This is a genomic window from Paenibacillus sp. J22P90 (assembly GCF_059692195.1).
In genome coordinates this window covers 1-57,671 of sequence record NZ_JCAUAY010000006.1, presented here as the reverse complement: position 1 = coordinate 57,671, position 57,671 = coordinate 1, and the positions used below count along the sequence as shown (strand labels likewise).

Annotated in this window: 56 protein-coding genes, 1 rRNA gene, 1 other RNA gene and 2 riboswitches (1 of these 60 running past the window's edge); of the genes, 39 read left to right on the top strand and 19 right to left on the bottom strand. The window is 47.0% G+C overall.

The genetic code is table 11. The features are described from left to right. On the top strand, nt 1-520 hold the 3' portion of the coding sequence (locus AC58UX_RS20465; protein ID WP_497256075.1) for a LysR family transcriptional regulator. Its footprint begins 368 nt before the window's first position; only the last 520 of its 888 coding nucleotides appear in the window; the start codon falls outside the window, past its left edge; the stop codon is at nt 518-520. Between the two features lie 92 nt (nt 521-612). Then, a complete protein-coding gene (locus AC58UX_RS20460) occupies nt 613-1,050 on the top strand; it encodes a rhodanese-like domain-containing protein (protein ID WP_497256073.1) in 438 nt (145 codons plus the stop codon). A 71-nt stretch (nt 1,051-1,121) separates the two neighbouring features. Here the strand turns inward: AC58UX_RS20460 and AC58UX_RS20455 are convergent, their stop codons facing one another. Both AC58UX_RS20455 and AC58UX_RS20450 read right to left on the bottom strand, forming a co-directional pair. After that, nucleotides 1,122-1,664, bottom strand: a complete 543-nt coding sequence (locus AC58UX_RS20455) for a MarR family transcriptional regulator (RefSeq protein ID WP_497256071.1) — start codon at nt 1,662-1,664, stop codon at nt 1,122-1,124. A gap of 36 nt (nt 1,665-1,700) precedes the next feature. Beyond that, entirely contained in the window at nt 1,701-2,423 is a 723-nt protein-coding gene (locus AC58UX_RS20450) for a siderophore-interacting protein (RefSeq protein ID WP_497256069.1), read from the bottom strand. A 167-nt stretch (nt 2,424-2,590) separates the two neighbouring features. Between AC58UX_RS20450 and AC58UX_RS20445 the strand changes: the two genes are divergently transcribed. Both AC58UX_RS20445 and AC58UX_RS20440 read left to right on the top strand, forming a co-directional pair. Next, nucleotides 2,591-3,823, top strand: coding sequence for an MFS transporter (locus AC58UX_RS20445; protein ID WP_497256067.1), 1,233 nt, complete (start codon nt 2,591-2,593; stop codon nt 3,821-3,823). Nucleotides 3,824-3,983: 160 nt separating this feature from the next. Beyond that, a complete protein-coding gene (locus tag AC58UX_RS20440; RefSeq protein ID WP_497256065.1) occupies nt 3,984-4,172 on the top strand; it encodes a helix-turn-helix domain-containing protein in 189 nt (62 codons plus the stop codon). Here AC58UX_RS20440 and AC58UX_RS20435 read toward each other — a convergent pair. The 3 genes from AC58UX_RS20435 to AC58UX_RS20425 form a co-directional block, all read right to left on the bottom strand. Next, complete coding sequence (locus tag AC58UX_RS20435; RefSeq protein ID WP_497256063.1) at nt 4,169-4,900, bottom strand: suppressor of fused domain protein; 732 nt, start codon at nt 4,898-4,900, stop codon at nt 4,169-4,171. The genes AC58UX_RS20440 and AC58UX_RS20435 overlap by 4 nt on opposite strands. A gap of 127 nt (nt 4,901-5,027) precedes the next feature. Beyond that, a complete protein-coding gene (locus tag AC58UX_RS20430) occupies nt 5,028-9,896 on the bottom strand; it encodes a carboxypeptidase regulatory-like domain-containing protein (RefSeq protein ID WP_497256061.1) in 4,869 nt (1,622 codons plus the stop codon). Nucleotides 9,897-10,072: 176 nt separating this feature from the next. Next, nucleotides 10,073-12,271 (bottom strand): YhgE/Pip family protein, encoded by a 2,199-nt coding sequence (locus AC58UX_RS20425; RefSeq protein WP_497256059.1) that lies wholly within the window; start codon nt 12,269-12,271, stop codon nt 10,073-10,075. A 165-nt stretch (nt 12,272-12,436) separates the two neighbouring features. On the opposite strand from AC58UX_RS20425, the gene AC58UX_RS20420 reads away from it, so the two are divergent. Beyond that, nucleotides 12,437-13,327 (top strand): LysR family transcriptional regulator, encoded by an 891-nt coding sequence (locus AC58UX_RS20420; RefSeq protein WP_497256057.1) that lies wholly within the window; start codon nt 12,437-12,439, stop codon nt 13,325-13,327. Nucleotides 13,328-13,335: 8 nt separating this feature from the next. Here the strand turns inward: AC58UX_RS20420 and AC58UX_RS20415 are convergent, their stop codons facing one another. From AC58UX_RS20415 to AC58UX_RS20405, 3 genes are read right to left on the bottom strand one after another with little or no spacing between them, the layout of a single operon-like run. Next, nucleotides 13,336-14,304, bottom strand: a complete 969-nt coding sequence (locus tag AC58UX_RS20415; protein WP_497256055.1) for an NAD(P)-dependent alcohol dehydrogenase — start codon at nt 14,302-14,304, stop codon at nt 13,336-13,338. A gap of 32 nt (nt 14,305-14,336) precedes the next feature. Then, complete coding sequence (locus AC58UX_RS20410) at nt 14,337-14,558, bottom strand: helix-turn-helix transcriptional regulator (protein ID WP_497256053.1); 222 nt, start codon at nt 14,556-14,558, stop codon at nt 14,337-14,339. Between the two features lies 1 nt (nt 14,559). Then, nucleotides 14,560-15,006, bottom strand: coding sequence for a hypothetical protein (locus AC58UX_RS20405; protein ID WP_497256051.1), 447 nt, complete (start codon nt 15,004-15,006; stop codon nt 14,560-14,562). A 170-nt stretch (nt 15,007-15,176) separates the two neighbouring features. Here AC58UX_RS20405 and AC58UX_RS20400 point away from each other — a divergent pair, with 170 nt between their 5' ends. The 4 genes from AC58UX_RS20400 to AC58UX_RS20385 all read left to right on the top strand — a co-directional run bounded on the left by AC58UX_RS20400 (nt 15,177) and on the right by AC58UX_RS20385 (nt 18,639). Next, nucleotides 15,177-16,748: an ABC-F family ATP-binding cassette domain-containing protein gene (locus tag AC58UX_RS20400; RefSeq protein ID WP_497256049.1), complete on the top strand. Its 1,572-nt coding sequence runs from the start codon at nt 15,177-15,179 to the stop codon at nt 16,746-16,748. 16 nt (nt 16,749-16,764) lie between these two features. Next, nucleotides 16,765-17,208, top strand: coding sequence for an SRPBCC domain-containing protein (locus AC58UX_RS20395; protein WP_497256047.1), 444 nt, complete (start codon nt 16,765-16,767; stop codon nt 17,206-17,208). A 219-nt stretch (nt 17,209-17,427) separates the two neighbouring features. After that, nucleotides 17,428-18,147 (top strand): TlpA family protein disulfide reductase, encoded by a 720-nt coding sequence (locus AC58UX_RS20390; RefSeq protein ID WP_497256045.1) that lies wholly within the window; start codon nt 17,428-17,430, stop codon nt 18,145-18,147. Between the two features lie 87 nt (nt 18,148-18,234). Continuing rightward, entirely contained in the window at nt 18,235-18,639 is a 405-nt protein-coding gene (locus AC58UX_RS20385; RefSeq protein ID WP_497256043.1) for a VOC family protein, read from the top strand. Here the strand turns inward: AC58UX_RS20385 and AC58UX_RS20380 are convergent. The 3 genes from AC58UX_RS20380 to AC58UX_RS20370 form a co-directional block, all read right to left on the bottom strand. Continuing rightward, nucleotides 18,631-19,143 carry a hypothetical protein gene (locus AC58UX_RS20380; RefSeq protein WP_497256041.1) on the bottom strand — a complete coding sequence of 171 codons (513 nt, stop codon included), beginning with the start codon at nt 19,141-19,143 and terminating at the stop codon, nt 18,631-18,633. The genes AC58UX_RS20385 and AC58UX_RS20380 overlap by 9 nt on opposite strands. 84 nt (nt 19,144-19,227) lie before the next feature. Continuing rightward, entirely contained in the window at nt 19,228-19,389 is a 162-nt protein-coding gene (locus AC58UX_RS20375; RefSeq protein WP_497256039.1) for a hypothetical protein, read from the bottom strand. A gap of 129 nt (nt 19,390-19,518) precedes the next feature. Continuing rightward, nucleotides 19,519-20,277, bottom strand: a complete 759-nt coding sequence (locus AC58UX_RS20370; protein ID WP_497256037.1) for an exodeoxyribonuclease III — start codon at nt 20,275-20,277, stop codon at nt 19,519-19,521. 225 nt (nt 20,278-20,502) lie between these two features. On the opposite strand from AC58UX_RS20370, the gene cysK reads away from it, so the two are divergent. The 3 genes from cysK to AC58UX_RS20355 all read left to right on the top strand — a co-directional run bounded on the left by cysK (nt 20,503) and on the right by AC58UX_RS20355 (nt 22,237). Further along, nucleotides 20,503-21,441, top strand: a complete 939-nt coding sequence (cysK, locus tag AC58UX_RS20365; protein WP_497256035.1) for a cysteine synthase A — start codon at nt 20,503-20,505, stop codon at nt 21,439-21,441. A 64-nt stretch (nt 21,442-21,505) separates the two neighbouring features. Further along, nucleotides 21,506-21,736, top strand: coding sequence for a hypothetical protein (locus tag AC58UX_RS20360; RefSeq protein ID WP_497256033.1), 231 nt, complete (start codon nt 21,506-21,508; stop codon nt 21,734-21,736). Between the two features lie 27 nt (nt 21,737-21,763). Continuing rightward, complete coding sequence (locus AC58UX_RS20355) at nt 21,764-22,237, top strand: DinB family protein (RefSeq protein ID WP_497256031.1); 474 nt, start codon at nt 21,764-21,766, stop codon at nt 22,235-22,237. A gap of 257 nt (nt 22,238-22,494) precedes the next feature. Here AC58UX_RS20355 and AC58UX_RS20350 read toward each other — a convergent pair whose 3' ends face one another. After that, nucleotides 22,495-23,277: a lipase family protein gene (locus AC58UX_RS20350; RefSeq protein ID WP_497256029.1), complete on the bottom strand. Its 783-nt coding sequence runs from the start codon at nt 23,275-23,277 to the stop codon at nt 22,495-22,497. A 176-nt stretch (nt 23,278-23,453) separates the two neighbouring features. Between AC58UX_RS20350 and AC58UX_RS20345 the strand changes: the two genes are divergently transcribed. The 5 genes from AC58UX_RS20345 (at nt 23,454) to AC58UX_RS20325 (ending at nt 28,856) form a co-directional block, all read left to right on the top strand. After that, nucleotides 23,454-25,169 carry an ABC transporter ATP-binding protein gene (locus AC58UX_RS20345; protein WP_497256027.1) on the top strand — a complete coding sequence of 572 codons (1,716 nt, stop codon included), beginning with the start codon at nt 23,454-23,456 and terminating at the stop codon, nt 25,167-25,169. A gap of 148 nt (nt 25,170-25,317) precedes the next feature. Next, nucleotides 25,318-26,394 carry an ABC transporter permease subunit gene (locus AC58UX_RS20340; RefSeq protein ID WP_497256025.1) on the top strand — a complete coding sequence of 359 codons (1,077 nt, stop codon included), beginning with the start codon at nt 25,318-25,320 and terminating at the stop codon, nt 26,392-26,394. Then, nucleotides 26,391-27,347 carry an ABC transporter permease subunit gene (locus tag AC58UX_RS20335; RefSeq protein WP_497256023.1) on the top strand — a complete coding sequence of 319 codons (957 nt, stop codon included), beginning with the start codon at nt 26,391-26,393 and terminating at the stop codon, nt 27,345-27,347. The genes AC58UX_RS20340 and AC58UX_RS20335 overlap by 4 nt, the downstream gene beginning before the upstream one ends. A 128-nt stretch (nt 27,348-27,475) precedes the next feature. Further along, nucleotides 27,476-28,369: a methyltransferase domain-containing protein gene (locus AC58UX_RS20330; protein ID WP_497256021.1), complete on the top strand. Its 894-nt coding sequence runs from the start codon at nt 27,476-27,478 to the stop codon at nt 28,367-28,369. A 37-nt stretch (nt 28,370-28,406) separates the two neighbouring features. After that, nucleotides 28,407-28,856, top strand: coding sequence for a YdeI/OmpD-associated family protein (locus AC58UX_RS20325; protein WP_497256019.1), 450 nt, complete (start codon nt 28,407-28,409; stop codon nt 28,854-28,856). An 18-nt stretch (nt 28,857-28,874) separates the two neighbouring features. Here the strand turns inward: AC58UX_RS20325 and sugE are convergent, their stop codons facing one another. The 5 genes from sugE to AC58UX_RS20300 form a co-directional block, all read right to left on the bottom strand. Next, nucleotides 28,875-29,195, bottom strand: coding sequence for a quaternary ammonium compound efflux SMR transporter SugE (sugE, locus tag AC58UX_RS20320; protein ID WP_497256017.1), 321 nt, complete (start codon nt 29,193-29,195; stop codon nt 28,875-28,877). An 88-nt stretch (nt 29,196-29,283) separates the two neighbouring features. Beyond that, nucleotides 29,284-29,386, bottom strand: a riboswitch (guanidine-I (ykkC/yxkD leader). 73 nt (nt 29,387-29,459) lie between these two features. After that, a complete protein-coding gene (locus AC58UX_RS20315) occupies nt 29,460-30,080 on the bottom strand; it encodes an MSMEG_1061 family FMN-dependent PPOX-type flavoprotein (protein WP_497256015.1) in 621 nt (206 codons plus the stop codon). A gap of 138 nt (nt 30,081-30,218) precedes the next feature. Then, nucleotides 30,219-30,692, bottom strand: a complete 474-nt coding sequence (locus tag AC58UX_RS20310; protein ID WP_497256013.1) for a C40 family peptidase — start codon at nt 30,690-30,692, stop codon at nt 30,219-30,221. Between the two features lie 3 nt (nt 30,693-30,695). Continuing rightward, nucleotides 30,696-30,834: riboswitch (cyclic di-AMP (ydaO/yuaA leader) on the bottom strand. A 167-nt stretch (nt 30,835-31,001) separates the two neighbouring features. Beyond that, nucleotides 31,002-31,820 carry a hypothetical protein gene (locus tag AC58UX_RS20305; RefSeq protein ID WP_497256011.1) on the bottom strand — a complete coding sequence of 273 codons (819 nt, stop codon included), beginning with the start codon at nt 31,818-31,820 and terminating at the stop codon, nt 31,002-31,004. A gap of 83 nt (nt 31,821-31,903) precedes the next feature. After that, nucleotides 31,904-33,898 carry a M1 family metallopeptidase gene (locus tag AC58UX_RS20300; protein ID WP_497256586.1) on the bottom strand — a complete coding sequence of 665 codons (1,995 nt, stop codon included), beginning with the start codon at nt 33,896-33,898 and terminating at the stop codon, nt 31,904-31,906. A gap of 203 nt (nt 33,899-34,101) precedes the next feature. On the opposite strand from AC58UX_RS20300, the gene AC58UX_RS20295 reads away from it, so the two are divergent. After that, a complete protein-coding gene (locus tag AC58UX_RS20295; protein ID WP_497256009.1) occupies nt 34,102-34,593 on the top strand; it encodes a YwhD family protein in 492 nt (163 codons plus the stop codon). Between the two features lie 162 nt (nt 34,594-34,755). Here AC58UX_RS20295 and AC58UX_RS20290 read toward each other — a convergent pair whose 3' ends face one another. Next, complete coding sequence (locus AC58UX_RS20290) at nt 34,756-36,858, bottom strand: transglycosylase domain-containing protein (protein ID WP_497256007.1); 2,103 nt, start codon at nt 36,856-36,858, stop codon at nt 34,756-34,758. A 286-nt stretch (nt 36,859-37,144) separates the two neighbouring features. Here AC58UX_RS20290 and speE point away from each other — a divergent pair, with 286 nt between their 5' ends. The 4 genes from speE (at nt 37,145) to argS (ending at nt 41,027) form a co-directional block, all read left to right on the top strand. After that, nucleotides 37,145-37,972, top strand: coding sequence for a polyamine aminopropyltransferase (speE, locus tag AC58UX_RS20285; RefSeq protein ID WP_497256005.1), 828 nt, complete (start codon nt 37,145-37,147; stop codon nt 37,970-37,972). A 254-nt stretch (nt 37,973-38,226) separates the two neighbouring features. Next, nucleotides 38,227-38,730: a DinB family protein gene (locus AC58UX_RS20280; RefSeq protein WP_497256003.1), complete on the top strand. Its 504-nt coding sequence runs from the start codon at nt 38,227-38,229 to the stop codon at nt 38,728-38,730. A gap of 206 nt (nt 38,731-38,936) precedes the next feature. Beyond that, complete coding sequence (locus tag AC58UX_RS20275; RefSeq protein WP_497256001.1) at nt 38,937-39,347, top strand: YwiB family protein; 411 nt, start codon at nt 38,937-38,939, stop codon at nt 39,345-39,347. Nucleotides 39,348-39,353: 6 nt separating this feature from the next. Next, nucleotides 39,354-41,027: an arginine--tRNA ligase gene (gene argS, locus AC58UX_RS20270; protein WP_497255999.1), complete on the top strand. Its 1,674-nt coding sequence runs from the start codon at nt 39,354-39,356 to the stop codon at nt 41,025-41,027. Nucleotides 41,028-41,116: 89 nt separating this feature from the next. On the opposite strand, the gene AC58UX_RS20265 is transcribed toward argS, so the two are convergent. Continuing rightward, entirely contained in the window at nt 41,117-42,283 is a 1,167-nt protein-coding gene (locus tag AC58UX_RS20265; protein WP_497255997.1) for a S8 family peptidase, read from the bottom strand. Nucleotides 42,284-42,771: 488 nt separating this feature from the next. On the opposite strand from AC58UX_RS20265, the gene rpoE reads away from it, so the two are divergent. The 17 genes from rpoE to AC58UX_RS20180 all read left to right on the top strand — a co-directional run. After that, nucleotides 42,772-43,353 (top strand): DNA-directed RNA polymerase subunit delta, encoded by a 582-nt coding sequence (gene rpoE / locus AC58UX_RS20260; protein WP_497255995.1) that lies wholly within the window; start codon nt 42,772-42,774, stop codon nt 43,351-43,353. A 384-nt stretch (nt 43,354-43,737) separates the two neighbouring features. Continuing rightward, nucleotides 43,738-45,339, top strand: coding sequence for a CTP synthase (pyrG, locus tag AC58UX_RS20255; protein ID WP_497255993.1), 1,602 nt, complete (start codon nt 43,738-43,740; stop codon nt 45,337-45,339). A 160-nt stretch (nt 45,340-45,499) separates the two neighbouring features. Further along, entirely contained in the window at nt 45,500-45,892 is a 393-nt protein-coding gene (locus AC58UX_RS20250) for a response regulator (protein WP_497246057.1), read from the top strand. Nucleotides 45,893-46,026: 134 nt separating this feature from the next. Beyond that, the gene (fba, locus tag AC58UX_RS20245; protein WP_497255991.1) at nt 46,027-46,881 is read left to right on the top strand and encodes a class II fructose-1,6-bisphosphate aldolase; all 855 of its coding nucleotides are present in this window, start codon (nt 46,027-46,029) and stop codon (nt 46,879-46,881) included. A 234-nt stretch (nt 46,882-47,115) separates the two neighbouring features. Further along, entirely contained in the window at nt 47,116-48,375 is a 1,260-nt protein-coding gene (gene murA, locus AC58UX_RS20240; RefSeq protein ID WP_497256584.1) for a UDP-N-acetylglucosamine 1-carboxyvinyltransferase, read from the top strand. A 62-nt stretch (nt 48,376-48,437) separates the two neighbouring features. Continuing rightward, a complete protein-coding gene (gene rho / locus AC58UX_RS20235; RefSeq protein ID WP_497255989.1) occupies nt 48,438-49,736 on the top strand; it encodes a transcription termination factor Rho in 1,299 nt (432 codons plus the stop codon). A 26-nt stretch (nt 49,737-49,762) separates the two neighbouring features. Next, nucleotides 49,763-51,037, top strand: a complete 1,275-nt coding sequence (locus AC58UX_RS20230; RefSeq protein ID WP_497255987.1) for a radical SAM family protein — start codon at nt 49,763-49,765, stop codon at nt 51,035-51,037. A 129-nt stretch (nt 51,038-51,166) separates the two neighbouring features. Further along, nucleotides 51,167-51,364, top strand: coding sequence for a 50S ribosomal protein L31 (gene rpmE / locus AC58UX_RS20225; RefSeq protein WP_028555047.1), 198 nt, complete (start codon nt 51,167-51,169; stop codon nt 51,362-51,364). A gap of 91 nt (nt 51,365-51,455) precedes the next feature. Beyond that, a complete protein-coding gene (locus tag AC58UX_RS20220; RefSeq protein ID WP_497255985.1) occupies nt 51,456-51,863 on the top strand; it encodes a hypothetical protein in 408 nt (135 codons plus the stop codon). Nucleotides 51,864-51,957: 94 nt separating this feature from the next. Next, nucleotides 51,958-52,221, top strand: an RNA gene (gene ffs / locus AC58UX_RS20215) — signal recognition particle sRNA large type. 173 nt (nt 52,222-52,394) lie between these two features. Continuing rightward, nucleotides 52,395-53,831 (top strand): ATP-binding protein, encoded by a 1,437-nt coding sequence (locus AC58UX_RS20210; protein WP_497255983.1) that lies wholly within the window; start codon nt 52,395-52,397, stop codon nt 53,829-53,831. A gap of 78 nt (nt 53,832-53,909) precedes the next feature. Further along, the gene (gene dnaX, locus AC58UX_RS20205; protein ID WP_497255981.1) at nt 53,910-55,655 is read left to right on the top strand and encodes a DNA polymerase III subunit gamma/tau; all 1,746 of its coding nucleotides are present in this window, start codon (nt 53,910-53,912) and stop codon (nt 55,653-55,655) included. A gap of 20 nt (nt 55,656-55,675) precedes the next feature. After that, entirely contained in the window at nt 55,676-55,987 is a 312-nt protein-coding gene (locus AC58UX_RS20200; RefSeq protein WP_497255979.1) for a YbaB/EbfC family nucleoid-associated protein, read from the top strand. 45 nt (nt 55,988-56,032) lie between these two features. Then, the gene (gene recR, locus AC58UX_RS20195; protein ID WP_497255977.1) at nt 56,033-56,629 is read left to right on the top strand and encodes a recombination mediator RecR; all 597 of its coding nucleotides are present in this window, start codon (nt 56,033-56,035) and stop codon (nt 56,627-56,629) included. Between the two features lie 131 nt (nt 56,630-56,760). Then, nucleotides 56,761-57,045, top strand: a complete 285-nt coding sequence (locus AC58UX_RS20190) for a DUF2508 family protein (RefSeq protein WP_497255975.1) — start codon at nt 56,761-56,763, stop codon at nt 57,043-57,045. 3 nt (nt 57,046-57,048) lie between these two features. Beyond that, entirely contained in the window at nt 57,049-57,318 is a 270-nt protein-coding gene (locus AC58UX_RS20185; RefSeq protein WP_497255973.1) for a pro-sigmaK processing inhibitor BofA family protein, read from the top strand. Nucleotides 57,319-57,609: 291 nt separating this feature from the next. After that, nucleotides 57,610-57,671, top strand: a 16S ribosomal RNA gene (locus tag AC58UX_RS20180); the annotation flags it as partial.

Here is a 57,671-nt window from a genome sequence, read left to right as displayed (position 1 = left end):
AGGTAATGAGCCTTTTATTATCGAATCGGTGAAAGAGGGCGTTCTGGACATTGGGATTATTTTGGACCCACCCTTTACGGATCCAGAGCTGGACTGCACGATTTTAAGAGAAGAACCATTAGTCATTATTGCAAGTTCTGATCATAAATTAGCTGGACAAAACGAAGTCCGTGTGGAAGATCTAGCAAACGAATCCTTGATCTTGACTGAGGACGGCTGTACATACCGAGCGATGCTGCTTAAAGTGTTGAAAGGACATCAAGTGAGCTACAAGTTATCTTACGAATTCGGTAATCTGGAAGCGATCAAACAGTGTGTAACCTACGGACTGGGTATAGCATTGGTGCCCCAAATTGCCGTTGCCGAGGAAATCCGAAAAGGACAGATTGTTGCCATACCTTTTGTTCATCCGGAGTGTAAATTCTATACGCAATTAATTATCGCGAAGAAAAAGTGGAGATCGAAAGCCTATCTTGGTTTCCTAGAGCTAATCGGTGGCACTAACTATCGAAATGATTGAAGTTAAGTATCGATAACTATCGATAACTCCAATGTAGGGTGCTGTGTTACATTTACATCAAGAAATCGACAAACCTACTGGAGGTAACCCAAATGACCATTCAAACGCGTAAATCCCTCGTTCTCGAGACACCTGCCGCATCGCCAGAGCATACGCACCGACACTATATGAACAAGCTTTCTGTTGAAACAGATGTAGCGGATGTCCGATATGACATGCAAAATGGCCTCAACGATTTCCTGCTCATCGATGTTCGCAGTGCGAAGGCCTATGGAGAATGCCACGTTCCAGGTGCTATTAATCTTCCTTCGAACCAAATCAGCGAAGAAACGACAGCTTCATTTTCGAAAGAGCAAACGATCGTCGTTTATTGCTGGGGGCCGGCTTGCAATGGCGGTACCAAAGGGGCAGCTCGACTTTCAGGCCTTGGTTTCAAGGTGAAAGAGATGCTAGGAGGCATTGAGTATTGGCGAAAAGAGGGGAACGAGGTGGAAGGGACGCTCGGCGAAGCGGCGCCTTTGATCGGTTAGGGAATGACACTTAACACATGAAGGGCCTTGATCGTTTTGCCGGGAGGCAGACGAACAAAGCCCTTTTCATTTTACGCGTCGGTATCGGTATCTTCTGAAGGAGGACCCGAAATCACTTGATCCATTTTGCACATAGAATCATCCAGTGCCCTTGATAAGTCGCCCATTAATTTGGAAATGAACGTCAGTTCTGCATTGGAATAAGGTGAAATGAACTGTAGGAATTGTTCTTTCACCATGTCATGATAGTGATTATGTGCGTGATACACTTGCTTGCCTTCCATTGTCAACTGGTAATGCACTTCTTTCATGTTGCCAGGTACCGGTGCTTTCTCAATCCAGCCACGGGCAAGCAGTTTGGCACTGATTTTGGTAATGGCACCCTTGGTCATCGCCATCTTCTCAGCAAGCCGTGTAACATTGATCGAGTCCATATGGCCGATTTGTTCAATAACATGCACTTCTGACAAGGTTAAATCGCGGGTAACGTTGGAGATTCCCCAGTCCTGAGCAAGCTGCAGCATGAGCTTTTTTTCTTTTTCTTCATAGGCCTCGAATTGATGGAACAGCTTTTGAAGGTGGACAAACAAATGATTTTTTTCTTGTGCATTCATGTGCTTTAGCCTCCGACTAGCCAATGCTTAGTTGCTTTATTCAAGTCCCCGCTTACCTGGCATCCAAAAGGGCTTCACTTTAATTTGACGGTTATCCCATTGATGATGTTCTTTCAAATAGTTACGCATCTCGACGCAGACTCGACCATCGCCGCCTACATAAACCATTCCTTTTCCTTGCGCTTGCTTTAAAACTGGTTCTACTTGTGCAATCAACTGCTGTACGGGATTTGCAGGCCATTCATAGAAAGAGAGCGGTGAGGTTCCATCCAGATCGGTGAAAAAATCTTTTTTATGCTCCCCATATATATAGCTAAATACTTGTTTGTGAGGGGGGATATGGCGATTAATTTCATATAAATGGGCTAACGATGAGATGTCCCCGATAAGGATGTAGTAATCAGGAAAATCATCATAGACAAATTTCCCTTTAGGTCCTGTGAAATAAACGGTGTCCCCCTGCTGTAGACGCTTAGCCCAACTAGCGCCAGAACCTGAGGAAAACGTGCAAACGGCCATTTCGATGACCTGTGATGTCGGATCATAACGCCAGACGGAATAGGTTCTGATCATTTCCATGAGTTTGACTTGTTGATCTACGCCTACCAATACACGCAGAAACTCACCAGGCGTATAGGAAATACCTTTCCCACTTTGCAGCTCAAGAGAAACTCTAAACGTATGTTCAGCTATTTGTTGCTTATGGAGGACGATAGCCTTATGTGAAATGGCTTTACCTAAGTTTTCTAACATTCCCATTGTAACAGCTCCTTCAACATTTTGTTTCCTTGGAAACAATGTAACATGACGGAGAGCTAAAAGCAAAGACAAAATAACGATACAACTCATCCTGCATTAGGCGTATAATAAACCTGTTTACATTCATGAGACGGGACAGCCCAACCTCTATTACTCTATGATAAGGCGTGAGCCAATTGCGTTTTTTTACTTCCAAAGATTCTGTCCTGAGTCATCCATCGTTCAACAAATTCTGGATTTCGCGCATGTTCTCCTCGTCTTCGTTCCAGATGCTTTCCGTCGCGATCGGATGGCAAATGTATGACTTAACCCATGATGCCTTCAGTCTCGGTTTCGTGGGACTTGCCCAGTTTGTGCCGATGGTGCTGCTTACCTTCGTTGTTGGGCAGGTCGCAGACCGATTCGACCGTCGAAAGATTGTCTTCATCTGTCAGATCATCGAGGCTCTGATTGCGGCATTGCTGTTGTTCGGCAATCTTCATGGCTGGCTGGGCCGCGAAGAAATTTTGGTGGCGGCTGCCATACTCGGCGCTTGTCGCGCCTTTGAAGGACCTTCCTCCTCTGCGCTGCTACCGCAGTTAGTGCCAAATGCCATACTGCAGCAGGCGATTGCCTGGAGCACCTCCGTCGGACAGACCTCCCAAATCGTCGGTCCATCGTTAGGGGGACTACTATTCTCGATAGGACCTACTTTCGTTTATGGTACGGCAGCTATTGCTTTGCTCGGTGCTGGTATCCTTACGTTTTTCATTCGCATGGAGCCGATCCAACGCAAGTTCGAGCCTGTCACCATGCGTTCTGTTTTTATGGGACTGACGTTTATTTATCGAAAACCGATCATTCTAGGAACGATCTCGCTGGATCTCTTTGCTGTTCTATTAGGCGGAGCGACAGCGCTTTTACCTATCTTTGCACAAGACATTTTGCACACGGGACCTGTGGGACTAGGGCTTATGCGAACTTCACCGGCGATAGGCGCTTTGTTGATGTCGATCGTGTTGGCGTATTTTCCGCTAAAACAATCCGTCGGACTTAAGTTGTTCGGGGCACTCGCGGTCTTTGGACTGGCAACAATGCTATTCGCCATATCGACGAACCTGTTCGTCTCCTTATTCGCGCTATTCCTCGTTGGCGCTTCGGACGTGGTCAGTGTCGTAATTAGGTCCTCCCTCGTACAGCTGCAAACGCCGGATGAGATGCGTGGCCGAGTCAACGCTGTGAACTCGCTTTTCATCGGGACGTCGAATCAGCTTGGCGAGTTCGAATCGGGTATCGTGGCGGGGTTCATCGGAGCGGCTCCCGCTGCATTCGTTGGTGGCATAGGGACGCTTGCTGTGGCGGGCTTATGGATGTATCTGTTTCCATCGCTACGGCGACTGCGGTCGTTATCAGGAAGTTAAGCAAAACCACCTCGAGCTTGTGCACTTTTGTGCAGGCTTGAGGGGTTATTTGTTTCGAATAAAAGCCGTAAACCTTGGTTAGGCTGTGGGTAACATTCTTTTGTACAAAGGGGACATATGTATGAAATTTGAAATTGGACGCTGTCTGTTACAGGAACGCATGACAGAACACGGAACAACGCTGCTCGAATTAGCCCGGGAGTTGCACTACAAGCCGGAGCGATTGGTCGACTATATGGAAAATAAGAGAATCATGCCTTTGAAAGCAGCCATATCGATTGCGGATACCATCGGTTGTCAGGTGAACGACTTGTATGAGTTGATTGGAGTTGGTTCTAACCCTACTTAGAAAAACCCGAACCGTTTTTTGCACGTATTTTTACGTCGAGGATCAAGAATCGGACTAACGCCAGCTTTGTCGAGTTTGTCGAATAGCGCCTCGGCACCCTGATTTAGCTTATAGTCCATTTCTTCGCTATAGAGCGGAGTAAGGCTGAAAAAATGAATTTCTTTTTCCGGCGAGATGGTAAGTGTGAAGAACTCATTAATCTGCTTCACGATGGAGGGAATCGTTAGCATCATGCCCATCAGCTTCGTATTGCTTGCATACGGTTCGGCGGGATTGTTATTGGGAATCGTGTGGGCAGCATATAGCCATGTGTTGTATTCATGTGGAAGGCGTGCAAGAGTTTTTAGACTGCGGATAGGCCAGTAATTTTCTTCCTTCTGAATGCTTTCGTGCGATAGCTGCCAATCCGAGGGGAGACAGATCATGAGTTCGGCATAGCGGAAAGCTTCCGCGCCTGCAGGTACTGTCATTGGCAAATTGCTCATTCCTGAGGTTACCAATGTGATGTAATTGCGCTCCTTGGTTGGAGCTACGTAAAGTACGTCAATATGAACCAAGTCGGAGACGATTTCATGGAATACGGATTCGATGGGTCCGATATACTTCTCCACATGCTGAGAGATGAGTTCGATTGAAGCCTCATCTCCATGAGCGAAAGTAAAAGGTCGATCTGATGCTTGATGGCGATATATGGTGCTGCCGCCTGAGGATTGCTCTTTCGTATTCATAGGGTCCTCCATCTGACATTAGAATTAAGATAACTATATCGGAATTTGTTGGAATTGGGAATATTTAGTTTTTAATTTTTACAATGAAAAACCCACTCTCATGAAAATAGAGTGGGTTTTTCTGATGCTATGAAGAAGAATCCGTAATGATAATTTCAAAATCAGGCACGAGCGAGTTATCGCTAGAGTATCTCAGACTGTCCGTTGCGTTTGTGATGTAAGTAAGCACAACGGGGAATGTTGACGTATGTCCAAATGTGAGGTCAAACCTATTAGTGTTTGGAGAAGTGCTCGTGCCGTGTAAAGCGAGGTAACCGTTTTGGTTACGTGCGGATACAGAATCGAACATGTTCCCTATTACATTTTGATCGAATACAAGGTGGTAAGTGTCGGAGCTTGCTGATTGTGTTGGGTAGTAAGATGTTATAACACGCATACCGTTAATAATTCGACGTATCGTACTTTCTGTTAGCACATTGCCATGAGCTGTGTAGGCGGCCTCCAAATTATTGACTAGATCAGACCAGTTAAGTCCAATAATGCTTGGTAGATTACCGGCTGTGAACAGTAGCGCATTCACAATATTCAAGTTTTGATTGGCAATCGCCTGCTCGATTAATGCAGCTTGTCTGCTTACTGTAATATCCGTTGCAATCGGAATATCCGTGTAGCCAACTCGAACCGTTAATTTCTCGATGTGAAGAGGACTTTCCAGAGCCGATTGCCTTACTTCAAAGCTATATACACCGTTGCCTTTGTTGAGGAAGTTCGAGAAAAGGGCAGAGTCGTCTACTCCTCGGAACGTTTGATTAATCACTGCCTTTATATCCTGTGAAGTGAGGCCCGTATTACCCTCGTTGTATAAATTGGCCACTTTGAACGTTACGACAACGTTGGTTTCCGCACTATTCAAGTGTTGGCTAATTATTTGAGTAATTGGATTATTATTTCGAATGGAGAAGCTCGGCACTCTAGAAACCAGATCATTCAATTGTGTGCGACTGAGCGGTCCTACGGCTCCTAAAAACGTGTCCAAGATAACTTGTTTTACATACTGAACGTTCGTTTCATCCGAGTGATAAACGCCATTTGCAAATAATGTCTCTCTATTAAATGCTTCCCAAGTCGAATGGATGCCTTCGCTATAATCGAATAATGCTTGGTTGAGTATGGCGTTAGAGCTGTATTCGCTAATGATACTTTGCAGCAAATTGTAAGCTTGGGAATTCTGTAACCCTGCGAACTCCTGACGTTTAGCCACTATTGCTCGTTTGTAATTTTCGAATGCACTATCCACGATGTTACCGACACACGTATTCTTCAAATCTTCTAATGTCAGAGATGAAGTTCCTAGACTTGCAGCATAGTCTTGTACAGCACTCAGCGCAAGCTGATCATTCACTGCTTTCAACTCTAGTGTCTTACTTATCCCAGATAACGTGTTCGTTGCTGTAAGTCTAAATTGCCCAATGCCCGTAACATTAAGAATGCCCTCTTGGGTTACGGATGCAATCTCACTAGGCCCAGCACTCCAAACGATGTCTTTAGTCGTCGCATTCGACGGCTCAATAGTAAGTCGAAGCGAATGGGAACTATTGGTTGGAATGCGATCAGAGTTCGTGTAAAGACTTAATCCAATGGATGTGACTGGAATTCCTGCACCTGGCGTCTGGACAGACAATCCTTCCGTTTGCAAGCGTGTACCGTTAAGAGAAAGATCAGAGAGCGAATAAGTGGTCGCGTCCAGACTGCCTTTGAACACGATTTGATAGGCGTTGATCTCATTCTTGTACGAGAACGATGGGAAGGAGTTAAGATCACTAAGTGATTTGTCTATACCGTCGACCTTTACTGTAAAATCGTCAGCCGTATAGCCTTTTAACGAATCACCATTGCTATTTTTGAGCACCAACGTCAGGGTTACTTGCTTTGTTCCCGATGCTTGCTGAACTGGCGTCCCGGCCCAAAGGGAAAGCTGAGGCGACGGTGTAATCGCTTGAAGTGCTGCTTGAATCGCTGATTTGGTCAAAAGCTTATAATTGCCGCGCTTATAGGCAAGCTCCAATAGATGCTCCGCTACAGCGAGCTGTGAAGTTGAGGAGTTGCCTTCTAACTCATATTCATTGAGGAGGCTCTCGGCATTCTGATTGAGCAGGGACCAGTCGTATGTGCCGCTAAAGCCTGACATTAACGCGCGTTGAATGACTGGTGCTGCATTCGCGGTATCTACCCATTCTTGCAACTTCGCAAGAAACACTTGATCATCTGAGAGCGAAAGCAAGTTGTTCGCATCTCTCGTAAAAGCAAATTGGTACAAGTCCAAATTTTGTTCTTTCACATCTTCAAGTCTTGCACCTATGAATTGAGAGTAGGATATTTTCGGTAATTGCGTATTAGTCAAATGAAGACGGATCTCTGACAAATACATCGATACTGATTTGATTACAGTAATGGTGTCAGATGGTGCGGAAACATTGCCAGTAGCATCAACTGCATACAGGACATAGTCTTCTGGAGCGACTGAGGACAGCTGTAATGTGGCTTCTTCGTTCATCAAGGCCGCGGTAATCGTGACGGCGTGTTCTCTGATTACTGCCAGATTAGCTGCAGTCCTTTTTGGCACCAAGTAAAGAGTTGCTGCCTCGTTGACTGTGGCGTTTATAACCTGATGATCAAGCTCAAGGACGCCCGTTGTGACGGAAGACAGCTGTGGAGCAGTCGTATCTATTACCGGCTTATTATAAACGTACCCAGCAGGTAGAGTTTCATTTCGCTCGGAGGAATAGAAAGTGGATACCACATACATCTTCGAAACGTCCTCATTCGCTAGAGCATTTCTCCAACCTTCATCATTGTCTAAAAATGCAGTTCGGTTGCTCGTACCATCGGTGATTAAGTAATTCTTTTGAGGTACGATTTTAATGAATCCGTCATAATTTTGTATGCCGGTTACCTTAATTGCACCAACGAAGCTGTGAAGTGCTGCTTGAAGCTTCGTTATGTCACTGCCAACATCGCAATAGAGATCTAATCCACCCCATCCAATCGGAGCAGAGATTGAAAAGTTAGGAGCAGATAGCTTGGTATTAGCATTGGAAGCATAAACCCCACCGAGCCTGATAGCTCGGTTGAAAACGAACGGTTCTGTGAGATGGATATCATTGAGCAGTAAAATATAAGGAATACTACTATCAGCGTATGCCGCTAACAGCCCGCTCTCAGTTTGGACAGCTACGCCTTGTTCTACATAAAGATTTTTAGTATTTTGCCCCCTATTAACAGTAAACGGCTGCATGGGATACAACATATAGCCTGCTTTTTCAATCGTAAGCGTGTAACTTGCATGTGCAGGGATATTTGTGAAGGTAAAGGTGCCCTCGGCATCCGATGTGACTGTTTGCGTATAACTACTGCCATTTGCTAGCAATGTGACATTTACATTCGCAAATGCAGGGTAGGTGCTTGTTGCATCACTAAGCCTAACAACACCAGTAATGGTTCCAATGGGTTGATATTCTATTGTCCCGATGCTGTTACTATTTGGTGTAACCGTAATTGCAGTTAGCGGCAGTGTAGGCTGATAATTTTCGACAGAGACTTCTTGAATCTTGTAGCCTACAGGCAAACTATAGAATGTGAATTTACCGTTAGCGTCTGTAGCTGTCGTGTAAGAAGTCCCTGGTATTGTAACTAGTGTATAAGGGATGAAATCACCAGTTGTAGACACTGCGTATCCCTCAACATTAGCTGTTTGCTGAACGAGACTGATAGAGAGAGGTTGGGTTCCATTTTGTAGGACAGTTACCGAAATATCTTGCCCCACATAGTTCTCAGCCGAAATCTGGAGCGTATAGCTGCCGACCGGCAAGTCGTTAATTGTAAAGTTTCCAGTTCCATCCGTATATACTGTTGAGTCTGTTCCTTTAATGTGTATAGCGGCTGAAGCTAGAGTACCTCCGTTGCTTGAAGAGATGGTTCCTGAAATACTGCCGGTGACAGGTGACAGTATGATTGTGCCGGTATTATAAACATTCTGTGAAACCGTGAGACTTGGAATATGTATAGAATTGTAATCTTGCTTTATAATGTCGAGTTCGACTACACCGACTGGTATGTTAGTTAGGACAAATGAACCATATGTATCTGTCATTACAGTATAAGTAGTGCCCGTTACAGTAACGAGAGCATTACTTAGCGGTTGATCATTGCTCGACGTAACCAGCCCCTGAATGGTACCTGTCAATTGTGGACTAAAAGCTTTTTCAAGAAGAATGGTTGGTAGCGTTGTTAGGTTGTCCTTCGTTATGTTAAAAGTCTGTGTAATCGTCGTGTAGGTATCCTTCGTTACCGTTAGGCTTTGATTGCCGGTTGGCACAAGACTAAAGTTGAAGTGCCCGTAAGTATCAGTTAATACGCTCATTGAAGGGGTTTGTCCATGAACTGAAACAAGTGCCGACGCTAATGCTTGATGATCAGGGCCATACACATAGCCTGAAACGGAACCGTAAGCTGGGATTTTTCTTAAAATCAAACTGCCCAAGTCGCGAGAGTCCCCACTAAGTATATTGAAAGCCTCTGAAGTAGCCGGCGCGAAGTCAACCTTCTCGACAACAACTTTTGTCTGATAAGTAATAGGGACAGTATGATTGAATTCAAAATAACCAGATTCATCGGTTTGCGTCTCCAAAGTAGTGCCAGTTAGTTTAATCACAGCGCCACTAACCGCTGCGCCCGTCTCATCCAAGACAATCCCTTTAACAGTTCCAAGGGGGGCTTCATGGCTGTAAGGATTAATTTGGCTTAAAAGGCTTTGAATATCACTTTTATTGAAATTGCTAGTCCCCGTAATGGAGTTTGCACCATTTTGAATAGCTTTCACTACATCCTGAATATCAATCCCGTCATTCCCCGGATCCAGCGTATAGCTAGCTAATACCGATGTCGGTAAAGTGCTAGCTAGTAAACAAATACTTATAAAAACCTTTAACTTTCTCATATAAATCTCTCTCCCACATAAGGCTTTTCACATAGTTCTTTAGATATATAAATCGTACCATACGTTGGGAAATATTTGTTGTTTTTTAGCGTTTTTTGTTGAAAATTAATGAGGATTTAATCTTAATTAAAAAGGCTAGGAATCCCCCAAGGGAGTTCCTAGCCTTTCTCATGTATTTATACCGTAACCGGAATTAGCTGTTCATGCTCATCGTCGTTGCTTTCCGTCTTTTTACGAGAAAGAAAGTAAACACTTGTTAGTATCAAGGATGCTACCAGATAGATGCTCAAATAGCCCACTTGATGCCACATTTCAGCATACTGACCGCTGGAAATGACGTAACGGAATCCTTGAATCGCATAGGTCATCGGCAACCAAGGATGTATCGCTTGTGCCCAATCCGGCAGCAGCTCCAGCGGGTAAGTCCCAGCACTTGAAGCCAACTGTAAGATCATTAGCAAAAGAACAACGAATCGCCCTGGTTGATCCAGCCATGTAACCAACATTTGAATGATCAGCATGAAGGTTAGACCGACGACGAAGGTAAAGACGTAAAACAAGGGAATGCTCTGCACTTTCAAGTCCAAAACATAAGCAAGGACGGTTGTTGCAATCAAAGCCTGGAAAGTACTCATTAGACTAAAGGTTAAAAGCTTGCTAACCAACAACTTGAACCCACGCGCGCCTGGCGTGGATGTGCTTCTGGCTGCATAGATCGTCGTAAAAACTAGCGAGCCTGCGAACAGAGCCATCGAAATGAAATAAGGAGCAATACCGTTCGCGTAGATCGCAACCTTGCGGTCGTCATTTGCTGTAATTTTAACGGGCTCTGCCAACATTTTAATCGTGTTGTCATCTGCTTTGACAGCTGCGGTTTTCTCCGCAGCCTCGTTTAATTTGGCAGCAAGCTCGCCGCTGCCATCCACCAATTTCGGTGCGCCTTCATCAAGCGCAGTCGCACCCTCATTCAGCTGCGCGGCGCCGCTTGCTACTTTATGGATGCCCGCGGTCATTTGCGTCATGCCGCTGGCAAGATCTCCTGCGCCGGTGCTGACTTGCGCCGCGCCGGTTTGCAGCTTGGCGCCGCCTTCAGTTAGCTGAGGCAGCTTCGAATTAAAGGTGTGCAGGCCATCCGCCAGCTGCTGACCGCCTGTTTGGAGTTGCGTTGCCCCAGCAACTAATTGTTGTTGTCCGTCACGGAGCTTTTCGGCTCCAGTGACTAGCTTGTCGGTGGCAGATGCCACGGTCTGACTACCTGTGAGAAGCTTCTTTTCGGCGTCATGTAATTTCTTATTTCCTTCAGCAACCTCTTTACTGGCGGCAAGGAGCTTGGTGACTGTAGCATTTGAAGCTAGATCAGGATGCGCCGCGACAAAAGCCTCAAGACCTGAGGCGACCTGTGCGGAGCCGTCTTCCAGTTTGTCACTAGCGCTTAGGGCTGATGTGAGCCCATCGACCAGCTGCGTGCTGCCTTTGGAAGAGGAGGCAAGGCCGGAGGCCAATTGATCCGCTCCTGTTTGGGAGGCCTGCAATCCTGATACTAAAGAGGCTGCGCCTGCTGCTGTTTTCTGAGCACCTTGCTCCAGCTGTGCGCCGGCATCTTGCAGTTGACTCGCTCCGCTCGCTAACGCAGCGGCACCTTTGCTAACTTCCAGCGCGCCAGTGCTGAGTGCAGTTGCCCCTTTTTGTAACAAAACGGCATTGTCATCTAATTGCTTGGTACCGTCCGCAAGGATGACTAAGTTGGATTTTACTTGATGAATCCCATCACTTAAGGATTTTGCGCCAGCGTTGAGATCGGAGGCACCTTTACCAGCTTCGCCGAGCCCGTTCGAAATGGTTTCGAACTCAGAAAGAATACTTGTAGAGTAGGCCTCTGTAAGTGTTTTGGATAGCTTGTTTTTCAATTCCTTCGTTGCACTTTCTCCAATCTGACCGGCAACAAAGTTGTAATAGCTATTAGATTCGAAAATGATTTCAGCCTGCTTCGGATTGCCACTTGTAATCGAAGCTGCATCTGCTGAGAACGAAGCGGGCACCGTAATCGTGGCATAATAATGGTTATTTCTCATCCCCTGTGCCGCATCCTCGGCATTCATAAAGCCCCAGGAAAAGTTTTCGTTTTTGCGTAACTCATCCATAAATTCATTCCCGATATTCCGTGACTCTCCCTCGAAAGTGGCGCCTTGATCCAGATTGACGACAGCGATCGGCAGTTTCTCGAGTTGACCGTAGGGATCCCAAGTTCCTTTAATTAAGAAGCCACTATATAAAATAGGGACTAATGCAACCGCGATGAATGTGATGATCATCATAGGGTTTCTAATAAAGCGGCGAAATTCGCCAGCGAATACTTGAAAAATGTTTTTTTTCAATTGCGATGCTCCTTTACTTGTGACAATCGTCGTTAATGATGTTCCCTTTTTCCAAACAATTATTCGGCAAGGTTATTCGTGTTACTGTATAATACCATCGACACATGATAAAATATATTTAAGTTTAATTTACTTATATAAATAAAAAGTTAAGGATGAGCAGCGTTGAATATTATACAGCTCCAATATTTCGTTGATTCTGCAGAGTCTGGATCGTTTACAGAAACAGCCAAAAAGCACGGAATTACCGTCCCCGCGGTCAGTCAATCCATAAGCCAGCTTGAGAATGAATTAGAAGCTACGCTTTTTACCCGTTCCAAAAAAGGCATTGCTCTTACACAGGATGGGTTTAAGGCGATGAAATATGCGCGTACGATACTAACTAACTTTCGTAATATGAAAAATGAGCTTGTGAAGTCCAATCCCATCAATGCGGGCAATATTATCATCGCTACGATACCTGGTATGGTGTCATTGGTGACGAACTCCACGATTACGTTTATGGGTATCTATCCTCATATTAATGTTCAACTTTTGGAGGGTGATAATACAGCGGTGATGAATCAGGTTATGAAAGGGGAAGCGGATATGGGGTTTGTTTCCTTGTCTCGCGAGAGTCAAGACGAATCGTTCACCTGGGAGCCGGTCATTCGCGGGGAGGCTGTCATTGTTGTCAACAAGCAATCCCCGTTACGATTTCTTCCTGCCATAACCAGTGCGGACTTACATAATGAAGTTTTCGTTATTTATAAAGATGCTTATATTGAAAAGATTGCAGCAGAGCTGATTTCCGGAGATTCCGGCAACCGCATTGCGTTAACGACCAATAACACACAAGCCATCATGCAAATGGTTAGCCGCGGCAATGCCATTACGATCGCAACGGATTACATTGTGATGACGATGCCAGAGAAGTTCAAGAGCGAGGTCGTGACGATCCCGATCGGCAAATATCGCAAATACCCGAATTATTTGTGGAGGATTACGAAGAAGGATGTGGAAGTGTCCGCGATTATTAAGGAGTATACGCAGCATTTGTTTGCGAATTTGGAGTGAGGGGAGGACTAACCCCCAAAAGTAATCACAACATTCCCCTTCTTACGCCCAGTCTCCACATACCAGTGAGCCTCTGCCATTTGTTCCAGAGGGTAGCCTTTATCAATCACCGCTTTTAACTGCCCCGTATCAAAAAGCTCCGCGAGAAGGACGAGATTCTCTTTCTTCTGTTGTAAGCCGGAAGCTTTGAACTTGGCTTTTTTGCTGCCGATCTTGGATGTCCATAGCATCTGAAGCAATATGCCTAGCGATGGAACTGTGGAGAGATAGATCCCGCTGGGGGATAGCGAGTTCTTGCATTGTGAAAATGAACGCTTACCTACCGCGTCGAAAATAACATCATAAGTCCGACCATTCTTGGTGAAATCCTCTTTGGTATAGTCACTGACGAGGTCGGCCCCCAGAGATTGCACTAAGGCTGCGTTTGTGGAACTGCACACCCCTGTTACTTCAGCGCCAAAGTACTTAGCGAGTTGTACCGCATAAGCCCCTACGGAGCCAGAAGCACCGTTGATCAATACCTTTTGTCCGCGCCCAAGAAGTGCCGTATCTCGGAGAAATGTCAATGCCGTTAAGCCTCCGTCACAGAGGCCCACAGCTTCCTCAAAACTCGCATTGGCCGGAAGGATAGCAAGTAGGCCAGTTTCAGGCAGGCAGGTGTACTCCGCATAGGCACCGAATTTTGTCGGACTAATACCGGAAACGCGGTCGCCAACCTTGAAGGAAGTCACGCTTTTGCCCACAGCCTCAACTTCCCCAGCCAACTCCACACCAAGGATCGGATGTTTCGGTCTAGCCAAACCGTACATCAGTCGAATGAAGAAAGGATCAGCCTTACGAAAAGCGCAGTCCGAAGGCGTGACGATAGCGGCATGTAGTTTGATCCGCACTTCATCATCCTTAGGTGTCGGTTTGTCTACCTCTTTGAGCTGAAGAACTTCGGGTGTTCCGTACTTCGTACACACAATCGCTCTCATTGAAATTCCTCCTGGTTGGTAGATGATCTTCCTCACACCTGTTCATTCTCGATAAAGAAAACATCTTCCAACGGTAATTTGAAGACACCAGCAATGCGAAAAGCTAATTCCAAAGAAGGGGAGTATTTGCCCTGTTCGAGGGCGACGATGGTTTGCCTTGTTACCCCCGCTTTATCCGCCAACTGTTGTTGGGTCATTTCATTCTGATTAAAACGTAATTTTCGTATATGATTGCTGATCAGAAGTTTACCCATGCTAGACTCCTTTGCGATAGTGGTAGAGCTGTGTGGTTATTCCTGCCATCTCAGAGAGGATTCCTGAGCATAAGAGGATGATGAACATGGTAGAAGGAGACATCTCGAAGACGAGGGATCCCATAGCTAGAAGGAAGCCGAGTATAAAGACATAGTGGGAGGTTCTGGTGGCTTTCAAATCAATCAATTTGTCGAGTTCGTCTGAGAAAGAGGGTTCCACTTCTTTGGTGGTTATGCGGTAGATGATATTGAAAATGATCGCAATGATAATTTTAGCTACGATGGATACGGGGATTAAGATTAAAATGGTAGCCGCCCAAAAGCGGAAGGTTTCCGTCGTGTCCATTTGCATGTCGTGAAATTTTTGAAAGACATACCAACAATAGCAACCAAAAATAAGCAAAGTACTTAGGAAAGAGACGATATGCTTTCTCTCTTGATAGGACATTCTTCCATGCCTCCTGTACGTTAATGGTAACATTTAGTAAAGTGTTCTATACACAATGTAACTTATACCAGACATTAAGTCAACTATACAATACACCATTTAATTAAAAATGTCTTGACCCTAAACATGATATAATCAGCCTAGAATGATGCAGGTAAAAGGGGATAGCTATGAGTGTAATTCGTTTGGAGAATGTTACGAAGAAATATGAGGACGCGATGATTTTTCGCGATATTTATTTTAAAGTCAGTCAAGGTGAGCGAATCGGTCTGATTGGACGGAATGGTGCCGGGAAATCGACAGTTTTTAAGCTAATTATGGGTAAGGATGAGCCCACCTCAGGCAAGGTAGAGATAGATCCGCAGGTTAAAATAGGGTACTTTTCGCAATTCTCGGAAATGACCGGAAGCTTGTCCGTTCAGCAAGAGTTGGAAATGTGTTTTGAGCAGGTTGCGGGGATCGAACGCGAGTTGCAGGAAGTTGGTGAAAAGCTTGGTACCGTCACCGATGACGGGGAAATGGATAAGCTGCTGACCAGGCAAGCTGAGCTGTTTGAGCAAATGGAGCATTTGGACGGATGGAACGTGTCTGTTGAGATTAACACTGTTCTAACGAAGCTAGGCTTCAATGAACGATCGCGTCATCAGCCTATCGGAGAGTTATCCGGTGGTTGGAGAAACCGTGCCGCGCTTGCCAAAATGCTCATAGAGCAACCAGATGTTGTCCTGCTGGACGAGCCGACGAATTACTTAGATATCGAGGGGATTGCCTGGTTGGAGCAGTGGCTGTATCGGTTCAAAGGCGCGATGATTCTGATATCCCATGACCGGGAATTTATTGATAAGGTAGTCACGCAAGTGATCGAGATCGAAAACTATCGCTTTCAGGAATACGAGGGGAATTACACCGACTATATCCGTAAAAAGAAGATGCGCAAAAAGGAGCTCGACCGCCAATTTGAGTGGGAAGAAGAGCTGCTCCTCATGGAAGCGGAAGCCATCGATAGCCGCGCTAGCAAGAAATCGTCGAAGGACCGTCTCTCACGTCAGTTAGCAGATAATAAGAAACGGATCGAACCGCATCCCGTCAACGTGCTGATCACGGATATTTATGAGCGCCTGCGGTTTCCGGACAAGCTGTGCGAGGTGAAAGGGATCGGGCAGACCTACGAGGACCGGACCATTTTCCAAGACGTCAGCTTCGATATTCAAAAGGAAGACCGCCTTGTCATTGTTGGCCCTAACGGAAGCGGGAAATCCACGCTCATTAAGGTGCTTACAGGACAAGAGAAGCCGGAGTCCGGCGAGGTGATCTGGGAAAAAGGCGTTAGTTACGCGTATTTTAACCGGATGTGGGAAGAGCTTAATCCGAAGGATACCGTTAGCCATGCGGTGAATACGTACGGCCTCGGACTGGATGCGCCACGGAAAAAGGTGAACAAATTCCTGGCTATGCTGCAATTTTCGGAGATGGATCTCAGCAAGTTCATTGGCAACCTCTCTGGCGGTCAAAAAGCGCGGGTCGCGCTAGCTAAATGTCTCCTCTCCGGCGCCGCGGTCATCATCTTAGATGAGCCGACGAATCATCTCGATCTTATGAGTATTCAGGTCATGGAGCAGGCATTAATTCATTTCCCTGGCGCTGTGATTACAGTTAGCCATGATCGTTTCTTTATTGATAAAATCGGAACGAAAATGCTGACGTTTGACCCGGTGACGGGCGTCAGTGAGCAGAATTTATAAGTGAGGAGATGTTCGTGTGGGACAGTTTACTGTGGAACAAAGTATTTGGGTTCAGGCTTCGGTGCAACGAGCATGGGAAGCGGTGACGGAAGGTGAGCAGCTAACGGAGTGGTACTCGCCAGGCTCGCCATGGGACGTCGCCGAGCTTTCGCCGGGAGCTGAGGTTTACTTTCATCATTTACCGAATGAGTACCACGCGGGGACAGAGGTTGTCACTTTGCGGGCGATCATCGAGGGAGTTGAACCTCAGCAACGCTTCGCGTTGCGTTGGGAGTTTAGCGTGCCGGATTATGAGATGATCACGACATTTCTCACTGCGGAGGAAGATGGCGGTACCCGCGTGACCATCACGGAGACAGGCTATGAATCGAAGGAGCAGGCAAAGCCGACGGAAGAGGGCTACGCCATGTCTTTGGAGAACTTGAAGGCCCATTTGGAGGGGCGAGAGTTGCCGTATTAGAAGCCTAACCACCAGCGTCTTGACGTAACTAATTGGAAAATATGCAGTTAATTTCGCTCGAATACTCACTTTGATTTAAATAACTGTAAAAAGCGCAGTTAATTTTAATGGTTTTCGTCGGGAAGGGATAAATGGGATGAATTAACTGTACATTTTCCATGTATTGAGGATAAATATCAGTTTGACGTCAAAATAGATGGAGTTTTTCCAGTTAGTTGGATGGCGGTTCCTTTTGTGCTTTCGGCTTTTTTAATTGAATATTTATCTCGATTGTTGAAAAAGCTTTCCAAATACCTGCCCATTTTTTCTGTCGTCAGCGGAGTCGTTATGATCTTTATGGGTCTTCTTGTATTCACGAATCGAATGGAGATGATTACGCAGTCTTTTTCCTTTTTATCAAGCCCGTACAGCATTAGTGAGAAGGTAGCAGTGGAAAGCTCCGAGTTGCAGCCAGCGGTCCCGAATACGGAGAGCACTGATGAAGGGGCAACAACGCCTGCTACTCTATTACGCAACGCTCAGGAACGGGAGCAAGCGATCGATTTCACAGTAACGGACTTGCATGGCGAGCGGGTAACATTAAGCGACCTCAAAGGCAAAAACGTGTATATCAACTTCTGGGCAACTTGGTGTAAGTGGTGCATTAAAGAAATGCCGGATATGGAGAAGGTCTATCACGATTATAAGGATGACAATATTGTCATGTTGGCTATTGATGTCGGTGAAAGTCAGGATAAGGTAACCGAATATCTGAAAGAACATCCTTATTCCTTCCGCGTGGTGCTCGATCCGGATAAAAAGGTCACGCAAGCCTACAAACTCCGATCAATTCTGGTTTCCATTTTTGTAGATAAACAGGGAAGAGTCGCCTATAACCGTGTAGGCACATTAACAGAAGCTCAGATGAGGAGCGTTATTCAGGGACTGCTGGCGGAATAGTATTTCTAGGTAATGAGAACACTTGATCTCATTCCGTTTTCCGTGTTACAATTTTAGGAAATAGATGATGAATGGCGGGATCGTAAGATGAGAATTCAATTAGAGGGCATTACGTTGTTATCCCATAATGTTGCGCGTTTAGCCGGGTTTTATCGGGATGTTCTTGGATTTCGTATCGTCGTGGAAGAAACGGATTATGTAGAATTTGATAATAGCGGGGTCCGCCTGGCAATTTGTTCGACTCCTCTAATGGCGGATAATACGAATGATCATCCTTCGTTTAAGGAAGAGCGTAAAGGGCAAAGCTTTGAATTCAATTTTCAATGTGACTCGCCGGAAGAAGTAAGAACGCTGTATCGGGAGTACGTCTCCAAAGGAGCTACAGCGATTATGGAGCCAAAGGAGAAGCATTGGGGGCATGTGACGGCATTTTTTGCTGATCCGGATGGGAATGTTCATTCGTTGTTTGCGGTTAATCCTACATCAACTTAATGCTACAAACGCATCTGTATGTATTCGAATGTAGGTTGCTATGTCTTTGTTAGTGATCTCTGCTGCTACTAGTAAGGCCGCGTAGAGCGGTTTGATGTCCGACATCAGGTCGATGTCTTGCTCGAGATCCGTTGTAGAAATATCAAAGTTTGTGATATTTCTAGGGTGATTACGTTGCCGAAGCAGCTCTTCCATACGCTCGACTTGAGGCAGTGTGGTACGGTCTTCGAAAAAGCGCAGCGCGCTTTGTAGACCCGCCCATCTCGCCGGCTGTGCGAGGAAATACGCGCTCCACCAATAGAAATCAACCTGCGATTTAATGGCATGGGTGTGATAGACGCGGAAGGCGAACAAGGCTTGTTGCCCTGTTGTAAGATTTTGAAATAACCCAGAGGTGAAATCTTCTCCTCGTGTTTGAATCTCTTTATAAGCTGCTATGATCGGCTGAAAGCAGGCTGCGACTAGTGCCTCGTCTCCCAATGTGTGGAACGTTTCTTGCCTCATTTTTATTAGTATGCTCGGATCACTCCTTCTCTTTTCGATATTGTACGACTCCCACTGCCAATAATTATCTCCGCGATGAGCAAATTACCACAGATCAGGCATGCTGCCTTTATCGGTGACAAACGCTTGATCCTTTATACCGTCTGGATCTCCATAGAAGAACAAGGCATAAGCCGCGATCCCTACGGCCAGCAAAGCCAAAACGCCAAACACCCAACCCCGTCGTCTTTTTCGGATTCTCTTCACTAAGCATCCCTCACAGCTTATCGAATTGTATTTGATTCGATCTTACCATGTAGGGAATTATTTCCAGAAGCGACCAAGGTCGGAGCGGGCGCTCCTCCTTGAGTCGGGGATTAGGATCAGCCAAGCTCGCTAGGCTAGATCCAACTCCAAAACCACCGGACAATGATCGCTTCCCAAGATATCGCATGAAATTGATGCCTCGGTAATCTTAGGCGCTAGTCGCGTTGACGCAAGGAAATAGTCGATCCGCCAGCCCACATTCCGAGCACGAACGCCTGGCATATTGGACCACCACGAGTACACATCGGTTCTCTCCGGATATAGATGTCGGAACGTATCGATGAAGCCAGCTGCCAGCAAGTCCGTCATTTTGCCACGCTCTTCGAGGGTGAAGCCGGAGTTGTTGTGGTTGCCTTTGGCATTTTTTAAATCAATCTCGTTATGGGCAACATTCAAATCCCCACAAACCAACATAGGTTTAACTGCATCCAACCCGACCAAATAGTCGCGAAACCGATCTTCCCACTCTAACCGATAAGGCAGTCTGGATAGATCCCGCTTAGCGTTCGGTGTGTACACCGTGACGAGGTAGAAATTCTCGAATTCCAAGGTGAGGATACGACCTTCGGGCTCGGAATCTTCTTCAATGCCATAACGGACAGAAAGCGGCTCTACTTTCGAGAAAACGGCCGTACCGGAATACCCTTTTTTCTCCGCGTAGTTCCAATATTGCTTATATCCCACACCAAGATCGAGGTCGATTTGACCTTCCTGGAGCTTCGTTTCCTGCAAGCAAAATAAATCAGCATCCACCTCTTTAAAATAATCAACAAACCCTTTATTCACGCAGGCTCTCAAGCCATTCACATTCCAAGATACCAGTTTCATCTGTGTTTCTCCTTGCTTCTACTGATGATTTTATAATCTAAAAATCAGTGTACCATATGTTCGTCCTATAGGGGTGCCCTAATCAAGCAAACTCCCCAATATAAGAAAATACCACACTCTTTCATCAGGATTATTGATTTAATTTCCCTTGAAGCAGATGCTATACTTTATTTATCCAACTAAACGTATAGGTTTAATTACAGACCCATGAGAGCGAGGTTCCCTATGCCTAAAATATATAATAATTTAACAGAGCTCATCGGTAACACACCGCTGCTGGAGCTCTGGAACTTTAATAAACGGCAAGAGCTTAACGCGCGAATTGTCGCGAAGCTGGAGTATTTTAACCCTGCGGGCAGCGTGAAGGATCGCATTGGCTATGGCATGCTGAAGGAAGCGGAACGCAGAGGGAAAATTAATAAAGACACCGTCATCATCGAACCGACGAGCGGGAATACAGGCATTGGGCTTGCCTTTGCGGCTGCAGCGCTGGGGTATCGGTTAATCATTATTTTGCCGGATTCCTTCAGCGAGGAACGGCGCAAAATCGTTAAAGCCCTAGGCGCAGAGCTGGTGCTCACACCAGCTGCCGAAGGCATGCAAGGGGCGATTCGCAAGGCCAAGGAATTGGCTGCCCAACTGCCTAATTCTTATATCCCGCAGCAGTTTAGCAATCCGGCCAATCCTAACATTCATCGCACAACAACAGCAGAAGAAATATGGCGAGATACGGGCGGGAATGTTGATATTTTCGTAGCAGGCGTAGGCTCTGGTGGTACGATTACTGGCGTCGGAGAGATACTGAAGCAGCGACATTCCGATGTTCAAATTGTAGCCGTAGAACCTGCCAGTTCTCCGGTGCTATCCGGCGGTGCACGTGGCGTGCACCAGATTCAAGGGATCGGCGCTGGATTTGTGCCGGATAATTTTAATCGGGAAATCGTTGACGAGATTCTCACCGTTACCAATGAAGAGGCGATGGAGACGGCTCGCCAATTGGCCAAAAGCGAAGGGCTTCTGGTCGGCATTTCATCGGGAGCGGCCGCTTTTGCCGCAGTTCAATTGGCCAAACGCCCTGAGAACAAAGGGAAGACAATCGTCGTTATCCTGCCGGATACCGGGGAGCGATATTTGTCATCGGCGCTGTATGCAGAGCTCGAATAAGGGGAACGAAGTGACCAAATAGACCGTGAAGGGTAGCGAAATTGCGCCTTTCACGGTTTTTTGCATGCAGAAATTAAGCTGTTTTCGCCACGAAGAGATTTTCGACTTGTTCGGCGAGCGTTTTGGTAAGCAGATGATTAATGTGCTGAAAACGCTAGACTTCTCCTTGTTTGAGCTTTCAACGCTTGAAGGACGCTATGTAGCAGGCTTCGGTCAAGCCTTCGATATCGATTTGGCGGCAACGAAATTCGAGCACGTAGCAAGAGATGGTCACCAACCAGCTAAAACATCCTAAAATTAGAAGATGAAGGAGTGCTTAAGCATGAGTTTTGAAACGGTATTGCCAATTTGGAACGCGATTCAAGGTCGTTTTCATAAAACGGTCCAAAAGCTCCCGGAAGCTAACTTGACCCTCGAATTGGGTTCAGCTTCAATCGGATACATGCTTCGCCATAATGCTGAGGTTGAATATATGTTTGCGAACTGGTTTTTCGGTGTGAAAATTCCGGAAGGGATCAAGCTGTACACCGCAGGCGGACCTAATGGCCCGAAGGTAAAACCAGCATTCACCAACCTACAAGAATTGGTAGATGATCTAATGGCCTCGAACAACCATCTCATTGAAGCGATGCGCGCGCTGCCGGAAGAAGCATGGACGGTGCCTGTTGAATCGCCGATGGGACCATCTACGCCACTGGAAGCCGTGGGAAGATTGATGTATCACACAGGCATTCATTCGGGTCAAATTTCGTTGATTCAAAAGCATTTCGCTGTTCAAGAGAATGCGGCGCACTAGTTTGTAAGGCTCTCCTGGTTAAGGAGGGCCTTTTCTTTTTGTATGGCAAAAATGCAAAAGAGCATCCTTTTAAGGGGAATTCACTTCACAATTTTAAATAAATGCAAAAAGGCATCTTTTGGGGTTGAAAATGCCTAAATAGAGCTGAAAATACAGAAATTGATGCCTTTTTGCATCAATTTCAGCCGAAATCATCTATTTGATATAAAAAGGGTTGCACTATTGCATTTTTCAGCAGATGGAGAGGTAGCTGGTGGTCAATTCGGGCAGAAGCCCGGCGTCTTCGTACAGATCAGCTTCGCATATTTCGGATCGAGCTTAGCCAGCTCGGTGTAATAGCCGCTAACCGCATGGTTGCCAGCAAATGAACCCGTTGGAAAGTCGAGCTCGACGCCCTTTTTCACATGAATATAGTGATAAAGATCGCCTGTGATCGGCGAGGTATAAACGAGCGGGGGAAGTTTAGGGACCATATCATTGCGATTGTAGATGCGGTAGTGGGGGCCCGTTTTGCGATTATATTGATTAGCGAAGGTTGTGCTCCCCACGCGAGGTGAACCGTAGGTATAGACAGATGGATCCTTGAACTTGGTGTTCGTTGCTAGATCGGAGGCGCATAATGTCGCGAGTGCCCCACCCAAACTATGCCCTGTGAGGTAGAGCTGCTTGTGCGCAGATAGCTTGTTCATGGCACCCAGAATTTGCTTACGCGCAGATTGATAAATATCCAGAAAGCCCTGATGCACAAGCCCCCCTTGTTTGGCGTAGGGGAAGTCAGTTTGCCTAGCTATAGCGTCAGAGATCCAATCCGAGGTCGTGGAAGTCCCCCGAAATACAATGACAATTTGATTGTCTGATTCCGTAATAAATCCGAACAATTCGCGCCCGCTTAAAACAGATGTCGCCGTGATAGGTGTCACGATCCGATAGGTAGCAGGTAAAATTATCGCTTCCGTCCCCTGTTCCAATTGTGTATAGCTTTGGCCGCACATCGCCGCGAGGCGAATGGCAGTTCGTGTATCCATAGAGTTGCTGAACATGATTCCACGCCTCCACAGCCAGGATAAGATATACCTATAAATATGAAAATAATGGATACATGTCCTCCGGCAATTGCCCATTTGTGGGGAATTTCAGGTATAATAGGCAAGTGTTGCAACCATTACGAGTATGAAGCCAAGTCGGTTGTCAACGATACGAAAGGTGGAATAGACACATGCTAAAAAGGTTTTTTTCCTACTATCGACCCTATAAGCACTTATTTATTTTAGATTTTACTTGTGCGGTGGTGGCTGGGGTGCTGGAGCTAGGGTTCCCGCTGGCTGTCAATCAGGTTGTCGATAAATTACTTCCTGCGGGCAATTGGGGCTGGATTATATGGGCTTGTATAGGTCTGCTAGCCGTCTATGGCCTTAACACATTGCTCCATTTCGTCGTGACGTATTGGGGGCATAAGCTGGGGATCAACATCGAAACGGATATGCGCAAAAAGATGTTCCACCATCTGCAGAAGCTGAGCTTCCGGTTCTATGACAATAACAAAACAGGGCAAATCATGTCGCGCATGTCCAATGACTTGCTTGAAATTGGCGAGGTGGCTCATCATGGTCCAGAGGATCTTTTTATCGCCGTGATGACACTCATTGGAGCGCTTGTTCTCATGCTGCAAATCAATGTAAAGCTGGCGCTGCTCACGTTCGTCATTGTGCCGTTCCTGCTGTGGATTGCGGTGTTTTTTAATCAGAAAATGACAAAAACGTTCCGTCGCATGATGGGCGATCTGGCGGATATTAATGCGAGAGTCGAAGATAACATTGGTGGTATTCGTGTCGTACAAGCTTTTGCCAATGAAGCGCATGAGAAGAAATTGTTCGAGGTGAACAATGGCCGATTCCGATTGACGAAGCTGGCTTCTTATAAAATTATGGCGTGGAACATTTCCTTAAGCTATATCTTAATGCGTTCCGTGACGGTATTCGTGCTCATCTGTGGCACATGGTTCGTCATTGATAAGCAAATTTCCTATGGCGAATTCATTGCCTTTGTTCTATTAACGAACGTATTCTTAGGTCCGATTCAAAAAATCAATAACGTCATCGAAAGCTATCCGAAGGGCATCGCTGGTTTCAAACGCTATGTCGAGATCATCGACACCGATCCAGAGGTTGAGAATCACCCGAATGCCCGCAAGGTGGATCATCTGGATGGGCAGATCAAGTTTGATCGCGTTTCCTTCGGGTACGGGGAAGAGGATCGTGTGTTGAACAACATCTCCCTGAATATTCGGGCGGGAGAGACTGTCGCATTCGTCGGGCCATCTGGGTCAGGCAAAACGACGATCTGCTCCCTGCTGCCGCGCTTCTACGATGTCAGCGAAGGCAGCATCACGATTGATGGGCTCGATATCCGCCATATCGAGCTGGAATCGCTGCGCCGCCAAATCGGCATCGTGCAGCAGGATGTGTTCCTGTTCTCCGGCACGATGCGGGAGAACATTGCGTACGGCAAGCTGGGCGCGACGGATGAGGAGATCTGGGACGCTGCGCGGCGCGCGCAGCTGCAGGGGTACATCCAGTCCCAGCCGAAGGGACTGGATACGGTCATCGGAGAGCGCGGCGTCAAGCTCTCCGGCGGGCAGAAGCAGCGCCTCGCGATCGCGCGCATGTTCTTGAAAAATCCGCCGATTCTCATCCTAGATGAGGCGACATCGGCGCTGGATACCGAGACCGAAGCGGCGATCCAGCAGTCCTTGGCGGAGCTGTCGAAGGGCCGCACGACACTCGTCATTGCGCATCGACTCGCGACGATCAAGAACGCAGACCGCATCGTCGTTGTAACGGAAGACGGCATCACCGAGCAAGGCGCGCATGAAGAGCTTATCGCCGTAGGCGGTATGTACAGCCGCTTGCATCAGGCGCAGTTCAGTTCTTAAGAAGCGTTCACCTTCCTGTTCATTCGGGAAGGTGGAGGCTTTTTCTTTTTCAACAAATTAAACTAGTCCTGTCCAAAACCTTCATGTTAAACTAAGCCCATATAAAGACTATTTTACCTAAGGTAAATAATGAATGAGGTGGCACGGATTGAAGTCGATAGGACGATGGCTATTGCTGGGTGCGATTACGCTGATCGGTATTTTCTTGCTGAGTAATATCAGACAGATGTTCTTGTCCGTTCAGCCCGATCAGATCAAAGTAACGGTCAATGCCAGCATTAGCATGCAGAAGGTAAGTGAAATGCTGCCTGGGAGTAAGATTTTGAATGAAAAAAGCGGTCTCCTAGAAGTCCCCTACGGGAAGTTCTGGGAATATCAAGGAACAGCAATGACGATCAAAGGTGTGCTGCGATCCTCCGTGGTACCGCTAGATAAGCCAATCATTTCGTGGCGTTATTATGGCTATACGGTCAAAGATCAGCTCAAGGGCTTCCTGCATGGCGATTTTGGCAAATACCGAGATCCCTACACCCGCAAGGAAGTGGCGATGACGACAGCCATTCCTAAGATGCTTTTAAAAACCTGCACCTACTTCATCCCTGGCTTGCTGCTGGCGATTCTGCTCAGTATGTTGTTCGCGCTGTGGGCTTCGATCGCAAGGCGAGTCGGTACCATCCTGGATGGCATTCATGCGCTGCTCGTGGGCTTACCGGACTTTTTCCTGATCGTGCTGATCCAATTGGGTGCGATTTATGCCACGCGTTTGCTGGGCCATTATGTCTTGCTGGTTGTTCAGGTTGGGGACAGGACGCCATTTCTCATCCCCTTCCTGACCATTGCATTGATCCCTTCGGTGACGATTTATGGGACGCTTCGTGTGGCCATTGCCCGTGAACTCGGGCAGGATTACGTTGTAACCGCACTTGCCAAAGGATTGACGCGGCGCGAGGTACTCTTTTCGCATGTGCTGCGGAACGTGATGGAGGATGTGCTCGCAATATTGCCTCGAGCTACGACATTAGCTCTAGCCAGCATGGCGGTCGCGGAGGCCATTTGCGGTATTGGCGGCTTGGGAGGCTTCATCATTTTGCCGATTTATCAGGGGATTACGTCCATGTCTGCGATCTGCGTGGTGCTAGGTTTGGTCGCAATGGCCTTTCATATCCTGTATGCGCTGCTTCGGAAGCGGTTTGTGGTCCGTGCAGAGGAGGTGGCTAGACCGTGAGAAAACGTCCTTCTACCGCATTTTATATATCGATTGCCATATTGGCACTATTCTTGATTGTGATGGTGTTCGGGTCTTGGTTGAAGCCTCACGGCATTTCGCCAGAGGACAAAATCAACATGATCCAATACCAAGAAGACGGCAAAACCAGATACGCCATCCCGCCTTATGCGCCGAATAGCACATTCGTGCTCGGAACGGATCATCGAGGCTTCGACATGCTCAGCTTATTATTGAATGGGTTAAAATACACGCTAGGCACAGCACTGGGACTGACCTTGCTTCGCTTTGCCGTGGCATTGCCTTGGGGCTTATGGAGCGGGATGTCGGGCAGGGGTCGCGGCCTGCTTCGCTCCTTGCAGTGGGCGGTTGCGGCGGTGCCGGCATTTATTTTCCTCTACCCGCCATTAGCGGGGATGTACTATGGGCTTAGGCTCGATCTTGGGGCCAAAGCAGACCCGCACAACAAGCTGTTATTCAGCATCACCTTCATTATCCTAATTACAGTGATTGGTCTGTTCCCGTTGGCGCATCAGATTGCCGATCGGACACGCTATTATAGTGGCAAAATGTTTATCGAAGCGTCCCGCCTTATGGGCGGTTCGTTCTGGCATCGGACGCTTCGGCATATTTTCCCGTCTATGCGAAATGAAATGATGTTCATTTTCTTAAGCGAGTTTATGCAGGTGCTTTTCCTGCTCGGGCAGCTTGCCGTGTTCAATATCGTGCTCGGAGGTACGGAAACCATCGGCGACGAGGAAGCTGGCTTCCAAATCACCATCAGCACCTCCGGTGAATGGCTCTCGCTGATCGCTTACGGTGCACGATACATTCGTCTGCATCCGTGGATTATCCTCAGCGCGGGTACAAGCTTTGCTGTGCTGTTCCTGTCCTTGCAGTTTTTCTTAAATCAGCTCAAACGTCGCTATGGCGAGGAACGTCAGCTGATGTAATTGAGTCGAGCCTCCATCCGAAGGGTGGGGCTCGGCTTTTTTGTTGTTTTCGGATAGTTACAATATAATAAAGTGTTAACGTGGTACATATTATGTGTTATAGTAATCAAAAAAGGAGGCAACTAAACATGGACGACAAACAAGACAAAACGAAGCGACTTTCGGTTTATTTGCCGGAGAAAGTGAAGTCGGATCTAGAACAGATGGCGGAGGACACAGGTCTGTCGATGACCCAGCTGATCGTCATGGCGACGCAGGGGTTGTTAGCGAATTACGCCGCGCAGGGTGGAGCGATATTTGCGGATCTGTTATCGGCGAGGCATCGCATCCTTCACGAAGTGAAGGAGAAGCAGGCGCTGTTGGACCAAGAGAAGCTCAGCATGCAGGCCTACTACGGCGCGCGAGCCGAGGAGTATGAACGGATTTATCACCGCGAGGATGCGGAGTTTCAACAGGAGCTGGCTCTCCTTTCCGACATCATCAAGAAGCAAGTGGAGGGACGCCGCGTACTGGAAATCGCCTGCGGAACTGGCTATTGGTCGCAAATTGCGGCTGAAACCGCAAAGCAGCTTGTCGGGGTAGACATACGTCCGGAGGTACTGCAGATTGCAGAGTCGAAGCCATGGCCGAAGGGGAATGCTGCCTTTCTGGAGGGTGACGCGTATGCACTCTCCGAGATACGAGGGGAGTTTGACTTTGGGCTGGCGAACTTCTGGTTTTCGCATATTCCGCGCAATCGGATCGACAGCTTTTTACAAGGCTTGAATGAACGATTGGGCAGTGGTGCGCAGGTGTTTATCGCAGATAACGTGTATGTGCCTGGAAGAGGCGGGGAGTTAATTACGCATGCGGATAGCGAAGACACTTACAAAAGACGTGAACTAGCAGACGGCTCTAAGCACGAAATTCTTAAGAACTATTTTAGCTATGAAGAGTTGAATGACATTTTCCGCCCGCTGTCACAGCATTTGCGTATCTTCGTGGGAGGCAGCTTCTGGTACGTGAGCTATACGATCAAATAACTAACCCATCCCAACTACTCCGTAGGAGGAATCAACCATGAGTGTCACGTTCCATACCACCGTTATGAAGGCCCAGAATAAAAATGCTACCGGTATTTCCATCCCCGAAGAGGCTATGACCACGTTAGCAGGAGGCAAAAAGCCAAGCGTATCCGTGACCCTGAACGGTTACACGTATCGAACGACGATCGCGGTCATGGGCGGCGAGTACCTCATCCCGCTCAGCGAAGCCCATCGACAAGCCTCCGGCTTGAAGGCCGGCGACCCTGTCGAGGTGACGTTGGCGTTGGATCTCGCGCCCCGCACCGTGGAGGTCCCGGCTGATCTTCAATCTGCATTGTCGGAAGTGGAGGGCGCGGTGCAGCGCTTTGAAGCGCTCGCGTTCTCCAAGCGCAAAGAATGCGTCCGACAGGTCGAGGACGCCAAAACCCAGGAGACGCGCCTCCGCCGGATCGCCAATGTTGTCACCCAGATGAGCGAGGCCTAGGAGTTCGGCCTGTTCGTTCTAATGCCCGGATGTGAATTTCAGTCCGAGCACTCCAACCAAGATTAGAATCATAAACAGGATTCGGAGCAAGCTGACGGGCTCATCGAGGAAAAGAGTCCCGATGATAATCGCGCCGACGGCGCCGATGCCGGTCCATGCCGCATAGGCGGTTCCGATGGGTAAGGTTTTCGTTGCGACAGCTAAGAAATAAAAGCTAACAATCATGCCGATAATCGTGACAATAGAGGGGACAAGCCGCGTGAATCCGTTGGAAAATTTCAATGCGATGGCCCAGACCACCTCGAAAACGCCTGCAATAGCGAGAAATAACCATGCCATAATGAACACTCCTTCTGTAGGAAACATTGTTGATAGTGTGCCACAAAAAAACAGAGAAAAGCCCGGGAATATCGCAAATGTTGCGATAGACTCCCGGGCTTTTCTCCCTCCGTGACCACAGCGTATTCGCTGTGTGTTTTCCCTTGGACCAGCCGGCGTTTGCGCACCGCGGAACCCTAGAAAACGACATGCCGTCATTATAGGACGGCTCACATGCTATGTCAAGTTACACTTTTTGGCTAAATGCTTTTGACCTCGCGTACTCTACTCCTCCAACGCGATCCCGTTCAATGCCACATGCGCACGGAACATATCCATGCCGTCCGGCTGCTCCTGCTCGGGTACCCACGTAGCCGTATCCCAAATCTTCGACAGCTTGAGAGCGCGACTGCAATGCACGAAGCATTCCTGCACCTCGACGCCGACAGCGGCGATCGGTGATTTTCCGTTCAGCTGCATTGTCGACAGCAGTTCCTCGTCCTTCGTCAGCCATGCGCGACCATTGACGCGTAGTACCATCTCAACCCCTGGGATGATAAATAGGAGGCCGACTTGCGGGTTGGTCAGTAGATTTTGCATGGAGTCGAGTCGACGATTGCCAAGTCGTTCTGGGAAGATGAGGCGGCGCTCATCTAAGACTCGTACGAATCCCGCAGCATCCCCGCGGGGCGACACGTCACTCAAGCCGTCCGCATTCGACGTAGAGAAGAAAAATAAAGGCGATTTGGCGATGAACGCACGTGCGTGCTCGTCGATTTGATTGATAACCTTATGTTGAACGGCAGGATGCGGCTCCCCAATATCCGCTCTAATCTCATCGATGGATTGAATAATGCCCGGAAAAGGGGGTTGCGTCATATTCGTCTTATTGGTTGTGCTGTCCATGCTTACCTTTCCTTCCTCGAGGCCGAAGGGCCTATCGTTGTATCGCTAGTATACGCTGTTATCCTCATTCAAATGAATGAAGCCCTGCAAGCCGCTCTTACGAGCAAAGCTAGCAGGGCCTCATTCTTGTCCGAGAACTTACTTGGATTCAGCAGTTAGTTGATTGTAGATATCATCCCAGAGAACACGTCTAGCTGAGACATATCGCTTCGCATAATAGGATTCGCTCAACTTATTCTTAACAACACCTTGATTTGTAGCGGAGTGAACGAATTCACCATCTCCAAGGTACATGCCTACGTGAGAGATACCGCTGCCATCCGTGTTGAAAAATACAAGATCGCCCTTACGAAGATCACTTTTGTCAACCCAGTAGCCTTCTTTGTTTTGTGATTTCGAGCTGTGTGGAAGGTCAATGCCGAACTCGTCAAACAAGTAGGACGTGAAACCAGAGCAATCGAAACCTTTGGTTGTCGTTCCTGCCCATCTGTAAGGCGTACCTAGAAGGTCATCTACCGCTTTATCCATATCGGATGCTGCTGCGAAAACGCTTCCTACACTAACACTCAAAAACAAAACAAGACTAAATACAAGACCAACAACTTTCTTCAACTGCTTGTCTCCTTCCGGTGCCTACGAGGTTAGCTGGAGGGTTCGGTTGAAGGTTCCCTATGATCCCTGTCTTGCAAGATCAATTCACCCGGAGTGGTTCCCCCGTTTCCCCATAAACTGAGGAATTCGGCATGAAATATTTGGTTTTTTGATGCTAGTCCTTGTTATTCGTCATAAAGAAAGGAAATCCTCTTTTAAAACGAAAAAATAGACAAGAAAACAGCGGAATAGTTCGGAAAATAGACAAAAAAAAGCCCCTTTCTCATGGAAAGGGGATGAATGCCTGGTTATTCACTGTTTTACTGGCTATTAATTGGTTATTTTGGCAGAAAGAAGTTGATATTGGGACGAAATGCCCCAAATCTGGAAGAAAATATGGAAGAGCGGGTACAACTGATAAATGATTAGCGCTACTAGTCCTGCCCATAAGTAGGTGGCCGTGACCGTGACCCCTGCCAGTAGTCCTGTAAAAAGTAGAAGGATGACGGCAAGTCCAACAATAGGCAGCGAATATCGAAAGAAGGAGATGACCGTCGACGTGATACCTAGCTTAGCTGCGATCGCAAATTGCACATACATAAACAAAAGTTGTAGAAAAAAGCCGTAGAGGAGTAAGCCGAGTATCCAAGGCATAAGCTTGAGAGCAAGCTGCTCGTAGGAACCGCTATGCCCCAGGATATAAGAAGCTTTCGGGATCACCCAGATGAGCGGAAGTGAAGTAAGTGCGATTCGGATGAGATACACAAGCAGGAAGGGGAGAAAGAGCTGCTTCATCCCCCGAAAGAAGCGATAGCCAGCGTTCTGATAAGCATGCGTGAGTGAATAGTAGACCCCGCCATTTAAAAGAGGGGTCAGCAGCATCCGCACACCAAGTAGAATAGCGAGCCACCATAAATATGAATGGCTGAGATCTGTTTTCATGAGTTGAAACTGGCCTTCAGCGAGAAAGATCTGCAAAGCCTGTTTAGGCTGCTCACCGCCAGGAAATCGATGCATAAGGGGGACGAGTATGCCCTGCACAAGTTTATACAGGAGCATACCCCAACCCATCTGATACAGGAACAAAATGATCGTGGCAAAAGGCTGCGCCATAGCTGCCCTGAAGCCGGATTTGATATAGGTGGCCAACGAGGGTCCCTCCTTAAAGTTTTCGTTAGAAAACTGGCTTCGTAAGCATACGCTGAGTTTGTCGTAAGACGTAAGCCATGTTTTTACCAGGCGACAGAGCCGAATATGGCTTGCAGGAGCTGAATAATGCCGAGATTCCAACGAATTTGCCACTTTGTATCTACCTGTGTTTGATAATAGTTGTTGATGTGCTTATTCTCGAGGATCAGCGTATACTTCGGATCAATACGCACCCAGTCGACGGGGGAAGCATGCGTGAGCTTAAACTCGATGCTGCCTTCCTTGCCATCCCATGTTTTATCCAACGTAGTGCCATCTGTAAAATGGAACAAAATCGGCACTTCCGGCGAATTGCCGCCATGCTTCACGATGCGGACTGTGCTCTCATACGTCTCGGATCCCTTAGAGCCCTGAGGCCGAACGTTGACGCTTTCGACAGCATAATCCATCATCATATCGCCATATACATATTGATTAAAGAAATCATCCCAATCGGTTTTGCTGACATCCTCCACAACTTGTTGGAAATCCTTCGTAGAGGGATGTTTGAACTGCCACTTCTGGAAATACGTTTTCATAATCCGATCCATCGTCTTGGTGCCAACTTGCTGCTCGATCGCTTTCAGCACGAGCTTGCCGCGCGTGTACACATTTTCTGCATACTGGTCATGTCCTGCGTAGGCCCAAGCCTCTTTCTGCAGTCCGTCAGGGGAGGTGATGTAGCTGGATTCGACAGGCAAGTTAGGGGCATCGCCATATTCAGCTTCCATCACTTTATCTTCCGCATAGGAGGTGAAGCCTTCGTCCAGCCAAGCTTCCTCGAATTCATTGCTGGCAACGAGCCCGTAGAAGAATTGGTGGCCGATCTCATGAACGACGACACGTTCCAGTTCTAAATCGGGATCTTTATCACTTGCTCCCCAAGCGGTGACCAAGGTTGGGTATTCCATGCCGCCTGCGCCGTTTCCGCCAGCTGGCGGTACGACGATGGAAAGCGTAGAGTACGGATACGTTCCGTACCACTGGCTATAGCGCGATAGCGCTTTTTTGGCAGCGTACATGTAGCGATCCTTTAATTCTTGATGATTGGGGTCGAGATACAGCTTAATTTTTACCCCAGGAATTTGTGGCGTAGAGAAGGGCTCTTCCACATAGACGAAATGAGGCGACGCCGACCAAGCAAAATCATGGACATCCTCGGCATAGAATTGATATGTCTTCATTCCCTTGTCCGTCACAGCAGGCTTCACAGGAAAGCCAGTGGCAGCCACCATGTAGTTCGCGGGTACTTGGATTTTCACATCATACATGCCGAAATCGGCATAGAACTCGGAATTTCCATGGTATTGATGAAGATTCCAACCAGGCTCCGTCCGTCCTCTTGTTCCTTTGCGTTCATAAGCAGCTACCTTTGGGAACCACTGCCCTGCCATGACGAAATCACCGACATACCCCATTCGTGCAAAAGCTGCCGGCAGCTTCACAAGGAACTCAGTCGTGATGGTCACTTGTTCTCCTGCGCCTACAGGCTTAGGCAACGGGATTTTGAGCAGCGTATGGTCGTCCTTATTGCCGTCATCCGGCTGCACGAACGACATCCGCTTGGTGAGATCGTCGCCCGTATCCGATTTCACGGATAACAGCTCCATACTGCCGCCGCTATCGGCTGTCGCTTCATCTTCCCTTAGCTTTCCGCCGGACTCGCGCATAAACGTTGTTTTTTTAGAAGCGAAAGCGTTGGGATAGAGGTGCAAATAAATTTCTTGTACAGGAACAGATCCTGGATTTTCCCACGTGAGCGTTTGTTGCCCTTGGAGCTGCTGCGTCTCGGGTGTGTAGGCAACGTTCATGTGATATTCGGCGATACGATAACTAAGTGGTGTTGAGGTTTCTACGGGTTTGCCATTATCTGCAGGCTGCATGTCCGGTGTCTTTGCAATCGGAACATCTTTAGAGACGACAGGAACAGTCCCTCTTGGTGTGGAGGGGAGCAAGGTGTTCGTTAGTAACACTGCGCCGGCAGCAAGGAGCATGACAGCAAACCACTGTACCTTGCGGCTATTGAATAGAGCATTCATATCCATGGATTCACCCCGCCTAAACAAGCATCTACAGCATGTATATGTAGACAACCTAGGGAATATTTCTGCGAGGTGAAAGAAAAGTGTGAAATGAGAGAAATAGGCATGGAAGAGCCGTCGCCACTTGTTCTAGCCGATGACTTTCGCTACAATGAAAGCAAGTCGTCATTAATACTTTATGTAGAGTGGAAGGTGCCATTATGGAAGCGGATAAAAAGAAGCTGGCCTTAAATATAGTAAGCTCAAAAGTAAATCACAAAGGCTTTGGCGCAGGAGCCATCGATCTTAGCAACGTCTCAGGAATCATTATTGACGGGGATGAAGCGTATCTAGACGAGGGAACGCTGCATGCCAAGAGCAAGATTGAGAAAGGGATTAAATTCTCCACGAATAAGGAGGATGTCCCGAATGGCCGTAAAGCGTGGATTGTATGGGTAGCGGTTGATCGTACAGAAGATGGTGCCTATTATGCAGGGATGTCCGCTTGCGAAATGTTAATCGATACCGAAGCGCGCCGCGGATGGAAAATTCTTGCGGATCACGTGAACAAAATGGACGGTGCGATGAAACGTAAATTTATCCTGGAAGGATTGTCGGATAGTGAGCGTGCTGCCCTTCGCAACCAGTTGATCGCGCACAACGAAGACTGGTGGAATCGCTCTGACCAAAGCCTGAAGGACGCACTCGCCTAGGGTTTCTAAAGAATATGAACATTATGTGTCATCCATTGTTACGTAATGTCGAAGCGGGTATACTAGACCCTAGTGTATGTTACCTCATATACTAGGACAGCAAAAAGGCAGGACTAAGACGCGCTTAGTACTGCCTTTTTGTGTTGTCTTTTAACTGTTATATTAATCGTTCCACCAACGTTTAAGGTCGTTCCACCATGAGCCGTTGTCGCCTTTGGCGCCGGCTTTTTGACCGCCAGTCGCACCTGGATTAGCAGGCTTGCCAGTACAATATGTGGTGGGCTCTGTGCCAGCAAGGAAAGCCTCCATCTTGGCGTTCGGGCAGTCCTCATTGGACAATTTGCCGCTCACTGGATCAATATACACAGTAGAGATACCCTCTGGGATCGGGAACAGCTTCGGCGGTATCGCATCCAAGGTTTGTTCCGTGAAATCCGCAAAGATCGGGGACGCTAGATGAGATTCCACCGTCGTGATCGCACGGCTCTTGTCATAGCCGACCCAGACAGCCGTGGACAGCTCCGGTGTAAAGCCGACGAGCCAAGCGTCCGTATCGGTTGTACCTGTTTTACCGGCAATCGGCCGTTTAATCGTGCTAGCGACACGGTTGCCTGTGCCACCCTCCTCGAACACGCTCTCCATGAGATTCGTCATCACATATGCAACCGCAGGTGGAATGACTTGCTCCTCCACGGGATTCGCTTCATATAAGACACTGCCATTTGCATCTTCAATCCGCAAAATCGCGGTAGGTTCCCGATGTATACCTTGATCCGCAATGGAGGCAAAGGCCGAAGCCATCTCCAGTGGACTCACGGGAAACGATCCAAGCGCTAGGGACGGCAGCGGCTTCATCGATGAAGCAATGCCAAGCTTACGCGCGAAGTCGATGACCTTCTGAGGACCGACCGCGAGAATCGTGGACACCGCATAAATATTATCCGACTTCGAAATCGCCTGCCGCATATCAATATTCCCATTCGTATACTGGTCATTAAAATTTCTTGGCGTATATTGCTGCCGCCCCTCATCGTAAGTAAACACAGTCGGCTCACTCTTGACCATGGAGACTGGTGTGAAGCCATTCATCAAGGCGACCATATAGACGAATGGTTTAAAAGAGGATCCAGGCTGCCGCGTATTCGAAAGCACGCGATTGAACTGATTCTCCGTATAGTCGCGACCGCCGACCATCGCTTTGATTTCGCCTGTACGCGGGTCGACGGCGACCAGCGCGGCTTGCAGCTCGGGCTTGCCTTCGAGCTGCTTCGTGATCACATTTTCAGCGATTTGCTGGGCATTCTTATCCAGTGTGGTATAGATGCGAATGCCGCCCTCATCGAATTGTTCTTCTGTAATACCGAGCTTCTCCGTCGCTAAATTGCGGACATAATCACGGAAATAAGGCGCGGCCGAAGGCTTCTTTTTCGTTAATGGCTGAATCGTCAGCTTCTCCTTGCCAGCAGCATCGGCTGCGCTTTGGGTAATGAAGCCGCTGTTCACCATCGTCTGGAGGACGATTTTTTGCCGATCCATCGCATTTTGCAAATCATAATAAGGAGAATAATAACGCGGTCCCTTCGGAACCCCGGCGATCATGGCGCTTTCCGCTAAGGTTAGTTCACTGGCATGCTTGCCGAAGAACAGCTCGGATGCGGTCTCAATGCCATAGGTGGAGTGCCCGTAATAGATTTGGTTCAAATAATCAGCGAGAATATCGTCTTTGCTGAGCTGCATTTCCATTTGAACGGCATACACCGTTTCTTTGAATTTACGCGTCCACGTACGATCATGAGTTAAGTATAAATTCCGAGCTAACTGCTGCGTAATCGTGCCGGCTCCCTGCACCTTGGCCATCGCTTGGACATTTACGATAGCAGCGCGGGCTACCGCTTTAACATCTACACCGAAATGCTCATAGAAATGCTGATCCTCCACAGCAAGTGTGGCATGTATTAAGTAAGGCGAAATTTCGCTTAATGGAACGACCTGTCGATTTTGCCCAGAATAAAAGGTGTCAATCACCTCGCCATGTACATCGTACATTTGGGAGGTCTGCATCGTTTTGGTCACCGGCAGCGTTTGGGAACGCAAATATACCAGAAAAGCGGCTGCTCCAATGAGCATCAGCAGGCTAAGGGTGAAGAAAAACGAAAACGTCTTCTTAATTCGCCGCATCCACCGCATGGAAGCAGGAATCTCGTCCTTCCGTCTGGGTGATTGTGTTTCGGATGTTTGTTGCCGTGGCTTCTCGTTTTCAGACATACGTTCGATGCCTCCCTTCTCCATGCCCAAAGGCGCTACTATCCAGTATGGAAAAGCATGCCAGTCCGTATTCAACGATTTGTAAATATTTTTTATGATTTCGTGAAAAGACTGAGGAAAATATTGCATTTTGGGGGTAATGAACTATAATACAATTTGTGCAAAGTCAAGAGGCGGGAAATTACAGCTGAAATTCGTATGACTTTTTAGACTGGTGGAACACTGTTAGAGATAACGAATGTCAGGAATTATTCATCCAAATAGAGAAGCGAAAGAAGGGTTACATATGGAATTATGGTACACAGAGAAACAAACGGATAGCTTCGGCATCACAGCGAAAGTAACTGAAACTTATGTAAGAGAGCAAACGGATTTCCAAGACCTATCCATGATCGAAACAGAAGAGTGGGGCACGATGCTTACACTTGACGGTATGGTTATGACAACTGTGAAAGATGAGTTCGTTTATCATGAAATGGTTGCTCACCCTGCGCTTGTCACTCACCCGAACCCAGAGAACGTGCTTGTAGTAGGCGGCGGCGACGGCGGTGTTATTCGTGAAATTATGAAGCACCCGAAGGTGAAGAAGGCTGTTCTTGTTGATATCGATGGCAAAGTCATCGAGTACTCCAAGAAATACCTGCCAACGATCGCTGGCGAATTGGACAACCCGCGCGTTGAAGTTATCGTGAATGATGGCTACATGCACATTCATGATCACAAAAATACGTACGACGTTATCATGGTTGACTCCACAGAGCCAGTAGGTCCAGCTGTAGAGCTGTTCTCCAAAGGCTTCTACCAAGGGATCTTCGATGCGTTAAAAGAAGAAGGAATCTTCGTTGCGCAAACGGATAACCCATGGTTCAAAGCGGATTTGATCCAAACAGTAAATCGCGACGTAAAAGAAATCTTCCCAATCGTGCGTGTATACAGCGCGAACATTCCAACATACCCAAGCGGTCTGTGGACATTCACAATGGGCAGCAAAAAGCACGATCCACTTCAAGTGGAAGAATCAGCTATTCCTGAATTCCCAACGAAATACTACACACCTCGCCTGCACAAAGCAGCGTTCGTGTTGCCTAGATTTGTTGAAGATTTGATTAAATAAGCAACGGAATCTGTTCAAGAGGTTCCGTAAAAAACAGGAGGCCGATCCATCGGCTTCCTGTTTTTGTATGTCAGCTTAAAGCTACTCATTCACTATCATTTTTAATCAACATTACTGACCACCACGACCCCGAATCGGATTTCAATCACTGCCACACTGTTGTCAGCAGTACCTAGCTATACTGTAAACATAGGACAGGAAACGAGTTACACCAAGCTCAATTGAACCTGTACCACCCCTAGGAGGTAATATCTATGTTTACGACCATTGAAAGCTTCGTCAAAGAAATTCAAGCTGAATCTGCAACAACGCAGCAGCTGCTAGATACCTTAACGGATGAATCGCTTCAACAAACACAAGCCGAAGGCTATCGTCCACTTGGTTATATTGCTTGGCATCTAGTTCATGCAGAGCGCGGCATGCTGTACGGAACTGGCTTGAAATTCGAATCGCCACCAGTTGTGAGTGAGCCCCCTGCGAAGGCTGTTGATATTGCAGAAGCGTATCGAACAACAACGCAAAACATTATTAACGCGGTCAGCACGCAACTGACGGATGATAAACTGCAAGATGTGGTTACGATGTTCGGAATGCCTTGGACGATCAGCACAACCCTATATAGCTATTTAAAGCATGAGATTCACCATCGTGGTCAGTTGACGATTCTGATGCGTCAAGCAGGACTTCCAGTTATCGGCGCTTACGGGCCAGCCAAAGAGCAATGGGCAGCTATTGGAAGGCCATTTCCAACGTTATAAGAAGAAACACAGGAGCCTCCAAGTCTGTTTTCTAACGGATAAGGAGGCTTTTTTATTAACTTTTAGTCAATCTCGTAACCATCCATCAGTGTCCCAGTCACCTAGGTGCATTGAATTTACTTATCCTTTCATATAAACTATTGCTAACATGTCTATGCTTGGCATAACATGCCAGACATAGCAGAAGAAGAGGGGAATCTCCAATCATGACGGAAAAGCAGCGGGTGCGAATTCGAATCGAAAGTCGAAGCGGGAGCGAGACTACGGTTCAGAAGGCGCGAGGGGATCTTTATCGCAAAGGCGATCATACCTATATTCGCTATGAAGAAGAGCCGAATGAGCTTGGACGAACTGTGACGATCATTAAGCTGGAAGGCGAGCAGATCCGCATTATTCGCCAAGGCGATGTACAAGCGGAGCAAACCTTTGTCGCCGGGGAGAAGCGGACGGGCTTTTATCACACACCACAGCTCCGAATGGATCTGGAAATTGAGACGCACAAGCTGACCTCCGAAGCCGTCCATGGGATCGGAATTACGAGGTGGAGCTATGATCTATATGCATCAGGTACCCATGCGGGCGCTTATCGAATCAAGTTGTTAATTCAGGAGGAGTAAGACGAAATGGACGTTCTTAACGAAGTAAAAGCGAAAGTAAAGCAAGCGATTAAAGAAGCTGTCATTGCGGCAGGTATTGTCGAAGAAGCACAGCTGCCCGAAATTATTCTTGAAATCCCGAAAGAGAAGACGCACGGCGATTTCGCGACAAATGTAGCGATGCAGCTGACGCGTATTGCGAAAGTGAATCCGAGACAGATTGCAGAGAAAATCATTGCCAACCTGAACAAGGAAGCAGCTAGTATTTCAGGAGCGGAAATTGCGGGCCCAGGCTTTATTAATTTTAAAATGGACCCTGTCTACCTCTATCCGGTTATTGCTAATGTGGCGAAGCTTGGTGATCGTTACGGGGAATCGAACGTTGGTCAAGGTCTTAAAGTGCAAGTGGAGTTCGTTAGCGCGAATCCAACGGGTTCCCTGCATTTGGGGCATGCGCGTGGCGCAGCAGTCGGAGATGTCCTCTGTAACGTACTAGATCTAGCAGGCTATGATGTATCTCGCGAGTACTATATCAATGATGCCGGTAATCAGGTTGTTAACTTGGCCAAGTCCATTGAAGCACGCTACCTGCAAGCGCTTGGTCAAGAAGCGGAAATGCCAGAGGATGGCTATTTTGGTGAAGATATCAAAGGCTTTGCAACCGATTTGGCAGCTGCAGAAGGCGATCGTTTACTGAGCTTGCCTGATGAGGAGCGCCGTGCTTTCTTCCGTACCTATGGACTGGAAAAAGAGCTCGACAAAATCAAACGCGACCTAGGCCGCTTTGGTGTACATTTCGACAATTGGTTCTCCGAGACGTCGATCTATGACAATAACCTGATCCCGCCTGTCCTTCAAGAGCTTCGGGATAACGGGCATATCTATGAAGAAGAGGGCGCGACTTGGTTGAACACGACACCGCTTGGGGATGACAAGAATCGTGTGTTAATCAAAAATGACGGCTCCTTCACGTACCTCACGCCAGATATCGCGTACCACCGTAACAAATTTGGACGCGGCTATGACCGCTTGATTAATATTTGGGGCGCCGATCACCATGGCTACATCCCGCGGATGAAAGCAGCGATGACGGCACTTGGTTTTGAAGCAGACCGTCTAGTCGTGCTGATTGCTCAAATGGTGAGCTTATTCCAGAATGGCGAAAAGGTGAAAATGTCCAAACGTACTGGCAAAGCCGTTACGATGGAGGACTTGATGGACGAAGTCGGCGTAGATCCGATTCGTTACTTCTTCGCGATGCGCAGCATGGACTCGCATCTGGACTTCGATATGGACTTGGCGGTTTCCCAGTCCAATGAGAATCCCGTGTTCTATGTGCAGTACGCCCATGCACGGATTTGCAGCATCTTCCGCCAAGCGGAAGAGCAAGGGGTACAAGTGCTTCCGCTGGAACAGGTTGACCTGTCCCAGCTTACTTCGGAAGCCGAGTTCGACTTGCTGCGCAAGATCGGTGAGCTTCCGGAGGAGATCGCCATTGCGGCTGAGCAGTACACGCCGCACCGCATGATCCGCTATGTCTACGAACTGGCAAGCCAGTTCCATAGCTACTACAGAGGCCACTACGTCATCACAGATGACGCAGCCTTAACCCAAGCGCGCCTCGCCCTGCTCGGCGCGTTGCGCACGACCCTAGCCAACACGCTTCGCGTCGTTGGCGTATCCGCCCCTGAGCGGATGTAATACCCGCTCAGCACCGAATAAGCTCCCCCAGACGCAGTGTCTGGGGGAGCTTATTTACTTTCCGGGCGCAGGGTGGACCCTTGCGCCAGTCACTCCTGCCCCGCGGCTCGGATCGCGCGGTGGGCATTCAATTGCCCCGGCTGCCAGCGGGCGTTCGCGCGCTTGTTCAGGGGGAACGCGCAGCGGCGCAGCGCGCTCTTGATTTGCGCCGGCGTCATGGATCGCAGCGAAAGCATTAAAGCGATAACACCGCTTACATGTGCTGTGGCCATTGAAGTGCCGCTGAGTTCATTATATTTGCCGCCTAGCCAAGCGGAATACACGCGCTCGCCAGGTGCGTAGATGTCGATTTGGGCTCCGCGATTGCTGAAGGGAGCAATCCGACCGGTCCGCGTTGTCGCGCCAACGGAAACAACCTGGGAGAATCGGGCGGGGTAATCGACCGTTTTCTTTCTGCCGTCATTGCCGGAGGAAGCGACGATCACCTTCCCTCTGTAGTAAGCGTTAAGCACCGCCTGCTCCAACGTAGGATTGTACGTCTTCATGCCGAAGCTCATATTAATAATATCGAGGTCGTTTTGTACGCACCAGTCGATACCCGCAATGATGTCGGACACATAGGCGCTTCCATTCTGATCAAATGCTTTTACGGGATGAATAATCGCTCGGGGCGCTACACCAACAAGGCCGGAGTTGCGGCCTGACGCCGCGATCGTACCCGCAATGTGCGTGCCATGTCCGTTATCATCGTGGGGCATCAGTCTGCGATTTAATAAATTGATGCCTTGCGAAATCGAGTTTCTTAAATCAGGATGCTTGAAGTCGATGCCGGTATCAATGACGCCGATGTGAATATTAAGCCCGACGGATTTGCTCCATATCTCAGGAGCACCGATTTGATCAACCCCCCATGGAATGGTGCGCGTACGTGAATTGGATAAGATGCTAGCTCGTTTTGGAACGGTTTTTCGACCTCTGACTTTATTTATAAGTAATTTCGTATCTGCTTCGATACGAGTGGTGCTGGAAAAGCTTCTAAGTTTGGTATCAGGTGACAGTGTGCAGGAAAAAGCGTGAATAATGTCTAGAGGCTGGACTCTGGAAAGGATGGGGAATTCAGACGTCCTTTGCAGGAGCTCTGATTTGCAGGCGAAGTAGTCCGTGTCTGAAATGAAATGGATGAGATGCTTTTTAGCTGGCTGTCTCGTGATACCCAGATCTTCATGAAGCAGATGAAGAAAGGTGGCTGTATCCATCGTGCCATCCCCCCGTTACAACATATGATCATATCTCCCCTATCCTATGTACATGTCATCGCACTTGACCGTGTCATCGCCTTTATAGAAATAAATGGGTGCAAAGCCGTGTCAGATGCTTAGGTTCTACATAGGATACATAGAGAGGCGCGGGCAGGAGTGTCTCTTTCTCAGGTAGCGGAAACGTCATCTGTTCATCAGGGGCGGTTCCTTTGGGTACAGTCGCAGGCGAAGGGGGACCTTCGCTTGTATTCCATTTCTTGGGGTGTTTTAACGTCTACATAGTTGTTTATTGTGAGATATAGATTTCAGATGTTTTACATACGAATTCGGCTATATTTTTGGATAAACGCATCCGTCCAAGCCGGCCGGAATAGACGTTTATTTCAGGGTAGTTGCAATTTTAGAAAAAATAGGTTTTACTTAATGAAGATATTGGTTATGGTAGATAACGTAGTCAAGAAATGATCGAAAAGGATGTGCCTTAGATGAGCAGCGAATACACACTCAAAATCACCACAGAGCAAGCACGCGAAATGCCCATGGTGGATTTGGCGTTCGAATTGCTGAAGTCGGCGAATACGCCGTTTTATTATCGTGAACTTATGGCTGAAATTGCTAAAATAAAAGGGCTTTCTGAAGATAATGTCATGAATGTAATTGCCCAACTATATACGGAGATCAACATCGATGGTCGTTTTGCTTGTGTAGGTACGAACCTATGGGGCTTGAAGCGTTGGTACCCAGTTGAGAAGTCCGACGATGCGGTTGGAAATGCGAAGCGTCCTAGAATTATCAATGACGAAGATGATGATCTGGATGAAGACGTCTACGCGGAAGAAGAAGATACATACGCAGAAGAAGACGATTACGATGCATTTGGTACTGAAACCGAAGAGGAAGAAGAAGCGGAAGAGGATACTGAATTCTTCGAGGACGAAGAAATTGAAGAGGATCTCGGTGAAGCGGGTCTTGAAGAAGGCGAAGACGACGCTGAGGACGAAGAAGATGATTTGGATTCCGATGAGGATGAAGAAGATGATTTGGATGACGACGAAGACGACAAATAACTTGTCTTGACAGTCACTACGCGTTCAGAGTAAACTATTGCATGGGCTTTAAAAGAATCTTAACAATTCGCGCATGCGTTCAAAAAGTGCCCCGTCACTACGGGTGTCACTTTTTTTTGTTTTTTTGCGCTTTTTTTTTGTAATTTGTTCATGAAAACACTTATTTAGCAGAAGCTAATGCTAACACACCTTTGTTCTGGCGACACCCAAGAGCTTGCGTATTTTGAAGCCAGTTTTCTAACGAAAACTTTTAGCTCATGCTTATGAAGTCAGTTTGATATGAAAGCCAATCACAAGCTTTTCAAGCACCTTATCACCATCATTTTCAGGTTCAAGCTTACGAAGTCGTGTTTACTACTATAACTTTTTTAGGAGGCGTACATAGTGACAAAATACATTTTCGTTACGGGGGGCGTAGTTTCATCCCTTGGCAAAGGAATTACCGCAGCTTCCTTAGGAAGACTGCTCAAGAACAGAGGCTTGAAAGTTACGATTCAGAAGTTCGATCCTTACATTAACGTGGACCCAGGAACAATGAGTCCTTACCAGCACGGTGAAGTTTTTGTTACGGACGATGGTGCAGAGACGGATTTGGATTTAGGTCATTATGAGCGTTTTATCGACATTAACTTGTCCAAGAGCTCGAACGTGACTTCCGGTAAAGTGTACTCCTCGGTTATTACGAAAGAGCGTCGCGGCGAGTATTTGGGTGGTACGGTTCAAGTTATCCCTCACATCACGAATGAAATTAAAGAGCGTGTAATTCGCGCAGGTCGTGAAGCTGGTTCTGATGTAGTTATCACAGAGATCGGCGGTACAGTAGGGGATATCGAGAGCTTGCCGTTCCTTGAAGCAATTCGTCAAATGAAAAATGATATCGGCCGCGAGAATGTCATGTACATTCACGTTACGCTGATTCCTTATATCAAAGCAGCTGGAGAAGTCAAAACAAAACCAACGCAGCATAGCGTTAAAGAATTACGCGGCTTAGGAATTCAACCGCATGTGATTGTATGTCGTACTGAGCACTCGTTGACAGAAGATATGAAGCGTAAGCTTGCTTTGTTCTGTGATATCGATCCAGCAGCTGTGATTGAATGTAAAGATGCTGAGACTTTGTATGAAGTGCCGATGATGCTTCGCGAACAAGGGTTGGACGATTATGTCGTCAATCACTTGAAGCTTCAAACGAATCAGCCGGATATGACAGAATGGGAAAGTCTCGTTCGCAAGGTGAAATCCTTGACGAAGAAAACCGAGATCGCCATCGTAGGGAAGTACGTTGCTCTACACGATGCGTACCTGAGTATTGTTGAAGCACTAGGACATGCTGGTATCGATAATGATTCCGAGATTGATATCCGTTGGGTCAATGCAGAAGATATTTACGACCATAACGTGCATTCGCTTCTTTCTGGCGTGCAAGGGATTCTTGTGCCAGGTGGATTCGGTGATCGCGGGATTGAAGGGAAAGTCGCGGCTATTCGCTATGCGCGTGAAAAAGAGATTCCTTTCTTCGGTATTTGCTTGGGTATGCAGGTTGCTGTTATTGAATACGCACGTTCTGTTTGTGGTTTGGATGGCGCGAATAGCTCCGAGATTAATCCAACGACGGCGTATCCAGTTATCGATCTATTGCCAGAGCAAAAGGATATCGAAAATCTTGGCGGTACGATGCGTCTAGGTCTATACCCTTGTAAGCTGGTTCCAGGATCATTGGCTGCTACGACATATAACGATGAACTTGTTTACGAGAGACATCGTCACCGGTATGAGTTCAATAACGAATACCGTGAATTGATTGAATCCGCTGGCTTGCGTATTTCAGGGACTTCCCCTGATGGTCGCCTAGTTGAGATGGTTGAGCTTCCAGGTCACCCGTGGTTCTTGGCTGTACAATTCCACCCGGAATTTACATCCCGTCCGAACCGTCCTCAGCCGCTTTTCCGTGAATTCGTGAAGGCTGCGCAAACGATCGCTCGCTAAAATTCACGTTAATTTGAGGAGTTTTTCCTCCTCATAATCAACTTTTATGTAAAACTTTTCAAAAAGCTTCTCTCCTCGGAAGGAAAACGAAAATGAATAGCGAATACCTTTTCTAATAGGATTGGAACTTGTTATTCGTTTTCGGGAGGGGACTTGGCTGATGAAGAAAAAAGTGTTAGTAGTGGATGATCAAAATGGAATTCGCGTGCTCCTCATGGAAGTGTTTAGTAACGAAGGTTACGACACCTATCAAGCTTCCAATGGTAAGTTGGCCTTGGATATCGTAAGAAATGTTTCACCGGACCTCATACTGCTAGACATGAAAATTCCAGGTATGGACGGACTTGATATTTTGAAACATGTGAAAGAAATTGATGTTTCGATCAAAGTGATCATGATGACGGCATACGGTGAACTGGATATGATCAAAGAAGCGACGGATTTAGGTGCGATTATGCATTTTACGAAGCCATTTGATATTGATGAGCTCCGTCTGGCTGTTAATATGCAATTGAATAATGAATCAAGCAGTGGTTTCGCTGTGGGATCCTAGTTATAGGGTCTTTTTTTGTTTTTGGAAAAGTAAAGGGCTTGGTTATCATTTGAAAAGTTATGTGCTATAATAACTCAGGTATGACAGAGAGCGGTATGCGCATCTACTAAAGAGGTTCTAGGAGGAAGAGAAACATGGCACTGGTTTCAATGAATGAATTTTTACCTAAGGCAAAAGCAGGGAAATACGCAGTAGGACAATTTAACATGAACAATCTTGAGTTCGCTCAAGCAATTGTTGAAGCGGCAATCGAACTGAAATCCCCGTTCATTTATGGTGTTAGCGAAGGCGCACTAAAATATATGGGTATCGAGTTTACGGTAGCTATTGCAGAAGCAGCAGCTAAGAAGTCCGGTCTTCCAATCGCGTTGCACTTGGACCACGGTAGTTCCTTTGAAGTAGCAATGAAATGTATCCGTGCAGGATTCAGCTCCGTTATGTTCGATGGTTCCCACTATTCTTTCGAAGAAAACATTCGTTTGACGAAAGAAGTTGTTAAAGCTGCTCGTGCAATGGGCGTTTCCGTTGAGGGTGAGCTTGGAACAATTGGTGGCGTTGAGGATGATATCTCCGTTGATGAAGAGCACGCTAACCTAGCTAAACCAGAAGAAGCAATTCGCTTCTACGAAGAAACAGGCGTTGATTGCTTGGCAATCGCAGTAGGTACAGCTCACGGTATGTACGCTGGCGAACCAAACATTCACTTTGATATTATTGAAGCAGTTTCCAAAGCGATCCCAGTTCCAGTTGTATTGCATGGCGGATCCGGTGTACCTGACGAAATGATTCGTAAATCCATCGCAGCAGGCGTTGGTAAAATCAACGTTAACACAGAGAATCAAGTAGCATGTACAGATAGCATTCGTGCAGCTCTGAACAAAGATGCTAAAATTTACGATCCTCGCAAATACCTTACCCCAGCTCGCAGCGCTATGATCGAAGTAGTAAAATCCAAAATTCAATTGTTCGGAAGCAGCAACCAAGCTTAATTACAAATTGAATAGACAAGCTAGGAAATGCTGTAATGCACAGAGGGATAGACGACGATTGTCGTCACCCGTCTGTGTCATTACGGGCGTTTCCTTCTTCTGTTTGTTTAAAACTAATTTACTTTTATATATTTACTTCTTTTTTTGTGGGTTTTCGTCGAATGTTTGTGGAACATGTAGGATTTTTTGATTGATCGTTAGTGAGAAGGCACCTGGTTTAGGGGGAAAAGTATGTTGGAGAAATTAATGGTTGTAGGTGGACGTCCACTTAGGGGGACTGTTCAAATTAGTGGAGCAAAAAATAGCGCAATTGCACTTATTCCTGCGGCAGTACTTGCAGAAACACCAGTAACGTTGGATAACCTTCCGCATCTAAGCGATGTGGCTATATATACAGAAATATTGACTGACTTAGGCGCAACAATTGATTGGAACGAAGATCGGATGACGATTGACCCAAGTCAAATGAAGTCTCTTGCAATGCCGAATGGCAAAGTGAAGAAGCTGCGTGCCTCCTATTATTTAATGGGTGCTCTTTTGGGCAGATTTGGGGAAGCGACAATTGGACTTCCAGGCGGATGTAATTTTGAGCCGCGTCCGATTGACTTGCATATTAAAGGTTTTGAAGCTTTAGGTGCCGTGGTTAGCAACGAGAACGGAGCGCTTCATATCCGTGCGAAGGAACTGCGCGGGGCTAAGATTTATTTGGACATGGCAAGTGTTGGCGCAACGATCAATATCATGTTGGCGGCTTCACGTGCTAAAGGATTAACGATTATTGAAAATGCGGCGAAAGAGCCTGAAATTATAGATGTGGCAACACTTTTGAATTCGATGGGTGCGAAAATTAAAGGAGCCGGAACAGATACGATTCGTATTGAAGGGGTTTCTGAACTTCATGGCTGCCGTCATTCCATTATCCCGGACCGCATTCAAGCGGGGACGTACATGATTGCAGCAGCAGCGACGCGCGGCGATGTGACGGTAGATAATGTGATTCCTAAGCATTTGGAGGCACTTACGGCGAAACTGCAAGAGATGGGTGTTCATGTTTATGAAATGGACGAATCCATCCGTATTGTCGGTCAGCCGATCTACGAAAGTGTTGACGTGAAAGCATTAATTTACCCTGGGTTTGCAACGGATTTACAATCTCCTATGTCTAGCCTGCTTTGCCAAGCTAAAGGTGTTAGTGTATTGACAGATCATGTGTATAGCAATCGATTTAAGCATATTCCAGAGCTTGTACGCATGGGTGCTAAGATAAGAGTTGAAGGACGTTCGGCCATTATTGAAGGCTCGCAGCTGAGTTCAGCTAAAGTAAGAGCGACAGATTTGCGCGCGGGAGCGGCTTTGGTCATTGCGGGCCTCAGCGTCATGACGGGCGGAGTTACTGAAGTGTCAGGTGTGGAGTTCATTGATCGCGGCTATGAGAATTTAGTTTTTAATCTATCTTCTCTAGGTGCCGAAGTTTGGCGTGAGACTGAGGAATAAAGTACCAAACAACAGGCAATGCTAGAATCCAATTGAAAATTTAATAGTTTGGTGGTTGAAACATGAGCATGCAGCTTGCTGAGCTTGAAGTACTCAAGCTTACTGAATTATATAAACTAGCTAAGAAACATCAGATTCCCTATTACGGTACGCTGAAGAAAAAAGAACTCATTTTTGCCATTTTACGTGCACAAGCAGCAGAGAGCGGATTTTTGTTCATGCAAGGTGTTCTGGAAATTTTGCAGGAAGGGTTTGGGTTCTTGCGCCCAATCAACTACCTTCCTAGCTCGGAGGATATCTATATTTCAGCCTCGCAAATTCGGAAGTTTGATTTGCGCTCAGGCGATATTGTATCCGGTAAGTGTCGTCCGCCGAAGGAAAATGAACGCTACTACGGATTGCTTCAAGTTGAAGCGGTTAATGGTGAGAAGCCGGAGACAGCTTCGGAGCGCTTGCATTTCCCTGCGTTGACACCGCTATACCCGGATACTCGGATTACTCTAGAGACTGAGCCGAACAAGATTTCCATGCGGATCATGGACTTGCTTGCGCCTGTAGGTCTCGGCCAACGTGGACTTGTCGTGGCACCGCCAAAGGCAGGTAAAACGTTGCTGCTCAAAGAAATTGCGAACAGTATTTCCACGAATTATCCCGAGATTGAACTATTCGTACTCTTGATCGACGAGCGTCCGGAAGAGGTTACCGATATGCAGCGCTCTGTCAAAGGTGAAGTTGTAGCTTCAACATTTGACGAGCTTCCTGAGAATCATATTAAAGTTGCAGAACTTGTCTTAGAACGCGCTATGCGTCTAGTTGAACATAAGAAAGATGTCGTTATCCTATTGGATAGTATTACTCGATTAGCTAGAGCGTACAACCTCGTCGTTCCGCCTTCAGGCCGGACGTTGTCCGGTGGTGTTGACCCCGCTGCATTCCATCGTCCTAAGCGTTTTTTCGGAGCTGCTCGTAACATTGAAGAGGGCGGCAGTTTAACCATTCTTGCTACAGCACTCGTTGAAACAGGTTCGCGTATGGATGACGTCATTTATGAAGAATTTAAAGGTACAGGTAATTTAGAACTTCATCTTGATCGTAAAATGGCCGAACGCCGTATCTTCCCTGCAATCGATATTCGTCGTTCAGGGACTCGCCGCGAGGAAGCGTTGCTCAGCAAAGACGAGCTCGAGAAAGTATGGGCGCTTCGCAAAGGCATGAATGATTCCCATGAATATACCGAAGCGTTTATTAAAAAGCTGGCGGATACGAAGACGAATCAAGAGTTTTTGGACTCGATGGCATCCCCAACTACCGGAGCGCCATCAGGACAGAATAAAGGTAAAGTCAAAAACTCGGCATCTTAAGCTTTAGTACAAAGAGGAGTACCGTTATGAACTTGGTTTATTCAGATTCACAAGGCAATGTATTTGATCATCCTGATTATTTGGCCCTAGGTCGCAATGCAGAAATGATCACTGAAATATTAGATGAAGAACTGATCCCTTTGCCGGAGGGGGCTACACTTGTTAGCCTCCCCTTCACGCGTCCAGTCGGCATTGATGCTGCCACGGGTGAGATGAAGCTGGTGCAGGGTGACTATCACGCTGTGGGAGCGCTGCTCCCGCAAGGCTTCACAAGACTTCTTCTCCCGGGGTATGTGAAATCGGATAAAACGAAGGCACTGCCTTTGTTCGGTTACACAGCTGTGGTGTGGAAAGACGACGGATTCTATGTGGCTGCGCGGCTGACGGACAATCCGTACTTCTGGAATCCGATCCACTGTGACCCGGATGAACTTGAAGTGGAAGTTAAGCGATTAGTCGCCAAATATCCCGAGAATCGCTTATATGCGCATCTATCGAATTGTGCGCTTGGCTACGAATGTTTAACAGCTTCCAATACGTTCTTGCAGCGCTGGGAAGGAGCTGTCCCTGTTTCGTACTCCTGTAACGCAGGATGCTTCGGGTGCATCTCAGAGCAGCCAGACGAGAGCGGCTTTGTTGCTCCGCAAACACGGATGAACTTCAAACCGAAAGTCGAAGAGCTAACCGAGATTATGTTAGAGCATCTGCGGACGCCAGAGAGCATCATCTCCTTTGGACAAGGCTGTGAAGGGGAACCGAGCACGCAGGCTGTTCTCATTATTGAAGCTATCAAACGTGTGCGCGAGCAAACGAAGATGGGCTACATTAATATCAACACCAATGCGGGCCTTACGGACCATATCCGCGGCATTGTCGATGCTGGACTTGATCTGATGCGCGTAAGTACGATCAGCGCTTTGGATGATCACTACAACGCGTACTACAAGCCAAGAGCTTACACGCTTAAAAACGTGGAAAAATCGCTTCGTTATGCAACAGACAAAGGTGTCATCACATCGATCAATTATCTTGTGTTCCCAGGTGTTACCGATCGGGAAGAAGAAATTGAAGCGATGATTGAATTTGTACGCAGAACGGGATTAAAATTAATTCAATTGCGCAACCTGAATATTGATCCCGAGAGCTATTTAAACATTATTCCTAAGGCTCAGGGAGAGCTGCTAGGCATGAAGCAAATGATCGAGATTTTCGAGCAAGAATTGCCAGATGTTGTTCTTGGATCCTATTCCCACACGCCAAAATTTTACACGAGTGATCGTACGCTCACGAACGTGTTATAAGCGAGCGCGGTGGAAGGAATCTCCGAATGATTTTACATTGCATCGTGACTTATGAGTGTGCTACAATGCTAAAGTACGTCCATTAACTCTGTTTCAGCAAATGATTCAGGGCGGAAAGAGGTGAACCAAATGAAAGCAGGAATTCATCCTACTTATCATGCAACCACAGTAACTTGCGCTTGTGGTAATGTGTTCGAAACGGGTTCAATCAAAGCAAATCTTCGTGTTGAGATCTGCTCCAATTGCCATCCTTTCTACACTGGTAAACAAAAGTTTATCGATGTAGGCGGCCGTGTCGACAAGTTCAAAAAGAAATACGGAATCTAATTGGCATCATTTGCTTGATCGCCAATCAGCATAAGACATCCTCCCTTGGTCATCCTAAGCTTAGGCTTAGAGTCCAATGGGAGGTGTTTTTATGTTCAAGCTTGTTAAGCTTACAGGTGCGGCTTTCCTTATAGCGAGTTTAGTTGGCTGTGGCATGTGGACGGGCAACAACAAGAAAACGAATGACAACTCTACGTATAAAGTTCAGAATTATAAGCAAGACGGTATGTTGGGCATCACGAGTGTAAATCCGAATAACCCGTTGAATCCGACGTACCATCATTACGAGGATGATTCGAATCTCATGAAGGCTGTGCTTGCTCAGCTGCCGGGTATTGAGAAGTCGAACATTGCGATCAATGGAACGACGGTCAATGTCCGCATTAACCCGAATGATGCATTGACAGCATCCCAAGTCGAAGAGCTGCGATCACAAGCGCAAATGGCTTTGGAAACGAACATGCCAAGATATAAAATACAAGTAAGAATGGTAAATTAATCAGAGAGACTTTAGCTAACGTTAAAGATCTCTATATATGTTAGTTTTTCCCCTCAGGTTGCTATTTGGCAGTGAATCAGCTATACTATTTTTACTGTGCTAGACGGGGAGGTAGCGGTGCCCTGTAACTCGCAATCCGCTGTAGCGAGGTTGAATTCCTGTTAGCGGTACTGTGATGTGAGGTCTGGCTTTTACACGTGGTGTTGAGAGTCGGGTCCTTCGCAATGGATGCTCATGAACCCGGTCAGGTCCGGAAGGAAGCAGCCGTAAGTGAGATTTTCCATGTGCCGAGGGGTTGCCTGATTTGAGCTAACGATAAGAGTTCGCTTGTATCACTTTATCAATAACAGGTGCACGGTGTAATCATACCGTTTATGTAAGCACACATAACCAAAACGCCAGCAAGCAGGGCGTTTTTTCTTTTGCATTTTGCAGGAAAAAAATGACTTTAAAGAGAATCTTTATACATACAAACAATACTGATGCTGATCGAAGAAAAGTTCCATTAGAGATAGTGAAGGAGCTGTGGACATGCCCATTCATTCGCCTCAGATGTACTCGGTATCGATAGACGAAATACGGAAATTGTTCACGCATAGCCTGCAAGCAGGCATGTTGATGGTAGATGAGGATGAAAATCTGCTTCTGGCCACGGATCAGTTCTTGAAAGCTTCCGGTTATTCAGCGGATGAAATTATCGGTATGCCATTCCCTCATTTATTTAAAGTGAGGGCTTCTTTGCGTGAGCTGTACGAGTTTCATTTTAAGAATGAACAAGATGTTGGTGAGTGGCCCCATGGTTTTGTAATGGGTAAGCATGGTGAAATGAGCTACTTCCAATTCTCGCTCCTGCGGCTTAATCACGGGGATAAATTTATATATCTATTGTCATTAAAAAATAAAGAGGAAGGCCAAGCCTTAAACCTGCTGCAGCGTTTTTCAGATGCTTTTCTCAAAGATATCAACCTAGGAGTTTTGTTAATTGATATTGATTATCGACTTGCCGATATCAGCGACCGGGCCTGTCAAATGCTAGCAATGGAGAAAGAGCTTATCCTCAATAAGTCGCTGGATGAAATTTTTTCCACGGTCCCTAGCCAGCATCAACTCGTACAGAGAACAATTCTACACGGCGCGATTGTTCGCAATCATGCCGTTTCCTGGACGAATAATGAAGAACGTTTTGATTTGCTGCTCGATTCTAGTGTATTGAAGGACAGCCAGGGGACGATCGTGGGGGCTTACGTCATTTTCAAAGATGTTACGAATATGCGCTCACTGGAACAGATGGTTTGGCGAAGCGATCGTCTTGCGATGATTGGGCAAATTGCTGCAGGCACAGCGCATGAAATCCGCAATCCCTTAACATCTATCAAAGGCTTCTTACAGATGATGCGACGCACCTTCGGTGATCGGGGGATGGAGAAGGAACAGAGTTTTACCGATGTGATGTTGGGGGAGATTGATCGAATTAATGCGTTGGTAAATGAGTTTCTGCTGCTGAGTAAACCGAAGCATGTCGCCTATGATCGCATTCATATTCCGGAGGTTATGCAGGGCATCGTGCCAATCATTCATAACGAGGCGCTGCTCTATAACGTTCAACTTCACTATGAAGCTTCTTCCCATCTTCCTGAAGTGATTGCGGATAAGGAGCTCTTGAAGCAAGTATTCTTGAATGTATGCAAAAATGGAATTGAAGCTATGCAGGTCGGAGGGGTACTAACCATTTCGGAGCGTGTAGACACGAATGGGCGTAATGTGTGTGTGGATATTCATGACACAGGCTCAGGAATTCCGATGTTTGTTATTGATAAAATATTCGATCCCTTCTTTACGACGAAGGATACCGGCACTGGACTCGGGCTCTCCGTCTGCCAACGCATCATTCATGATATGGGCGGGACGATTCGCGTAGCCTCCAAAGGCTTCGGAACAACATTCACGATTACGATTCCCTATACATGATCCTCTATTTCATCCCTTGAAGCGTTATAGTATAATGGATACAGTCAATCCATGCAGGGATTATTGGAGAGGAACACTATGGCACACATTGCTTTGTATCGTACGTGGAGGTCGCAAACGTTTCGTGATGTTGTCGGACAAAGACATATTACACAAACACTGCAGAACTCTTTGCGTGAAAATCGCCTAACCCATGCTTATTTGTTTAACGGACCCCGTGGAACGGGGAAAACAAGTACAGCCAAAATATTAGCCAAAGCCATCAACTGCCTAAACGGACCCTCTGAAGAGCCGTGTAATCAATGCTCTGCCTGTGAGCGTATCACAGAAGGCGCGGTCATGGACGTTGTAGAAATCGATGCGGCTTCCAACCGCGGTGTAGAAGAAATTCGTGATATCCGCGATAAAGTCAAATATGCACCGACCGAAGTCAGGCAAAAAGTGTACATTATCGATGAGGTTCATATGCTGACGACGGAAGCGTTCAATGCTTTATTGAAGACGCTGGAAGAGCCGCCGGCGCACGTGATGTTTATTTTGGCGACAACGGAGCCTCATAAAATTCCCGCAACGATTATTTCCCGCTGTCAACGTTTTGACTTTCGTCGTGTCTCCATGGAGGATGAAGTGGGGCGTTTGCAGTATGTTTGTGATCAAGAGCGAATTGCGATTAATAAGGAAGCTCTTCACTATATAGCTAGATTATCCGATGGCGGGATGCGGGATGCGTTAAGTCTGCTGGATCAGGCGGCGTCTTTTGCTTCAGGGGAAATTCAGCTCGCTGATATTTTGTCGATCACAGGCGGCATAGCTTCGGATCAATTTAAGAAACTGGTTACGTATATCAAGGAACAAAATCTGGGGGCAGCCCTAGAATTAATTGATACCTTCATGCAAGAGGGGAAAAGCGCAGACAAGTGTATTGAAAATTTGATTCACTATTTCCGCGATTTGCTGATGGTGCGCATGGTACCGAATTCACCCGTGATCTCTGAGCGCGTATTTGATATGGCGGAGCTGAAAGAAATTGCGAGTCACTTCACGCCTAGTGAAATGATGAGTATGATTGAAACGCTGAACCACTATCAGAGTGAGATGAAATACTCGGTACAGCCGCAAACGTTACTTGAAATTTCGATTATGAAAATAAGTGGCAGCCAACGCGTAGATGAATCCGGCTCTGTTGCGCGTTCAGTAGAGGGAAGCAGCGGGCGTCCTCCGCAAGGGGATCTTATCGCTCAAATGAGCCAAAGAATGAAACAACTTGAAGATCAGCTAGCACAACTGGTAAAATCGGGAGTGACAGTTGCTTCTGGCGAGAGCGCGAAGCAAGCGCCTGCGGCGAAAGTGGCGGTTGCCTCGGCACCATCTAAGAAATCGGGGCTTAAGCTGGGTCCTTATTTGAAAGCCTCCGAGGGTCCAGAGACGAAGACCGCGCTTCTAAAGTGGAGTCAAGTATTAGGTGATGTCAAAGAGAAGAAAATTACCGTTCATGCTTGGTTTGTCAATGGTGATCTGGTAGCGATGCTAGATGATGTTGTACTCGTTGCATTTAAGAATGAGATGCATCGCAATACGACGGAGAAGCCAGAGAATAAAGTGATTATTGAACAAGTTCTTTCTTCTGTGTTTGGAAAACCGATGCGTTTGTTAACCGTAATGCGTAAGGAATGGGATGATGCGAAGAGTGAGTCGACGCAAGCCCCTCCTGAAGAGATGGAATTAGTGGCAGAGGATGGTCGCGGAAACGTGATCAAAGAAGAATGGATATCTGAAGCCATCCAATTGTTCGGTGAAGACCTAGTAACAATCAAAGAAGACTAACTATAAGGGAGCGATCTATAATGAATAACATGAACCAAATGATGAAGCAAGTGAAGAAAATGCAAGAGCAAATGATGAAGGCGCAAGAAGAGCTAGGCACGAAAATGATCGAAGGAACAGCAGGCGGCGGTGTCGTTACGTGTATCATTAACGGCCACAAGAAAGTACAAAGCATCACAATCAAGCCGGAAGCAGTTGATCCTGAGGATGTTGAAATGCTGCAAGACCTCGTGTTGACAGCTGTGAATGACGCAATGGCGAAAGCGGAAGAAATCGCTAACAAAGATATGGGCAAATTCACAGGCGGTATGAATATCCCAGGATTGTTCTAAGATAACCAAGCACCAACGATTCTGTACGATGAAGGAGTACTTCCTTTGCATTACCCCGAACCGATAGCGAAGTTAATCGATGCCTTCTCCCGATTGCCGGGAGTAGGTCCCAAGACAGCGGGTCGCTTAGCCTTTCACGTTCTTCGAATGAAAGAAGAAGACGTGATTGACTTTGCCAAATCGCTGGTGAACGTCAAGCGGAACCTGCATTATTGCTCCGTCTGCTGCAATATTACCGATGTGGATCCTTGTCGGATTTGTCAGGATAAAAGTCGTGATAATTCCGTCATCTGTGTCGTGCAGGAGCCGAAGGACTTGGTCGCCTTAGAGCGAACCAAAGAATTTGAAGGCTATTATCATGTACTTCATGGCGCGATATCCCCGATGGAAGGGATTGGACCTGATCAAATTCATATCGCAGAATTGCTCAAACGTTTGGGTGACGAAACGGTACAGGAATTAATTCTGGCCACCAATCCTAATATTGAGGGCGAAGCCACGGCGATGTACTTATCTCGGCTTATTAAGCCCTTTGGGCTACGTGTCACTCGTATTGCCCATGGTCTGCCGGTAGGCGGCGATTTGGAGTATGCGGATGAGGTAACCTTGTCCAAGGCGATGGAAGGCCGCAGGGAATTATAAAAGCATACATTGTAGGGAGAGCTGCAGAGCTCTCTTTTTTTTGCCCAAAAAGAGCGGTTGAAGTTCTGAAATTTCCATAATCCCCATATGTATGAATCAACCCTTTTGTGGGAGGAATGGAGGTTTGCCCAATGAAACCGGCTCTATTAGGCATGCGTGGATTTAAGAGTCCACGAGAGAAGACGATGAAGGAAGAACTAAAAAAGGACAAGATCCTATTGATTCAAGAGATACGAAATGCGCATCAGACCTGGGTGGCTGCCCAAGCTCACTTTGACTTCGCAGTGGACAAGGATCAGATTGACTATACCATCTATGCAATGGAAGCAGCTGAGAAGAGATTTGAGATGCTTATTAAACAAGCCAAAAGGCTAGGTATCAGCATGATTGACAGCGATCGATTAATGGAGGTGTAGAACGTGATACTCAAATATGCCATTTGGGGGGTGCTGATACTCTCCTCTCTCATGTTGGTGTTGATTGTATTCCGCAGCCGCAGTGCTGGCAGATTGGTGGCATCGCTAGGTTTGAATGTGGTCGTTGCTGCTTTTCTGTTATACATACTGAATCTATTAAGTGCCTATACACATATAGAGCTGCCTATTAATACGGCAACTTTAGGGACAGCTACTATATTAGGGATCCCGGGTGTAATCCTGCTTGTTGGTGTGAAATTGGCTTTGCTCTAATTGTAAAAATAATACATCGACAATTGGGTTGACTCGGTTGCGGCATCTGTGTTATCTTATAAAAGTTGCCGCTGAGACATGCGGAATAACAAAAGTAACTTGAGAAAAACAAGTTGCAAAACAAAAGTAACTATGGTATATTGGACTTCCTGCTTTTGAAAGATAGCAGATAGGACAAGCCGATTGATCTTTGAAAACTGAACAACGAGTGAGTAAGCAAATCGGTTGAGCAATCAACCATTAATGAGATTATTAATCTCGCTAGCATCAAAATGAGCAAGTCATCTTTCTATTATGGAGAGTTTGATCCTGGCTCAGGACGAACGCTGGCGGCGTGCCTAATACATGCAAGT

What these genes read in the sequence shown, in the direction of transcription:
- AC58UX_RS20460 (WP_497256073.1), top strand. Translation starts at nt 613, where the DNA reads ATGACCATTCAAACGCGTAAATCCCTCGTTCTCGAGACACCTGCCGCA.
- AC58UX_RS20455 (WP_497256071.1), bottom strand. Translation starts at nt 1,664, where the DNA reads ATGAATGCACAAGAAAAAAATCATTTGTTTGTCCACCTTCAAAAGCTG.
- AC58UX_RS20450 (WP_497256069.1), bottom strand. Translation starts at nt 2,423, where the DNA reads ATGGGAATGTTAGAAAACTTAGGTAAAGCCATTTCACATAAGGCTATC.
- AC58UX_RS20440 (WP_497256065.1), top strand. Translation starts at nt 3,984, where the DNA reads ATGACAGAACACGGAACAACGCTGCTCGAATTAGCCCGGGAGTTGCAC.
- AC58UX_RS20435 (WP_497256063.1), bottom strand. Translation starts at nt 4,900, where the DNA reads ATGAATACGAAAGAGCAATCCTCAGGCGGCAGCACCATATATCGCCAT.
- AC58UX_RS20430 (WP_497256061.1), bottom strand. Translation starts at nt 9,896, where the DNA reads ATGAGAAAGTTAAAGGTTTTTATAAGTATTTGTTTACTAGCTAGCACT.
- AC58UX_RS20415 (WP_497256055.1), bottom strand. Translation starts at nt 14,304, where the DNA reads ATGAGAGCGATTGTGTGTACGAAGTACGGAACACCCGAAGTTCTTCAG.
- AC58UX_RS20410 (WP_497256053.1), bottom strand. Translation starts at nt 14,558, where the DNA reads ATGGGTAAACTTCTGATCAGCAATCATATACGAAAATTACGTTTTAAT.
- AC58UX_RS20405 (WP_497256051.1), bottom strand. Translation starts at nt 15,006, where the DNA reads ATGTCCTATCAAGAGAGAAAGCATATCGTCTCTTTCCTAAGTACTTTG.
- AC58UX_RS20400 (WP_497256049.1), top strand. Translation starts at nt 15,177, where the DNA reads ATGAGTGTAATTCGTTTGGAGAATGTTACGAAGAAATATGAGGACGCG.
- AC58UX_RS20390 (WP_497256045.1), top strand. Translation starts at nt 17,428, where the DNA reads ATGGCGGTTCCTTTTGTGCTTTCGGCTTTTTTAATTGAATATTTATCT.
- AC58UX_RS20385 (WP_497256043.1), top strand. Translation starts at nt 18,235, where the DNA reads ATGAGAATTCAATTAGAGGGCATTACGTTGTTATCCCATAATGTTGCG.
- AC58UX_RS20380 (WP_497256041.1), bottom strand. Translation starts at nt 19,143, where the DNA reads ATGAGGCAAGAAACGTTCCACACATTGGGAGACGAGGCACTAGTCGCA.
- AC58UX_RS20370 (WP_497256037.1), bottom strand. Translation starts at nt 20,277, where the DNA reads ATGAAACTGGTATCTTGGAATGTGAATGGCTTGAGAGCCTGCGTGAAT.
- cysK (WP_497256035.1), top strand. Translation starts at nt 20,503, where the DNA reads ATGCCTAAAATATATAATAATTTAACAGAGCTCATCGGTAACACACCG.
- AC58UX_RS20360 (WP_497256033.1), top strand. Translation starts at nt 21,506, where the DNA reads ATGCAGAAATTAAGCTGTTTTCGCCACGAAGAGATTTTCGACTTGTTC.
- AC58UX_RS20355 (WP_497256031.1), top strand. Translation starts at nt 21,764, where the DNA reads ATGAGTTTTGAAACGGTATTGCCAATTTGGAACGCGATTCAAGGTCGT.
- AC58UX_RS20350 (WP_497256029.1), bottom strand. Translation starts at nt 23,277, where the DNA reads ATGTTCAGCAACTCTATGGATACACGAACTGCCATTCGCCTCGCGGCG.
- AC58UX_RS20345 (WP_497256027.1), top strand. Translation starts at nt 23,454, where the DNA reads ATGCTAAAAAGGTTTTTTTCCTACTATCGACCCTATAAGCACTTATTT.
- AC58UX_RS20330 (WP_497256021.1), top strand. Translation starts at nt 27,476, where the DNA reads ATGGACGACAAACAAGACAAAACGAAGCGACTTTCGGTTTATTTGCCG.
- AC58UX_RS20325 (WP_497256019.1), top strand. Translation starts at nt 28,407, where the DNA reads ATGAGTGTCACGTTCCATACCACCGTTATGAAGGCCCAGAATAAAAAT.
- sugE (WP_497256017.1), bottom strand. Translation starts at nt 29,195, where the DNA reads ATGGCATGGTTATTTCTCGCTATTGCAGGCGTTTTCGAGGTGGTCTGG.
- AC58UX_RS20315 (WP_497256015.1), bottom strand. Translation starts at nt 30,080, where the DNA reads ATGGACAGCACAACCAATAAGACGAATATGACGCAACCCCCTTTTCCG.
- AC58UX_RS20300 (WP_497256586.1), bottom strand. Translation starts at nt 33,898, where the DNA reads ATGAATGCTCTATTCAATAGCCGCAAGGTACAGTGGTTTGCTGTCATG.
- AC58UX_RS20295 (WP_497256009.1), top strand. Translation starts at nt 34,102, where the DNA reads ATGGAAGCGGATAAAAAGAAGCTGGCCTTAAATATAGTAAGCTCAAAA.
- AC58UX_RS20290 (WP_497256007.1), bottom strand. Translation starts at nt 36,858, where the DNA reads ATGTCTGAAAACGAGAAGCCACGGCAACAAACATCCGAAACACAATCA.
- speE (WP_497256005.1), top strand. Translation starts at nt 37,145, where the DNA reads ATGGAATTATGGTACACAGAGAAACAAACGGATAGCTTCGGCATCACA.
- AC58UX_RS20280 (WP_497256003.1), top strand. Translation starts at nt 38,227, where the DNA reads ATGTTTACGACCATTGAAAGCTTCGTCAAAGAAATTCAAGCTGAATCT.
- AC58UX_RS20275 (WP_497256001.1), top strand. Translation starts at nt 38,937, where the DNA reads ATGACGGAAAAGCAGCGGGTGCGAATTCGAATCGAAAGTCGAAGCGGG.
- argS (WP_497255999.1), top strand. Translation starts at nt 39,354, where the DNA reads ATGGACGTTCTTAACGAAGTAAAAGCGAAAGTAAAGCAAGCGATTAAA.
- AC58UX_RS20265 (WP_497255997.1), bottom strand. Translation starts at nt 42,283, where the DNA reads ATGGATACAGCCACCTTTCTTCATCTGCTTCATGAAGATCTGGGTATC.
- rpoE (WP_497255995.1), top strand. Translation starts at nt 42,772, where the DNA reads ATGAGCAGCGAATACACACTCAAAATCACCACAGAGCAAGCACGCGAA.
- AC58UX_RS20250 (WP_497246057.1), top strand. Translation starts at nt 45,500, where the DNA reads ATGAAGAAAAAAGTGTTAGTAGTGGATGATCAAAATGGAATTCGCGTG.
- fba (WP_497255991.1), top strand. Translation starts at nt 46,027, where the DNA reads ATGGCACTGGTTTCAATGAATGAATTTTTACCTAAGGCAAAAGCAGGG.
- rho (WP_497255989.1), top strand. Translation starts at nt 48,438, where the DNA reads ATGAGCATGCAGCTTGCTGAGCTTGAAGTACTCAAGCTTACTGAATTA.
- AC58UX_RS20230 (WP_497255987.1), top strand. Translation starts at nt 49,763, where the DNA reads ATGAACTTGGTTTATTCAGATTCACAAGGCAATGTATTTGATCATCCT.
- rpmE (WP_028555047.1), top strand. Translation starts at nt 51,167, where the DNA reads ATGAAAGCAGGAATTCATCCTACTTATCATGCAACCACAGTAACTTGC.
- AC58UX_RS20220 (WP_497255985.1), top strand. Translation starts at nt 51,456, where the DNA reads ATGTTCAAGCTTGTTAAGCTTACAGGTGCGGCTTTCCTTATAGCGAGT.
- AC58UX_RS20210 (WP_497255983.1), top strand. Translation starts at nt 52,395, where the DNA reads ATGCCCATTCATTCGCCTCAGATGTACTCGGTATCGATAGACGAAATA.
- dnaX (WP_497255981.1), top strand. Translation starts at nt 53,910, where the DNA reads ATGGCACACATTGCTTTGTATCGTACGTGGAGGTCGCAAACGTTTCGT.
- AC58UX_RS20200 (WP_497255979.1), top strand. Translation starts at nt 55,676, where the DNA reads ATGAATAACATGAACCAAATGATGAAGCAAGTGAAGAAAATGCAAGAG.
- AC58UX_RS20190 (WP_497255975.1), top strand. Translation starts at nt 56,761, where the DNA reads ATGAAACCGGCTCTATTAGGCATGCGTGGATTTAAGAGTCCACGAGAG.